The sequence below is a fragment of the Cupriavidus gilardii genome (genome assembly GCF_013347325.1).
Classification (GTDB): domain Bacteria; phylum Pseudomonadota; class Gammaproteobacteria; order Burkholderiales; family Burkholderiaceae; genus Cupriavidus; species Cupriavidus gilardii.
Map to the genome: position 1 here is coordinate 1,509,512 of NZ_CP054624.1, position 55,876 is coordinate 1,565,387.

A 55,876-nucleotide genomic window follows, 5' to 3' on the forward strand; every position below is an offset into this window, starting at 1 on the left:
TCAGGCGCAGCGAAGCGAGCGGTCGAAGGGAACGGGTGGACGCAATACGAACAGCCATGGCGATGTCTCCGGATGTAATGCCCTGCGTACCCAGGGCTCGAAATCGCCGTAGTGTCGGCCAACCGGCCGCTTCGGCGCCATCTGCCATTGCTTAAGCCATCGTACGGGTCAGCGGAAGCCGGGTTTATGCGGATCGTTGTTGCGGCCCGCCGGTGGACGCTGACAGGGACGGTTCAGCCGCCGGCGCGCCTCACTCCCCGGCGGCCATCCGCTCGAGATGCGCCACCAGCATGCGCGCGGCCGGCGACAGGCTCTGCTCGTCGCGGAAACAGATGGCGAAGCGCCGATGCGCCCAGCCATCGGTCAGCGGCACGACCCGCACGTCGAGACTCGCGGCGACCGGTTCGACCACCTCGCGCGGCATGATCGCCAGGCCCAGGCCGGCGCGCACGCAGCGCAGCGACGCGTCGAAGGTCGACACCACCGCGCGATAGGTCACGGGCCGGCCGACGATGGCCGCATGGCGCGCCAGCATGGTGTGTACCGCGGTCTGCGCCGGCAGGCCGATATGGTCGAAGTCCAGCGTATCGGAGAACGCGCACGCGTTTGCCTCGGCGAGCGGATGCGAGGCAGGCACCACCGCGGCCAGATGGTCGGCGCGATAGGGGCGCGTGGCGAGCCCTTCCAGATCGGCGGCGTCCCAGCAGATGCCTAGCGGCGCGGAGCCCTCGCGCACCGCGCGCACCACCTCTCGGCTCACTTCCTCCTCGACCGACACGCGGATATCGCGATGCTCGGGCTGCTGCAGGAAGCCGGCAATGTCGTCGGGCAGCGATTCCGCCATCGACGACACCGTGGCGAGCAGCCTGACCTGCCCCTTGATGCCCGAGCCATAGTCGGCCATGTCGCGTGCGACCCGGTCGGCCGCGGCCAGCATCGCCCGCGCATGCTCGAGCAGAATCTCGCCGGCCGGGGTCGGAATCACGCCGCGCCGGCGCCGTTCCAGCAACTGCGCGCCGACCGTATCCTCCAGCTGCGCCAGCCGCTTGCTGATCGCCGACGCGACGATATGCTGCTGCTCCCCGGCCCGCGCCATGTTGCGCGTCTCGCAGACCGCGACAAACAGGCGCAGGCTGGTCAAATCCAGGTCCCGCATCGTGGGCTTGCTCCTTGGCACCGCGAAAGGCTCGTCAGGGGGCAAATCATAGCGCGGCGTTTCTCGGCCGGAGGCATCTCCGCCTTCGGCAGACGAGAAGGCAAGCGTGAGCGGGACAGGGAGATTGGCCGCGCTGCGAGAACCGCCTCAATCGAGGCTCAGCTTCGCCTGCGCCGCGACCTTCTTCCACTTGGCGATTTCGGCGCGACGGAAGGCATCGAGCTCGGCCGGCGTCGAGCCGACCGTCTCGGCGCCGAAGCCGGCAAGCTGCTCGGCCACGGCGGGGTCCTTCAGCACCTGCGCCAGCGCGCGCGAGACCTGCTCGACGATTGCCGGCGGCGTGCCGGCCGGCGCGAACACGGCGTTCCACTCGTAGCTTTCGTAGCCCGGCACGCCCGACTCCGCGATGGTCGGCAGTTCGGGCGCGGCCTTCGAGCGCTTGGCGCCGCCGACTGCGACCGCGCGCAGCTTGCCGCTCTTGATGTGCTGCCACGCCGAACCCATGCTGGCGAACATGACCGGCACCTGGCCGGCCATCACGTCGACCATCGCCGGACCGCCGCCCTTGTAGGCGACATGCTCGAGCCGCGTGTTCGCCATCAGGTTGAACAGCTCGCCGGCCAGATGCTGCGCCGAGCCATTGCCCGCCGAGGCGAAGTGGATCGGCTTGCCCGCATTGGGCTGGCCGAGCTTGATCAGGTCGGCCACCGACTTGACGGGATACGAGGGCGTGACCACCAGCGCATTGGGCACGCGCAGCAGCAGCGACACCGGCGCGAAATCCTTCAGCGTGTCGAACTGCATGCGGCTGTGCAGCGCCGGGTTCTGCGCGTGATTCGATGCATCGAGCATCAGCGTGTAGCCGTCAGGCTTGGCGCGCGCGACATAGGCGCCGCCGATCATGCCGCCCGCGCCGCCGCGGTTGTCGATCACGACCGGCTGGCCGAGCAGGTTCGACAGCTTCGGCGCCAGCAGGCGCGCGACCACGTCGACCGTGCCGCCCGGCGGATAGGTGACGACCAGCGTCACGGGCCGTTCGGGATAGGCCGCGGCGGCGGGCGCGGCCACACCGGCCAGCAGTACCGCCGAGGCGGCGAACAGACAGGCGCCGGCGCGGCGCGACAGCGTGTGGAACAGGGCAGGCAGCATCATGCGAAGTCTCCTTGGAATTGGAATAGGTGCAGCGCGGTATCGCCGAGCAATTGCCGGCGCTGCGCGGCATCGTCGATCCAGTCGTCGAGCCATTGCCGGGTCGCCCCGTAGGCCACGTGACGATGTTGGGTATGGGGCCAGTCGCTGCCCCACAGCAGGCGTTCGGCGGTGAAGGCCTCGAGCAGCCGCCGCGCGGCCAGCCGTCCGGCCTGCGCGCATTGAGCATCGGCCCAGTTGCGATAGGCGCCGGACAGCTTGACCCAGACCCGGCCGCTGTCGGCGTGGCGCAGCAGATCGTCGAAGCCGGGATCGGCCACGCCGAGCGCCGGGTCGGGCCGGCCGAAGTGATCGACGACGATGCGGCAGCCGGCCGCCAGCAGCGCCGGCATGACTTCCTGAAGCCGGGCCGCGGGCAGATGCAGCTCGACGTGCCAGCCGCGTGCATCGATGCGCTCGAGCAGGTCGCGCCACGGCGCGGCGCCGAGGTCCGGCGCTGGCAGGCCGATCAGGTTCAGGCGGATGCCGACCACGCCGGCGGCAGCCATCGCTTGCAGTTCGGCGTCGCCGATGGCCGGTTCCACCACCGCCACGCCGCGCAGCCTGGCCGTCTGCGCACGCAGCGCCGCCAGCAGATAGCGGTTGTCGGTGCCGAGAAAGCTTGGCTGGACCAGCACGCCATGGGTCAGGCCATGCGCGTCGAGCTGCGCCAGGTAATCGCCCAGCAGCGCGTCGTGGTCCGGCCGATAGCGCCGCTTCGCCGCCAGCGCCAGGCCGTGCTCGAACACATGCGCATGCGAGTCGACGGCCGGGATCGGCGAGGCTGGCGAGGACTGGGACACGGTGCGACTCCGAACGGAAAACAAATGAATCGAGATGCGAGGTTCGACGGATTCTAGGGAGCGAGGGTATAGTTTTCCATTATCCAGAATCTGTTTTTTCATATCGTTTCAATATGGAAACCCGCCATCTGCGCTACTTCCTCGCCGTGATCGACCATGGCAGCGTCAGCCGCGCCGCCGACTGGCTCGGCATCGCACAGCCGGCGTTGAGCACCGCGCTGGCCCGCATGGAGACGGATCTGGGCGTGCGCCTGTTCGAGCGCTCGCGCCGCGGTGCGCAGCCGACCCCGGCGGCGCTGGCAATCCTCGACGATGTGCGCACCAGCGTCGAACGCATCGACGCGGCGGCAAGGCGCGCGCAGGAGATCGGTCGTGGCAGCGCGGGGCAATTGACGATCGGGCTGGTCTCGTCGGCGCTGTTCGATACGCTGCCGCGCGCGCTGCGCGAGCTGCGCCGGCGCGCGCCGGGCGTGCGCGTGATCCTGCGGGAGATGAGCAATGCCGAGCAGGCCGAGGCGCTGCGCACCGGCGCGATCGACATCGGCCTGATGCATACGCCGGTGGCGGTCGGCGGCCGCATGCGCGAGCGTCCGCTGCTGCGCGACCGGCTCGTCGCGGCGATCCCGGACGAGCTGGAGCCCGGGCCGGACGGCAAGGTTTCGCTCGCGCAGATCGCCGACGCCGGCCTGGTGATGTATCCGCAGTCGCAGCTGCCGGCCTTCCATGCCGGCATCCTCGACGCGATGCGCAAGGCCGGCCACGAGGCCTACGTCGCGCAGGAGGCCAACCGGACGCTGACGGTGCTGGCCTGCGTCGCCGGCGGCTGCGGCGTGGCGCTGCTGCCGAGCTGGATCCGTTCGCTGAACTTCCGCGGCGTGCGCTTTTGCGAGGTGCGCGACGGCGGCGCGTTGCCGACCTTCGACCTGTCGGCAATCTGGCCGGCGCGCTCGGTACCCACGTTGGCCGATCTGTTCGCCGGTCTGGAGATGGGACCGGCGTAGCGCACGGCGGTAGACGGGCTCCGCGCGGCGCACGACGCCGTGGCATGGCGTTTGCATCGTCACCCCGCACGATTGCCGATCCGCGAAGGAGTGACCATGCGCCCGTCCCGTCCCGTCACCATCGTCATCACCGGCGCGTCCAGCGGCATCGGACGGGCCACTGCCGAGGCCTTCGCCCGCCGCGGCGTGCGCCTGGTGCTCGCGGCGCGCGGCGAAGCGGCGCTGCGCGAGGCCGCCCATGTCTGTGCTGCGCATGGCGCCGACACGCTGATCGTGCCGACCGACGTCGGCGATGCGGAAGCGGTTGCGGCGCTGGCCCGGCTCGCGGCCGACACCGGCGACGGCCGCATCGACGTCTGGGTCAACAACGCCGGCGTCGGCGCGGTCGGCCTGCTGGAGCAGACGCCGGTCCATGCACACGAGCGCGTGCTGCGGACCAACCTGATCGCCTACCTGTACGGCGCGCACGCGGTGCTGCCCTACTTCAAGCGCGAGGGGCACGGCACGCTGATCAATGTGCTGTCGATGAACGCCTGGTCGCCATCGGCCTATGGCGTGTCCTACACGGCCAGCAAATACGGGCTGCGCGGTTTCAGCGAGGCGCTGCGCGCCGAACTGCTGCCCTTCCCCGGCATCCACGTCTGCGACATCTTCCCCGCGGTGGCCGATACGCCGGCCTTTCGGCATTGCGCCAACTACACCGGCAAGGCAATCCGCCCCCCGCGGCCGCTGGTCGATCCCCGCACGATCGCCCGTGCCATCGTGCGGGCGGCGGCACAGCCGCGCCGCCAGGCGACCACCATCGGCAGCGTGACGTGGCTGTCCCGCCTCGGCAATCTGGTCGCGCCAGGCCTGACGCGCCGCTTTTCCCAGCAGCTGGCCCAGCGCTATCTGGACCGCGCCGACCGCGCGCCGCGCACCGACGGCAATCTGTTCGATCCGACCGAGGGCTATCTGGCCGTGGACGGCGGCTGGCGCGATCGCACGGAGGCGTCGCGCGCGGCACAGGCCGGCGTGATCGGCGCCGGCCTGCTGGCGCTTGGGATCTGGGCACTGTGGCGGCGACAGGCCGGCTAGGGGCCGCCAAGGTCGACCCGCGTGCCGGCAGCGTCATGCTGCGCTGCCGCACGATCGCGCGTTTTGCTTCACAATAACGCCGAAGCCGGCCGCCCGTAACTCGACGAGCGTGTCAGCGGGCCGCAGAGCCCGCGCTCCGGCCAATCACAAGATCCAAACAACACGCGTCCGCGCGATCTCTTGCAGTCATCTCCTCATGTCCGCCCCTGACGGTAGCCCATACGATCCGATCGACTCCTTTTCACACGACGCCCCCGCCTCTTCCGCAGCCTCCGCAGCCTCGACCGACGCCGCCGGCAAGGCCGCACGCCGCGCCGCGCGGCTCGCGCTGCTGGCGCTGGGGGTCGGCGGCTTCGCCATCGGCACCGGCGAATTCGTCATCATGGGCCTGTTGCCCGACGCCGCCAGCGACCTCGGCATCACGATCCCGGCCGCCGGCCATCTGATCAGCGCCTATGCACTGGGCGTGGTGATCGGCGCCCCGCTGCTGGCGGTGCTCGGCGCCCGGCTGCCGCGCCGCACGCTGCTGCTGGCGCTGATGGCGGTTTTCGCCGTCGGCAATTTCGCCAGCGCGCTGGCGCCCGGCTACGGCCCGATGATCGTCGCGCGGCTGCTGACGGGCTTTCCGCATGGCACCTACTTCGGCGTGGCGGCGCTGGTCGCCGCCAGCCTGGTCGCGCGCGAGCGGCGCGCGCAGGCGGTCGGCATGGTGATGCTGGGCCTGACCGTCGCCACGCTGATCGGTGTGCCGATCGCCGCGGCGATCGGCCAGTGGCTGGGCTGGCGCTCGGCGTTCGCGCTGGTCGGCCTGATCGGCGCACTGACGGTGCTGCTGGTCTGGCGCTGGGTGCCCTTCGTGCCGGCCGACCGGCACGCCAGCCCGCTGCGCGAGCTGTCCGCGCTGGGGCGCAAGCAGGTCTGGCTGACGCTGGGCATCGGCGCGATCGGCTTCGGCGGCATGTTTGCCGTGTTCAGCTATATCAAGCCGACGATGATCGAGCTGGCGCATATGCCCGCCAGCGGCATCCCGTTCGTGCTCGCGCTGTTCGGCGTCGGCATGGTGATCGGCAACCTGGCGGGCTCGAAGCTGGCCGACAAGGCGCTGATGCCGACCATCGGCGGCGTGCTGGTCTGGTCGGCGGCGGTGCTCGGCGCCTTCGTGTTGACCGCGCCGCATGCCTGGCTCGCGTCGGCCAATGTGCTGCTGATCGGCACCGTGGTCGCGCTCGGACCGGCGCTGCAGATCCGGCTGATGGACGTCGCCGGCGATGCGCAGACGCTGGCCGCGGCGCTCAATCACTCGGCCTTCAACATGGCGAACGCGCTGGGCGCCTGGCTTGGCGGCGTCACGATCGCCGCGGGCCTGGGCTGGCAATCGACCGGCTGGGTCGGCCTGCTGCTGGCGGCGGGCGGCCTGCTGGTCTATCTGCTGTCGCTGTCCGACGCCTCGCGGCGCGGCGCGCCGGCCGCCGCCTGACGATGCGGTAGCCGGCCCTGCCGCGCGGCGTCATCGCGCTGCGCTACCATGGCGCTCCCTGCACTCGAGCCGACGTTCGCACCAGTCAGCGCCATGGAACCAGAACCGATGCCGGCCACCGACGGCCATCCCCTCGCCCCCAACCGCCATCCGGTGTGGGAGGTGTTCGTGGCCTTCCTGCGGCTGGGCCTGACCTCCTTCGGCGGCCCGGTCGCCCACCTGGGCTACTTCCGTCAGGAGTTCGTGGTGCGCCGGCGCTGGTTCGGCGAGCGCGTCTATGCCGATCTGGTCGCGCTGTGCCAGTTCCTGCCGGGACCTGCCAGCAGCCAGGTCGGCATGGCGATCGGGCTGTCGCGCGCGGGCCTTGCCGGCATGTTGGCGGCCTGGGTCGGCTTCACGCTGCCCTCGGCCATCGCGCTGATCCTGTTCGCGCTGACCCTGTCGGCCTGGGGCAATGTGCTGCCCGCCGGCATGCTAGCCGGGCTGAAGATCGTCGCGGTCGCGGTGGTGGCGCAGGCGGTCTGGGGCATGGGCCGCTCGCTGTGTCCGGACCGCCCGCGCGCGACGATCGCCGCGGTCGCGGCCTGCGTGGTGGTGCTGGTGCCGGGGGCGCTGGCCCAGGTCATGGTGATGGCGGTGGCCGCATTGCTCGGCCGCGCGATGCTGAAGACCGCGCCGACCGTCGAGCACGACGTGTTGCCGATCGCCATCGGCCGCCGCCTCGGCGCGCTGCTGCTATTGCTGTTCGCCGCATTGCTTGTCCTGCTGCCCCTGGCGGCGCAAACCTGGGCCGGCCAGGCGCTGGCGCTGACCGATGCGTTCTACCGCGCCGGCTCGCTGGTGTTCGGCGGTGGCCACGTGGTGCTGCCGCTGCTGCAGGCGGCCGTGGTTCCCACCGGCTGGGTCGACAACGACGCCTTCCTGGCCGGCTACGGCGCGGCCCAGGCAGTGCCTGGCCCGCTGTTTACCTTCGCCGCCTTCCTTGGCGCCGCGATGCGGATCGAGCCGAGCGGCTGGGCCGGCGGCGCCCTGTGTCTGGTCGCGATCTTCCTGCCTTCATTCCTGCTGGTCGGCGGCGCGCTGCCGTTCTGGGAACGGCTGCGCCGCAGCCCCCATGCGCAGGGCGCGCTCGCCGGTGTCAATGCCGCGGTGGTTGGCGTGCTGCTGGCGGCCCTGTACGACCCGGTCTGGACCAGCGCGATCCACCGGCCGGCCGACTTCGCGCTGGCGCTCGCCGCGCTGGTGGCGCTGATGTTCTGGAAGCTGCCGCCGTGGCTGGTGGTGCTGGCCTGCGCGTTCGGGGGTTGGGGGTTGTCGCTCCTGCCACTGTGATCCCGCTGTGATCGCGCTCTGATCGCGCTGGGAGCCGATCCGGGCGGATCGAACGCGGCGCCGTTGGCATGCGGCGTGCTTGAACCGCGTATGCGGTTGCGCAGCACCGCCAGCCACGCGCCATGTCCTCGCCATCCCGCCCCACCCCACCCGACGACGCGCCCGGCCACGCGCCGGAGCCGTCCGACCAGCGGCCCGCCACGCTCGATGCCTGCCGCCGCTGCGACCTGTGGCGCAATGCCACCCACGGCGTGCCCGGCGACGGCCCGACGCCGGCGCCGGTGATGGTGGTCGGCGAACAGCCGGGCAATCAGGAGGACCTCGCCGGCAAGGCCTTCGTCGGCCCCGCGGGCCGGCTGCTCGACGAAGCGTTCGAGAAGGCCGGCTTGTCGCGCGAGTCGGTATTCCTGACCAACGCGGTCAAACATTTCAAATGGGAACTGCGCGGCAAGCGGCGCTTGCACAAGACGCCGGCACAACGCGAGATCGAGGCGTGCGGCTACTGGCTCGAGGACGAACTGGATCGGGTTGCCCCGCGCGTGGTGGTGGCACTCGGTGCGACGGCGCTGAAGGCCGTGCTGGGCGTCAAGGCGACGTCGCTGCGCAAGGTGCTGCGCCAGCCGATCGAGCATGAGGGCCGCACCGTAATACCGACCTACCACCCGTCCTATGCGTTGCGCGTGCCCGATCCCGCGGCGCGCGAAGCGGCCTTCGATGAAATCGTCGCGGCCTTGAAGCTGGCCGCGAAGTTCAGCGGCAAGCGCGCGCGCAAGAGCGCCAGCGGGACGGTGGCCAAGCGGACTGCGGCGCCCGCATCCAACGCTGCTCGCAGGCCCCGCGCGCAGCCGGCGCTCAAGCCTCGGCCAGCGGCAAAATCCTAGCGCCCGCCGGCGCCGTCCTCGCCGCCATCGTCGTCCGGCTCGGACTCGGCGCCGCGATCGGTCAGCCAGGGCCGGCCGCGCGTGGGCGGATGGACCGGTACGCGCTGCTGCATCGCCGCCTTGGCCAGCATATGCGCGCTGATCGGCGCGGTCAGGAACAGGAAGGCGGTCAGCAGGATCTCGTGCAGGCTCCAGCCCTCTCCCACGCTGCTGAAGTAGACCACCGAGGCAATTACCACGCCGCCGACGCCGAGCGTGGTCGATTTGGTCGGCCCGTGCAGCCGCATGAAGAAGTCCGGCAGGCGCAGCAGGCCGATCGCGCCGACCAGCGTGAACAGGCTGCCGATCAGCAGCAGCGCGCAGACGACGGCTTCGAGGTAGAACGGCATCGCGGCTCCCTACTTCAGCTCGATGATGTCGCCGCGCTGCAGGTACTTGGTCAGCGCGACGGTACCGATGAACCCCATCACCGCCAGCAGCAGCGCCACCTCGAAGAACTGCGCCGAGCCGAGCCAGATGCCGAACACGACGATCAGCGCGATCGCATTGATGTTCAACGTGTCGAGCGCGACGATGCGGTCCGGCAAGGTGGGGCCGATCAGCAGCCGCAGCAGCGTCAGCAGGAAGGCGATGCCGAGCATCGCCAGCGAAACCGGAATCACGATGGCAAGCATAGGAAGATCTCCCTCAACGGCGCCTCGTAGCGCGACTTGATGCGCGCGATCATCGCGTCCGCATCGTCCAGATCCAGCACGTGGATCAGCAGACAGCGGCGGTCGTCGCTCAGTTCGGCGCAGACGGTGCCGGGGCTCAGGGACACGATGCTGATCAGTGCGGTCAGCGCGATCTCGTGCTCGGATTCGAGCGGAAGCTCGATGAAGGCCGGCTGCAGGCGCGCGCCGCGCACCAGCACCAGCCACGCGACATGCACGTTGGCGACGACGATGTCGACGGCGACGTGCCAGATCAAACGCAGCGCGAGGCCCGGCCGCGCCAGCCGCAGCGGCCGCAGCCACAGCCGCCGCTCCACGCGCAGGCCGATGGCCCAGGCCAGCAGCGCGCCCACCAGCCAGTCGCCCGGCGCGGCGGCATTGCCCAGCAGCAGCCACACCGCGAGCAGCATCGCGCTGAGCCAGGGATGGGGCAACAGGCGCCGCATCATCGTGCCGGCTCCGTCGGCGCGCCCAGCACCGCGCGCGTATAGGCGGCGCGGTCGAGCAGTTGCAGCGCGGTCGCATCCAGATAGCCGGACAAGGGCCGCGCGAACACGACCAGCGCCACGCTGCAGGCCAGCAGCAACGCACAGCAGGCCAGCTTGGCCGCGTCCGGCCGGCGCACCGGCGGCGTACTGGCCTCGGGCCGCGTCACCATGCCGTGCTCATGGGCGGCAGCGGCCGCCGGCCCCTGCCACAGCAGCCGGCTGCCGGTACGGCTGATTGCGACGATCAGCGCCAGGCTCGATACCAGCACCGCCGGCCACAGCACCGCCGCGCCATTCCACTCGCCATGGAGCGGCACCGCCTGCATCAGCATCACCTTGCCGATGAAGCCGGACAGCGGCGGCAGCCCGACCACGGCAATCGCCGCGGCCAGGTACAGCGTGCCGGCCAGCCGCGAAATGCCGCCGCCGACCGGCATCCTGCCCGACCGCATTTCGAGCGAATCGGCCAGCAGGAACAACGCCGCGGTACCGACCGTGGTGCTGGCCAGGTAGTACAGCGTCGCGCTCCAGGCCTGCGGCGTCTGGATCGATACGCCGGCGCACAGCAGTCCGACCGACACCAGCACCAGATAGCCGGTCAGCCGTTTCATCGAACGCGCCGCCAGCGCGCCGCATGCTGCCAGCATCATCGTGACGATCGCCAGCCACCACAGCCAGTGGTGCATGAAGGCGCCGAACCAGCTCCGTCCGCCGTCGAACAGCAGGGCGTGGCAGCGCAGGATCGCGTAGACGCCGACCTTGGTCATGATCGCGAACAGCGCGGCCACCGGACCGGCCGCGGCGGCATAGGCGCGCGGCAACCAGAACGACAGCGGAAAGATCGCGGCCTTCAGGCCGAACACCAGCATCAGCATCGCGCCGGCCGCCAGCGCCAGCGGCACCTCGGACGGCGCCAGCCGCGCCAGCCGCTCGCCCAGATCCGCCATGTTCAGCGTGCCCGTGATGCCGTACAGCACGCCGATCGCCAGCAGGAAGAACGACGAGCCGACCAGATTGAGCACGACGTAATGCAGCCCGGCGCCGATCCGCTCGCTGCCGCCGCCGTGGACCAGCAGCGCGTACGAGGCGATCAGCAGAATCTCGAAGAACACGAACAGGTTGAACAGATCGCCGGCGAGGAAGGCACCGTTCAGGCCCATCAGCTGGAACTGGAACAAGGCATCGAAATGCCGGCCGGCGCGGGTATCGCGCTCGCCGGCGCTCAGCACTGACGCCGCGCCGAGCAGCGCCGTCAGCAGCAGCATCAGCGCCGCGAGCCGGTCCAGCTGCAGCACGATGCCGAACGGCGCGGCCCAGTTGCCCAGCGCGTAGACCGCGATGTGGCCGCTGTCCGCCTGAGCCACCAGGTCCGCCGCAATCGGCAGCAGCGCCAGCGTGGCCAGCACGCCGAGCCAGCGCGAACGTGTGCGCCAGCGCGCCGGCATCACCACCAGCAGGCCGGCGCTGAACAGCGGCACCAGGATGGGCAGCAGCATCGCGTGATTCATTGCGCCTCCTCGCTGGCCGGCGATGGCACGGACGGGGCGGCGGTCGGCGCGGCCGCCGGTGCGGCGGCGGGCGCGGACGAGCGCGCGCGCTCGGCATCCTCGGGACGTTCGGGCTCGCGCGGCTGCCCCGGCGCCGACGCCGGATCGGGCGGCTCGTCGCCGTCGACATGATCGCTGCCGCGCAAGGCGCGCGAACGCAGCGCCAGCACCATGACGAACGCGGTCATCGCAAAGCCGATCACGATCGCCGTCAGCACAAGCGCCTGTGGCAATGGGTCCGCATACTGCGCGCCGGGCGCGATGATCGGCGGCTTGCCGGTCGTCAGCCGGCCCATGCCGAGCAGGAACAGCGTGACCGCATAGGTCATCAGCGTCAGGCCAAGCACCACGGAAAAGGTGCGCGCACGCAGTACCAGATAGATCCCGCAGGCGGCAAGCACGCCGATGGCGGCAGCAAATACCGCTTCCATCAGGCGGTCTCCGCGATCTCGCGCGCGGCGGCCACCCGCTTGTCGCGCACGCCGAGGTGGGACACGATCAGCAGCACGGTGCCGACCACGGTCAGATAGACGCCGAGGTCGAACAGCAAGGCCGTCGCCAGTTCGATGTCGCCGATCCAGGGCAGATCGAAGTGGCCGAACGCGGTGGTCAGGTACGGATAGCCGAACGCCCAGCTGCCCAGGCCCACCAACCCGGCGACCAGGATGCCGGCGCCGGCGATCGCGCGATGATGCAGCGTGATGCGCGACTCGGTCCACAGCACGCCGCTGGCGATGTATTGCAGCAGCAGCGCCACCGCGGTGATCAGCGCGGCGACGAAGCCGCCGCCGGGCAGCTGATGCCCGCGCAGCAGCATGAAGACCCCCACCAGTATCGTCAGCGGCAGCATCAGCCGCGCCAGGATCGCGAGCAGCAGCGGATGGCTCTGGCGCGACCACGGCATGTCGTTGGGGCCGGCGGTCGGCGCCGGCAGGCGCAGGCCCTTGAGCAGCGCATGTACGCCAAGGCCGGCAATCAGCAGCACGCAGATCTCGCCCAGCGTATCGAAGCCGCGGAAGTCGACCAGGATCACGTTGACCACGTTATGTCCGCCGCCGCCCGGCACGCTGTGCGCGATGAAGAAGTCGGCAATGGTCCGGTGCGGGCGCGTCATCACCGCGAACGCGGCCACGCCGACGGTGCCGCCGCCCGCCAGCGCCAGCGCGGCATCGCGCAGGTGCCGCGCGGTGCCGGCCCGCTCGGGCAGATCGGCCGGCAGGAAGTACAGCGCGAGCACCAGCAGGATGATGGTCACCACTTCGACCGAGATCTGCGTCAGCGCCAGGTCGGGCGCCGAAAAGCGCGTGAAGGCGAGCGCCACCATCAGCCCGCACAGGCTCGCCATCAGCAGCGCCACCACGCGCTGCCGGCGCGCCGCCACCACGGCAATGGCGCCGATCGCCAGCAAGGCCAGGCCGGCCGCCGTGACCGGATCGACGTCCGACAGCGGGGCCGGTCCCTGGGCCCGCTCCAGGTCGAACAGGTAGCGCGCCGGCAGCAGCACCATGGCCGCGATCGCGAAGGCCAGATAGCGCTGCAGCGAACCGTTCTCGAACAGCAGCGCGATGCGTCCGGCGGCGCGCTCGATCCGTTCGATCGCATCCTCGAAGCGGTCGCGTGCGTTCAGCTGCGGCAGCTTCGCGTGATAGTGGCGGAACGAATCGCGGCGCAGGAAGAACAGCGCGCCGCCGGCGGCCATCGACAAGGCGCTCATCGCCAGCGGCAGATTGAAGCCATGCCACGGGCTCAGGCTGTAGATCGGCAGCGGCGCGCCCATGGTGCCGCGCGCGGCCGCATCGAGCAGGCCGCCGATGGTGTGGTTGGGGAACAGCCCCACCACCAGGCACGTGACCACGAGGATCTCGACCGGAATCTTCATCCAGCGCGGCGGCTCGTGCGGCGGGTGGTGCGGCAGGTCGTCGGGCTCGCCGTCGAAGAACACGCCGTGAATGAAGCGCAGCGAGTACGCCACCGTCAGCGCGCCGGCCGCGGTCGCCAGTGCAGGAATGGTCCAGTTGAACGGACCGAGCAGACCCTGCGCCAGCGTCTCGCCGAAGAACATCTCCTTGCTGAGGAAGCCGTTCAGCAGCGGCACGCCCGCCATCGCCAGCGACGCGACGATCGCCAGCAGCGCGGTGTGCGGCATGTAGCGGCGCAGCCCGCGCAGGCGGCCCAGATCGCGCGTGCCGGTTTCGTGGTCGATGATGCCGGCGGCCATGAACAGCGAGGCCTTGAACACCGCGTGGTTCATGATGTGGAACAGCGCCGCCACGGTGCTCAGGCCGGTATCGAGCCCGAACAGCAGCGTGATCAGGCCCAGGTGGCTGATCGTGGAATAGGCCAGCAGCCCCTTCAGATCCCGCTGCAGCAGCGCCATGCCGGCACCGACCACCAGCGTGGCGAGTCCGGTCAGGCTCAGCATGTAGAACCACCAGTCGGTGCCCTCGAGCACCGGATACAGCCTGGCCAGCAGGAACACGCCGGCCTTGACCATCGTCGCCGAGTGCAGATACGCCGAGACCGGGGTCGGTGCCGCCATCGCATGCGGCAGCCAGAAGTGGAACGGAAACTGCGCCGACTTGGTGAAGACCGCGAGCAGCACCAGCACGATCATCGGCGGATACAGCGGGTGTTTCTGCGCGGTGCCGGCGCTGGCGATCACGTCCGACAGCTCCATGCTGCCGCAGATATGGCCGAGCAGCAGCACCCCGGCCAGCAGCGCGAGACCGCCGCCGCCTGTGATCGTCAGCGCCATACGCGCGCCCTTGCGCGCATCGGAGCGATACGACCAGAAGCCGATCAGCAGGAACGAGACGATGCTGGTCAGTTCCCAGAACACGGCCAGCAGCAGCAGATTGCTCGACAGCACCACGCCGAGCATCGCGGCCATGAACAGCAGCAGCAGCGCGAAGAAGCGCGCGGTCGATTGGCTGCGCGACAGGTAGTAGCGCGCGTACAGCAGCACCAGCAGGCCGATGCCCAGCACCAGCAGCGAGAAGGCGAAGGACAGGCCGTCCAGGCGCAGGCTCAGCGCAAGGCCCAGGCCGTCGAGCCATGGCATGCGCCAGGCCAGCACCTCGCCGCTGAAGATCTCGTGCCGTACGCTGGCCAGCAGGGCCAGTCCGATCATCGGCGTGCCGAGCACCAGCGGCGCGGTCAGCGGGCGCAGATGGCGGCCGACCAGCGGCGTCAGCATCGCCGCGCCGAGCGGCAGCGCAATCAGCCACAGCATCACCATCTGTCGTCTCCGGCAGAAGATGCGGGAAGGCGAAGGGAAGGCGGCGGGCCCAGCCGCGCCGAGCATCGTGTGCGCAACATGAGCCTATTGTGCCCCATGACATCGCCATCGCGGGGATCGTTATGTCTGCTCTAAAAATAATTCACATCGAATTGGCACCATTGCACGCGAACCTGCATGCCGCTCCGGTTGTATCACCGCATTCCAAAGAGCGCGGCCATTCGGGATAGCACGAGGTTGGATCGCCCCCCGGCGCCTACATATACTGGCATGCGGCCTGCATCGACGGCCGCACGACGCATCGTCCACGAGCATGCACACGCACCGCGCGGCTACCCCTGCCGCGCGGGACGACCGCACAACACCGAACCGGGAGCGGAGAATGGGGATGCTGACTGAAGAACAATACCAAGCCACGCAGGAATCGCGCCGCGCAGGATTGCGCGCACTGCGCGCCGCGCTGCTGAAATCCCACAAGGAGATCATCCAGCACGACCGTAACGAATATGAACGCCTCTATGGCCCGATCCCCGCGGGCCAGTTCGTGCAGATCGTCACCGAGGACAACTATTTCCGCTGGCTCGACCCGCTGTCGCGCCTGATCGTCGAAATCGACGAGGAGCTCGATGGGCCAAAGCACCACGACGGCACCTGCCGCGCGGTGGCCGAGGCCGCGGCGCGGCTGTTCAGCACGCAGGGCGACCCCGCGTTTCGCGAGCGCTACCATGAAGCGCTGCAGGACGAGCCTGCGGTCACCGTCGCGCACGGGCAACTGATGTCGGTAATCGCACAACTGCGCAAGCTGCCGTAACGCGCGCGCAAGACAAGAAGCGGGAGCCGTGCGGCTCCCGGGTTCATTTGCACGGACCCGCGATCAGCCGGTGCGTGCGCCCTTGCCGCCCTCGTTGCCAGGCCGGCCTGCGCTGTCGTCCTTGTCGGGTTCGACCGCGATCGGATCGCTGGCCGGGAACGTTTCCTCGAGCGCCTCGTCGAGATTGCGCTCGGTTTGATCCTCGGCCGCCCCACCCTTGCCTGGCTGGCCGGAGCGGGGACCCGCCGTGTCGGGCTTCCCGGATTTGTCAGGCGTGTCCGGCTTGTCGGGCTGGCTCATCGTCTGTCTCCTTCTCGTGGCAATGGCCGGGGCCGGTCAGGTCGCGCGATAGCGGTTGCGCAGGTCGCGCACCAGGTCATGGTTGCGCAGCACGCCGTGATACTGGCGTTCGATCAGCGCGCGCACTTCGAAGCTCAGATCGTCGTGCTGCAGGGCGTCCGCGTATTTCTTCTTGGCCACGTCCTCGCCGCGCTCGCACTCTTCCAGGATCGACAGATCGGTGCGGTTGGCGACCGCGCTGCGCAGGCTGACCCAGCCGCGGTGCAACGCGCCGGCCACGCTGCCGCCCTCTTCCGGCCGGCCGCCCAGTGCGATCACCTGCGACTGCAGCTCGCGGATGGCGGCGCCGATCTCGGTCGCGCGGCTGGTGAACAGTTCCTTCAGCTCAGGATTGGTGGCATCCTCGGCGGCCTTCAGAAAGCCTTGCTCGCCGTCGCGCGACACCTCGATCAGATCGTTGAGCACATCGACGTTCTTGTCTGCCATGGCGACTCCTCGTTATCGTGATGCCGCCGCATGCCGCGGCGGCGGTTGCAGGACGTATGCAGCGAGGCTGCAATACGGCGCGCACCGCAAGCGGTGCGTCCATGCCTTCACGATAAGAGAAGCGGCGGGCGGGGACTGTAAGCAGGCGACCCGAGAAGCTGTCGGCCGATGCCTACAGGGTTGGTGCAGCGTTGCTGCAGCGGTCTTGCGGGGCCTGTCGACCGGATCGACGGCGTGCCGTCAGTCGAGCAGATGCCCGAGCCGGACGCGCTTGGTCGCCAGGTATTTTTCGTTCTCGGCGTTGGCCGGCACGCTGTGGCGTACCTGTTCGAGCACCGTGATGCCGGCCTCTTCGAGCTGCTGCCGCTTGCGCGGATTGTTGCTCATCAGCCGGATCGATTTGACGCCCCATTGGCGCAGCAGATCGGCGGCGAAAGCATAGGTGCGCGAGTCGACCGCCTGTCCCAGCGCCAGATTGGCGTCGACGGTGTCCAGGCCGCCATCCTGCAGGCTGTACGCGCGAATCTTGTGGCCCAGGCCGATGCCGCGGCCTTCGTGGCCGCGCAGGTACAGCAGGATGCCGCGGCCCTCGGCGGCGATGCGCTCCATCGCCAGGGCCAGCTGCTCGCCGCAATCGCAGCGGCACGAACCGAATACGTCGCCGGTCAGGCATTCCGAATGCAGCCGCGTCAACACGCCCTCGCCGGCGATGTCGCCGACGCTGAGCGCCAGGTGTTCCGTCCCGCTGGTCGCGCCCTTGAAGGCGTGAGCGGTGAACTCGCCGAAGCGGGTCGGCAGCCGTGCCGAACCGATCAGCGTGATTTCCGTGTCGTTCATATCATCTTGCCAATGCGTGTGCGCCGGATGCCGTGGCGGCTGGCGGGAGTGGGTCCCGGGAGTCCGCTGCCGGCCTGGTGATGCCAGCCGATGGCCCCTTCCGGGGCGGCGCCTGACGGCAAGGATACCGCGAATCGGAAACGGGCCGCCGAAGGCCCCATGCCGGAGCCCTTCCCCGTGCGCGTTCTCCGGCGCGCGCTACAGGATCGGCGCGAACAGCTTGGCCACATGCATCGCCACGCGGCGCGGCCCCGGCGCGCCCAGGTACTCGTCGCGGCCGATCTCGCGTGCCTGGGCAAAATCGGCCAGCAGCATTCCCTCCACCTGGCCCGCGAAGGCGCGATCGGCCGTCATCACCGTCAGCTCGAAATTGAGCCGGAACGAGCGATTGTCGAGGTTGGCCGTGCCGACCGCGGCCAGCTCGTCGTCGATCAGCATCACCTTCTGATGCAGGAAGCCCGGGAGATAGCGGTAGATGCGGATGCCCGCGCAGATCGCCTGGTAGGCGTACAGCGTCGAGGCGGCGAACACCACCTTGTGGTCCGCGCGTCCCGGCATCAGGATGCGCACGTCGACGCCGCGCAGCACCGCGAGCCGCAGCACCGCGAACACCGCCTCGTCCGGCACGAAGTACGGCGTCGTAATCCACAGCCGCCTGCGCGCGGCCTGGATCGCCTCGACGAAGAACAGCGAGCAGGTCTCCTGCGAATCGGCCGGACCGCTCGGCACCACCTGGCACACCATCGCGCCGGCCGGCTCGGGCGGCGGCAGCAGCAGCGTCGGCACCTCGCGCGAGGCCCAGTACCAGTCCTCCGCGAAGGTCATCTGCAGGTCCAGCACCGCGGGGCCGCGCACTTCGATATGGGTATCGCGCCAGGGCGCCAGCGGCGGCGTCCGCCCCATGTATTCGTTGCCGACATTGTGGCCGCCGAGGAAAGCGCGCTCGCCATCGACGACCACCAGCTTGCGGTGATTGCGAAAGTTCAGCTGAAAACGATTGACGAAGCCGCGGTGCGGCGCGAACGCGCTGACCTTGACCCCGCACTCGGCCATGCGGCGAACGTAGTGGCCGGGCAAGGCGTGGCAGCCGATGCTGTCGTACAGAAAATAGACCTCGACGCCGGCGGCTGCGCGTTCGCACAGCAGCGCCTGCAGTTCGCGCCCCAGCTCGTCGTCATGGACGATGAAGAACTGCACCAGCGCGACGCGGCGCGCGGACTTCAACGCGGCGAAGATCGCCGCAAAGGTGGCCTGTCCATCGACCAGCAGTTGCACATGATTGCCGGACAGGCAATGCAGCCCGGTCAGCCTGGGCAGCGCGCGCAGGCCCGGATGGTCCGGTTGCCGAACAATGCAGGCCTCGCGCTCTTGCGGCTCCATGCCGTGGCGCAGCTCGCGCATCTGCTGGCGGTAGAAGCGGCGCGCATTGACATAGCCGACGAAATTGCTGCTGCCGAATACCAGGTACGGCACCAGCGCCAGATACGGTATCAACAGCAGCGAGCCGGCCCAGGCAATCGCGCCGGGCGCGGTCCGGACCGTCATCACGGCATGCATCGCGGCGAACACGCCGACTATGTGGAAACACAGGACAATCGTCGCGACAACGCTGGTGCTCGGTAACATCGGCTGCCATCCGCTGCGGAATCCGGTTGAACAATGAACAGTGAACGCTGAACTGCCGCGCATTGTGGCATAGGCCATCCACATCGCGGCCGTCCATGTATGCGACATGGCCGCGCCGAGGGGCCGGCGCGGCCTTTGCAATTTTGCGTTTGCATTTTTTTTAGGCAGTCCGATGGCGCGACGCGCCGGCGCGCGCCTGGCGCCCTGCCCGGTCGGGTTATCCACACAATCTGTGGATAACCCGAACACCCGTTCGCGAGCCGGCTTGCATGACGGCGCCGCACCGGACGGTCAATGTGGACGCCCTTCGGGCGGCTCCTCCGATGGAGCGGAAGCGGCCAGCGTCGCCGCCAGATCGACGACCGCGAAACCGGTCGGATCCTTCTTGGCGTCGCGCTTGGCGGCGGCCGCGGCGGCCGCGATATGGCTGCTGCCCAGGCGCCAGCCGTCGGTCTCGGCGCGCGCGGCACCGTGCGCCACGCGGACCGCGCCGATGGCCATGCTGACCATCGGAAAGAACGCGGTGCGGCCATGGCGGTCCTCGCCATGGATGCCCCCTGCTGCGCGGTCGTCCGCGTCGTACAGCTCGCGCGCGGCGCGATTGAAGCGCGCGATCGCGCCGCGCGCGCGCTGGCTCCAGTCCGCGCTCTGGTACAGCACCAGGAAGTCGTCGCCGCCGACATGGCCGAGGAAGTCGCGCACTGGATCGCAGGCATCGGCCAGGATCGCGGCCGCGCCCTTGATCATCTCGTCGCCCTTCCAGTAGCCGTACTGATCGTTGAAGGGCTTGAAATGGTTCAGGTCGACATAACAGGCGCAGAACGCCGCGCCCGCATCGAGCAGCCGGTCGACATGCTGGTTCAGCGGGATGTTGCCCGGCAGGAAGGTCAGCGGATTGGCATAGCGCGCCGCCTCCATGCGGATCTCGGTGACGGCGCGGATCAGGTCCGCGCCGGTGCCCAGCCCGGCATAGCGGCCGCCGTCGGTAATGATGAAGCCGTCGGCCAGATAGCGCTGGTTGCCGCTGGCCAGGCTCTTGGCCATGGTCTCGATGGTGGCGCCGCGATCGAAGCAGACCGGCTCGCGATGCGCCATCAGGATGCAGGGCTTCTTGCCGTACAGCTCGCGATGAAACGGCGCGGCATAGCGGTCGATGAAGCTCTGCCGGTTGATGATGCCGATCGGCTTGCCGTCAGCATCGAGCACCGCCAGCGCATGCAACCCCGGATGAGCGTGGAACAGCGCCAGCACCTCGTTGTTGGTCTGCTCCGGTCGCACCGTCGGCGCGCGCCGCAACAGCTTGCCCGCATTCGGGCCGCTCCAGCCCGAACGCACCACCTGCGGAAACACCGCGATCTGGCGCGACTCCAGCGCCTGCACGACGTCCTGCGGCGGCGCCTGCGACGGCTCCGGCGATGGCCGGCCGAGCAGATAGCCCTGGCCGAACGGCACGCCAAGATCGCGCAGCACCGCGAGCTCCTCGTTGTCCTCGATGCCTTCGGCGATCACGCTGGTGCCCAGCGCATCGGCCAGGCTCAACACCGTGCGCATCAGTTCCAGCCGCCGCGAACAAGAGGCCACGCCGTGCACCAGCGACTTGTCCAGCTTGATGAATTGCGGCGTCAGCTGGACCAGCAGATCCAGATTGGCATGACCGGTACCGAAGTCGTCCAGCGCATAGCGCAGCCCGAGATCGCGCAACACCGCCATCGCATCGGCGAACGCCGCCATGTCGCCGATGCGGGTCTGCTCGGTCAGTTCGATCACCACGCGCGCCGGCGTCACGGTGTTCGCCAGCAGCGCCGTCATGCCGCGGCCATGGTCGGCCAGCAGCTGGCGCAGCGTCTGCGGACTGAAATTGACGAACAGCAGCCCGGGCAGCTGCAGCTCCGCGAAGCGCGTGAGCGCGGCGCGGGCCGCCTGCATTTCCAGCGCCATCGTGTCGGCGGGGCTGACGGCCAGCCGGAACAGCGCTTCGGGCGAGGCCAGCGGCGAGCCCTCGGGCCCGCGCAGCAGCGCCTCGTACCCGAGCAGATCGGCCGATTCGAAGCGCACGATCGGCTGGAAGACGGCGCGCAGCGGCGGCAGACGCATCGGCGCGGCCGCTGCGCCGGATTCGATCACGGCAACGGACATGGGGATCTCGACAACGGTGGCAAGGACGCCGGGATGCACGCGGCGGCGGCGTTTGGTGGCATGGCGCCCGGCAAGGCAGCCTATTTCATGACAGTCATATGACCGCCATATGACAACCCCGCCGCATGGCGGGACGTCACGGCAACGTCACATCCCGTCGCCAGCATGGGGCCCAAAACAATCAAACAACCATTGACGGGCGCCGCGTGCGGCGGGGGAAAAGCATGTTTCAAGGGTTCAGAACGGGTTGGCCGCGTTGGCGGTCGAGGTTCGGCCTGCGGTCGACGGCAGGCAACAGCATCGCAGCGGTGATGGACCCCGCTGCCATGGCAGGGGCAGCGGAAAGGACGACGGTCGCCGACGCATCGTTGCCGGACCCTGCGCCGGCGTCTTCCACCGGCCGACGGCTGCGGCGCCTGCCGCTGGCCGCGCGGCTCGGCACCGCGTTCGTGCTGGTCTACCTGTTCGGCGCGGCGGCCGCGGTCAGCGGCATCGTCAATCTGGTCGCGCTGAAGGACAAGACCGACACGCTGTACCAGCGCGACATGCGCGGCGCGGTGGCGGCCGAGCGCGCGCAATCGGCGCTCGCCGGGCTCGGACATGCACAGCTGGCGCTGACGATGGCCACCAGCACGGCCGAGCGCGATACCGCGGCCCAGCAGATCGCGCAGGCGCTGCAGACACTGGACACCACGCTGGCCGGCGTGGCCCACGCCGCGCCGGATCAGGCCGAGGCACTGTCGCGCGAGCGGGCCAGTGCCGCTCAGTTGATGCAGGGCTATGTCGAACTGCTGCGCAAGCAGCCGCTCGACGCGCTGCAGTTCGACAGCGCGGTCTCCGTCGAGGGCCACTTCGTCGCCGAACAACTGGCCAGGCTGGGCACGCAGATCGAGCAGGCGCGCGCCCGCCTCGAGAAGCAGGCTGCCGATACGGTGGCCTCGGTCTCGTCGAGCCAGGCCCGCGCGCAATGGATCACGATGGCGATGCTGGCGGCGAGCCTGGCCGCCGCCGCGGTGCTGGCATGGCTGGCCGCCCGCGCGCTGCTGGCCGAGCTCGGCGGCGAACCGCGCGAAGCGGCCGACGCGGCGCGGCGCATCGCCGCCGGGGACCTGACCGGCGGCCAGCGCCTGCGCCGGCGTGGCGCGCGCGGGCTGCTGCAGGACCTGGCCGCGATGCGCGACGCGCTGGCCGCGATGCTCGCGCGCATTCAATCGTCGGCGCGCCAGATCCATGGCGCCAGCGAGCAGATCGCCGCCGCCAACCGCGATCTGTCCGAACGCACCGGGCGCCAGCTGGCGGCAGTCGACGAGGCAGCCACCAGCATCGGCGAGTTGCGCGGGCTGGTCGAGCAGATTCACGTGCGGGCGCACGAGTCCAGCGCGATGGCCAGCCAGGCGCGCGACGCCGTCGGGACGGGCAGCGCGGTGGTGCGCAGCATGCGGGCGTCGATGGATGCGGTGCAGGCGCGCTCGCGCGACATCTCCGAAGTGGTCGGCGTGCTGCAGGGCATCGCGTTCCAGACCAATCTGCTGGCGCTCAACGCGGCCGTCGAAGCGGCGCGGGCCGGCGCCGCCGGCCGCGGTTTCGCCGTGGTTGCCAACGAAGTGCGCGCGCTGGCCCAGCGCAGCGCGCAATCGGCCCGCGATATCGGCGGGCTGCTGGGCGAAGCGACGCGCGACATCGAGGCCGGCGCCAGCCTCAGCGGCGAGGTCGAACAGGCGATGGCGGCGATCGAGCAGGCGGTGGTGCGCAGCCATACGCTGGCGGAACGGCTCAATGGCCTGGCCGAGCGGCAGGCGGCGGGGATTGCGGTGGTCGACGGCGCCGTCGCGCGCCTGGACGGCACCAGCCGGCAGAACGCGGAACTGGTGACCACGGTGGCACGGCAAGCCGAAGCGCTGGACTGGCAGGCCGGCGAACTGGCGGCCGATGTGGGGCGCTTCCGCTTCTAAGCCGGTTCCGCCGGTCCCGCCGGTCCGGCCGGTCCGGTCGTTCCGGTCGTTCTTGTCGCCGCGGTCATTCTCGACGTTCTGCACTGCAGAACGTCGATTCTGCATTGCGGTTGACGACATCATCGAACGGTGCAACCATCGCGGATAGACCAAGCCGGCCACCACGCCGGCAACGCCATTCCGGAGACTTCGATGAGCAGCACCTTCCGCGCCGATTCCGGCGACGCCTCCCGCCCCGCTTCGCAGCCCGCCACCGCCACCCCGCCGTTCGTGCCGCCGTATGCACGGCTGCACCAGGTCATCGCGCCCTGGGTCGCGGACCGTCCCGATGTGGTCGCGCTGATGGACGGCGAACGTTCGATCCGCTATGGCGAGCTTGACGGCGCGGTGCGCCAGACCGCGGCCACACTCGCGAAGGCCGGCGTGCGCGGCGGCGACCGCGTGGTGCTGGTGACCGAGAACAGCGTGGGCTGCGCGGTGCTGATCCTGGCGCTCAGCTCGCTGGATGCCTGGGCGATTCCGGTCAACGCCCGCCTGTCGGCGCGCGAGATCGACAACATCATCGAGCACGCGGGCGCCCGCCTGGCGCTGTACCTGGACAACGCCTATCCCGAAGCACGCGAGCACGGCCTTGCGCGCGGCGCGCAGTGGGGCGAATGGCCGCATGTGGGCCGCCTGCTGATCGGCAGGCTCGATACCGGGGCGGTGCCCGAGCCGGTGCAGGCGGACGCGCGCGAGCAGGTCGCCGCGGTGATCTACACCACCGGTACCACGGGCGCGTCGAAGGGCGTGATGCTGACGCATTCGAACCTGATGTTCATCGGCCACAGCAACCGCGTGCAGGCGCGCGTGCAGCCGGGCGATCGCGTCTATGGCGTGCTGCCGATCTCGCACGTCTACGGCCTGTCGGTGCTGCTGGTCGGTCCGCTGTCCAACGGCGCCACGGTCTACTACGAGCCGCGCTTCCGCCCGGAGCGGCTCGCACGCGCGCTGGTCGAGGAGAACCTGTCGGTGCTGCACGGCGTGCCGGCGATGTACGCGAAGCTGATCGAATGGGGCCGCAGCCAGCCCACGCCGCTGCGCGCGCCTGCGCTGCGCATGGCGCAATCGGGCGGCGCGCCGCTGACCGCGACGCTGAAGGCGGCCTTCGAACAGACCTTCGGCATCACGCTGCACAACGGCTACGGCATGACCGAAACCTCGCCAACCGTCAGCCAGACCCGCGTCGATGCGCCGCGCAGCGACTGCTCGGTGGGCCAGGCGGTGCCGGGCGTCGAAGTGCGGCTCGGCGATCCGCTGCCGGACGGCAGCGGCGAACTGCTGGTGCGCGGCCCCAACGTGATGAAGGGTTACTACAAGCGTCCGGATCTGACCGCGCAGGCGATCGACGCCGACGGCTGGCTGCATACGGGCGACCTGGCCAGGATCGACGACGACGGCGCGATTTCCATCGTCGGCCGCTCGAAGGAAATCATCATCCATTCGGGCTTCAACGTGTATCCCGAGGAAGTCGAGCAGTCGATCAACGCCTACCCGGCGATCGTGCAGTCGGCCGTGGTCGGGCGCGCGGTCGAGGGCAACGAGGAGGTGATCGCCTTCGTCGAAGTCCGCGCCGGCATGGAGCTCGATCCGGCCGCGCTGAAGGCCTTCCTGCGCGAACGGCTGTCGCCGTACAAGATCCCGGCGGAAATCAAGGTGGTCGCGCAATTGCCGGCCGCTCCCTCGGGCAAGATCCTGAAGGCCCGGCTGCGCGCGATGCTGGCCGCCGGCGAGTCTTGAGCGCGGAGCGCACGACGGCCATGGCAAGCGACGATCAGGCGCACGCAATGCCGGCCGCATCGGCGCAGCAGGCCGAAACCGGCGGCGCCGGCGACGATGCGCCCCGCCACAAGGAGGACCGCCACTTCGTCACCGCGCTGGCGCGCGGCCTTGATGTGCTGGCGTGCTTCCGCGGTTTCGACGCGCAACTCGGCAATGCGGAACTGGCGCAACGCTGCGGCCTGCCCAAGTCGACGGTGTCCCGCTTGACCCATACGCTGACCGAACTCGGCTATCTGCGCCTGGAGCCGGACGCCGGCAAATACCGCCTCGGCAGCTCGGCGCTGGCCCTGGCGCCGACCGCGCGCGAAGGCGCCGATGTGCTGGCGGTCGCGCGGCCGCACATGCAGCGCCTGGCCGATCTGTCGCAGAGCGTCGCCTCGCTGATCCTGCGCGACCGCGGCCGCATGCTGATCTACGAAAATTGCCAGGCCGAGAGCTATCTGACCTTGCGCGTGGCCGTCGGCACGCGCATCTCGGGCCTGACCACTGCCGCGGGCCGCGCCTATCTGCAGGCGCTGCCGGCTGCAGATGCGCAGCAGGCGCTGGCCGCGTTCCGCGCGAACGACACGCTGTCCGATGCCGATGCGCAGGCGGTGCTCGCGCGCAGCCGCGAGGAAGTCCAGCGCATCGGCTGCACGACCTCGTTCGGCGAATGGCTGCCGGACATCAATTCGATCGCGGCCGCCTTCCATCCGGGCCCCTCGCTGCCGCCGATGACGTTGAGCTGCAGCGGCCCCAACGCGGTCGTGCCGCCGCGGCATCTGCTGGACGTGGTGCGGCCCGTGCTGATCGAATGCGTCGCACGTATCGAACGCGAACTGGGCGGCGCGGGAGTGGACAGCGCAAGAACCGGCAGCGCAAACACCGGCGGCACGCGGCGGCGCTGAGCGAAGGCCGACCAGCGGCGCGCATCGAACGGGCTACCGTTTGCCACACTGACCGCACCAAATTCGCAAGCATGCCGGCAGCACGCCGCCATGATTCCGGTGTCCCGCAAAGCGATCGGCCGGCCTGGCGGGCACGGCCGATCGGAAGCGGCAATCCCGCGGCCGCGCGCCGACGCGGCCTTCACCGGACAGACCCTCGCATGCCCACTCCGCTCTGCTGTGCGCGCCGCTTCCATGCGGCGCACTATCCGACTCCACGCGATTTCTTCGACGCCGTCGCCAAAGGCAGCGGCGAAACCACTCTGCGGCGGATCGTCGTGGATCGCGCTCCGTTCTTCGTCGGCGGCCGGGGCTACAGGCTCGTCGCCGAGAATGTCGAACGTCCAGGCAGCGGCCGGCATGCCGACATCCGGCTGGAGCGCAACTGGCGCGAATTCGGCTGGTTCCGCCGCGTCGTGCTGACACTGCTGAGCTGCGTCGTGCCGCGCGACAGGCAGCGCTGCGAGCGGCCCACTCGCGGTCAACTTTGCGCGGTGTCGCACACCATCGCGCGGTTGCGACAGGGGGCCAGCGTCGCGGTGCCCGTTGTGGCGCGTCCCCGGGACACGCCGCCGCAGGCGGTCGAGCCGGAACCCTGCGCCGCGGAACCACGACCGCCGATTTCTCCGGTGCTGACGCCCGAAGCCGGCCGCGCAAGGATCAGGTTGTTGCTCGAGCGCATCGACAAGGCCAACTGTTGCAAGCTGTTCGCGAACAAGGCGAAGTGGTGCAAGGTCGTTCGCGCGATCGCCGGCAACGACCCGCCGGAGTGCCACGACGTCATCGCGGCAACGGTGCTGGCGCAGATGACGGCCGTGGTTACCTACCTGCGTCGCCACCGCATGGGGAACGCATCGGCCTATGCCGAGGTGATGGGCATTCTGCAGGCGCTGCACGACGCGGCCGAAGCCAACGACGACAAGCTCGCCGACCTTGCCGCTCGCCTGACCGCCGTATGGAAGCAGCACTGGTGGCGCGGGGAGATTCCGCCGTATTCGGCGTTCGCCGCCTTCCGGCTGCCCGGCGCCGTGGCCCGGCGCATCGGCGCCTTCTTGCGCGCCGACGCGCTGCTCTTCGCCAATGAACTATGCACGCTGGAGCTGCGCGACCGCCAGATCAAGCGTCTGATCGCCGCCGCGTCGGCAAAGCCGGCTCCCGCCGTCCCGGCCGACGGCGCCGACCGCGCCGCTCCCGCCGTCGGTCCGGCGGCCTCCTCGGCCGCTACGGCTTGAGCCGCATCGCCGGCGTGATCTGGCGCGGGTCGGTGCACAGTTCGAGCAGCGCCGGCTTGCCGGCGGCACAGGCGCGGGCGAAAGCGCCGGCAAACCCATCGGCACTGGTCAAGCGCTCCGCCCAGGCCCCGCAGGCCTGCGCCAGCGCGACGAAATCCGGATTGACGATGCCGGTGCCGCTGACGCGTCCCGGATAGCGCCGCTCCTGATGCATGCGGATCGTGCCGTACATGCCGTTATTGACGATCAGCACCACCACATTGGCGCCCACCGCGGCCGCGGTGGTCAGCTCCTGCGGATACATCTGGAAGCAGCCATCGCCGGCGAAGCAAACCACGGTGCGTTCGGGATGACGCAGCTTGGCCGAGATCGCGGCCGGCAGCCCATAGCCCATCGCGCCGCAGGTCGGCGCCAGCTGCGTGCGCGGACGGCGATAGGCGAAGTAGCGATGCAGCCAGACCGCATAGTTGCCAGCGCCATTGGTGACGATCGCATCGTCGGGCAGCGTGCGGTTCAGATGGTCGACCACCGCCGTCATGTCGACACCGGTGGCATCGGCGTGCGGCGCGGCCGGCGCGACGAAGCCCTGATGATCGGCGCGCGCCGCGGCGGTCCATTCGCGCCAGCGCACCGTGGCCGGCGCCTGCAGGCCGGCCAGCATCGCGGTGCCCGGACCGATGCCGGCGTGGATCGCCAGCTCGGGCTGGTAGACACGGCCCAGTTCCGCCGCATCGGCATGGATATGCACCAGCCGCTGGCGCGGCCGCGGCGGCTCGAGCAGCGTATAGCCGTCGGTTGCGACGTCGCCGAGCCGCGTGCCGAAGGCCACGACCAGATCGGCGCCGCGCACGCGTTCGGCCAGGCGCGGATTGACGCCCAGGCTCAGATGGCCGACGTAGTGCGGATCGCGATTGTCGAGCACGTCCTGGCGGCGAAAGGCGCAGGCCACCGGCAGATCCCAGGCATGCACGAAGCGCGCAAACGCGGCCGCGTCTTCGTCGCGCCAGTTGGCGCCGCCGGCGATCACCAGCGGACGCTGCGCCGCCGTCAGCAGTTCGCACAGCGCGGCGGCATCGGCCGCGGACGGCGAGGCGACCACCGGCCGATACGCGCCGGTGTCGCGGCAGACCGCATCGCCATCGAGCACGTCTTCTGGCAGCGCCAGCACCACCGGCCCGGGGCGGCCCGAGGTCGCGACCTGGAAGGCGCGCGCTACCAGCTCGGGGATGCGTGCCGGGTCGTCGATCTCCGCCACCCATTTCGCCATGCCGCCGAACATCGCCGCGTAATCGACTTCCTGGAAGGCTTCCCTGCCGCGGTGCTCGCGGGCAATCTGTCCGACGAACAGGATCATCGGCGTCGAATCCTGCGCGGCAATATGGATGCCCACGCTGGCATGCGTCGCGCCGGGCCCGCGCGTGACGAAGCAGATGCCGGGGCGGCCGGTCAGCTTGCCGTCGGCCTCGGCCATGTTCGCGGCCGCGCCTTCATGCTTGCAGACGATCAGATCGATCGCGGGCTGATCGTGCAGCGCGTCCAGCACGTCGAGGAAGCTCTCGCCCGGCACGCAAAACACGCGCTCGATGCCCTGGATGCGCAGCGCATCGACCAGGATGCGGCCGCCGCTGCGCGGCACGGGCGGCTGCGTGGCGGCGGAAGGATCCGGGGCATCCGGAGACAGGGACGAACGGAGATCGGCGGTAGGCTGGGTCATCGGCGGGCTCATCGAATCGCATCGGAAACGGAAACGGAAGCGGCCCCATTGTGCAGGCGATCGCCCAACGGGGTACGAGACAGGACCGATTATCGCGCCAAAATTTCGGGCCGCCGCGGCGCACCGCCGCCCGGGCAATGGCCGCGCGACGGCACGGCGCTTATCATGACTGCCCCGGGCCGCGCCGATGCCGGCAGCAAGCACGGGCGACAACAGAACGACGAGAGCGAGACGATGAACGACGCGAAGACCGAACCCCTGCTTCCGACCGCGGACCTGCACCGATGGGTCGCCGAACTCTGGCTGGCCGCCGGCTCCGACGCGCGCGAGGCAACGCTGACCGCGGACCATCTGGTCGGCGCCAACCTGAGCGGGCACGACTCGCATGGTGTCGGCATGATCCCGAAGTACGTGCTGTCCTGGCAGGCCGGAGAACTGCAGCTGAACCGCCAGGTCAGCGTGGTGCAGCAGGCCGGCAGCCTGCTGAGCCTCGATGGCAACCGCGGCATGGGTCAGGCGGTGACCGAGCAGGCCATGGCGATGGCAATCGAACGCGCACGCGAGCATGGCGTCTGCGTGATGGGGCTGCGCCATTCGCATCATCTGGGCCGCGTCGGCCATTGGGCCGAACAGGCCTGCGCGGCCGGCATGATCTCGATCCACTTCGTCAACGTGCTGTCCAAGCCGATCGTCGCGCCGCATGGCGGCTACGAGGCGCGCTATGGCACCAACCCGTTCACGATCGGCGTGCCGGTGCCCGGCGCGCCGCCGCTGGTGCTGGACTTCGCGACCAGCGCGATCGCGCTGGGCAAGGTCCGCGTCGCGCACAACAAGGGCGTGCCGGTGCCGCCCGGCTGCCTGGTCGATGCCGAGGGCCGCCCCACCACCGACGCCGGCGTGATGTACCCCGCCGATGGCGCCGCGCGCGGTGCGCTGCTCGGCTTCGGCGAGCACAAGGGCTACGTGCTGGCGATGATGTGCGAGCTGCTGGGCGCCGCGGTGACCGGCGGCCATACGATCCGTCCCGAGACGCTGACGCACCGCCACGCGGTCTGGAACAATATGCTGGCGATCGTGTTCGATCCGGCCCGGCTTGCCGACAGCACGGCGTTCGGCCACGAGGTGCAGGCCTTCGTCGACTGGGTGCGCGCGTCGCGCCGCCAGCCCGGCTGCGATGCGATCCTGCTGCCGGGCGAACCCGAACGCGAGGCGCGCCGCCGCCGCGCCGAGGCCATCCCGATCGATGCCGGCACGCTGGCCGAGCTCGACGACGCGGCGGCGCGGGTGCAAGCCGCGACCGGACGGTCGCCGGGTCCGTTGTCGCGGCTGTGCGGGCGCTGAGGTCTGCCGACGCTTCCCTTTCCAGACTGGAAAGCCATCGTCCGCTGTCTTTTTCGCTTCCCCTCTCTACCCAACGGAGCCCCCGATGCCCCATCTCGTCATCGAAATCACCGAAAACGCGCGCCTGAACTGCTCGCCCGAGGAACTGCTGGATCAGGCCAACGCCGCGCTGCTGGCCTCTGGCCAGTTCCAGGAGCCCGACATCAAATCGCGCTGCATCACGCTGCAGACCTATCGCCAGGGCACCGAACCGGTCGAGCGCGCCTTCGTCCATGGCCGGCTGTCGATTCTCGATGGCCGCGATCTCGCGACCCGGCAGGCGCTGGGCCAGGCGGTCTGCGAGGTGCTCGCCGAAGCCGTGCGCTCCGGCGCGAACAACACGCCGGTGCAGATCAGCGTCGAGGTGCGCGAGATGGAGCGGGCCAGCTATGCGAAGCAGGTGATCGGGAGCTGAGGCTCCGCCCGCCACGATGGCCGGCGGCGTCCGCTACTGCGATCTGATCGGAGCTACCGTCGGAGATGCCGTCGAGGATGCCGCAGGGGATGCGGTCGCCGCGGCAGTCGCCGGCGCGGATCCCGGCGCCGGCGCAGCGCTTCCATCCAGCCCCAGCACCGACAACATCACGCCGGTCTGCCACGCGAAATACGGGTTATAGGTGAGCCGCGCGTGCACCTTGCCGGGCTCCCGATAGCCCCAGTCCGAATACCAGACCTCGCCGCCGTCGACGCAGCGCCGGTACTCGGCCGGCTCCTGCCCGTTCAGGCACAGGCGCAACGATCCCTGCCGGCCATAGAGCGGATTGGCGTCGGAAAACAGCACGCCCATGTGCGAGAACTGGCTGATGCGCTCGGCCGGCAAGCGGTCCGGACGGACCAGCACGCGGCCGGCACTGGCATCGACCACCGCATCGGCGCCTGCGTTGCCCTCCCCCGCCCCATACCAGATCAGCCGGCTCGACGGATGCGTGAAGCGCGTGCCGAACACCTGCCTCACGTAGTGCGAGTCGACCACCGAATCGTGCTCGGCGACGATCAGCAGCGCCGGCTTGTCGTAAGGCCGTGCATTCAGCGCGGCGCGCGCCGCGACATTGCTGCGGTAGTACTGCGCGAAGCCGTTGGTCGGCGTGTTCAGATAGCGGACCGGCGTCTGCTGCGGCCGGTCGTCCCCGGTCGACAGCAGCCAGGGCACCACCGGCGCCAGCCACGGCGTCAGCCACTCCCACCGGCTGCCGGAGCGCAGCGCCGGCGATACCAGCAGCAGCCCGGCGACCTCCGCGTGTGCCTGCGCATAGTCCAGCACCAGATTGGCGCCGGTGGAAAAGCCGCCCAGATACAGCGGCCCCTTGCCGACGGTGTCCCGCAGCGCCGCGACCTGCTCGCGCAGCACGCGCTGCCAGTCTTCCAGCGTGACCCCCATCAGGTCCGACGGCGCGGTGCCATGGCCGGGCAGCAGCACCGTGCGCACCAGCAGGCCGCGTTCGGCCAACCGCGGCGCGATATCGACGAAGGACCACGGTGAATCGCCGAGCCCGTGCACGAGCAGCGCGCCACCGCGGGGCGGGCCGGCCGGGCGCCATTCGCGCGGCAGATTCCATTCGGTCTCGGCGCGCATGTCGGCCGAAACGTAGCGGCGCCGGCCTTCGAGCGCGGCCAGCGCTTGCGCGCGATGGGCGGCGAAGGTCGGTGCGATCGAAGGCCGGGGCGCCACCGCCTCGTGCCGCGCGGTGACGCTGCAGGCCGAAGCGAGCACGATCAGCCCGGCGGCGACCGGGATAATCGCGGCGGTCCCGAGGCGGCGGACACGGCTTGCCATGCGCACGCTCCGCGGCGTGCGCGTGCTGTGCCTGCCGATCATGCCGTGGCCGCCTGTGCCAGCGGAGGCAGGCTGTCGGACGTCGGCGCCTGCGGCGGCAGTGCCGGCAGCGTCAGGCCGATGCAGACCACGCCGCGCGACTGGCGCGCGAACACGGCGCCGCCGTGCATCGTGGCGATCGCCTTGACGATGGCCAGGCCAAGTCCGTGGTTCTGACGGCTGTCGGCGCGCGCGGTGTCGACGCGATAAAAGCGGTCGAACAGGCGGTCCATCTGCGCGGTCGACAGCGGATCGGCCTCGTTGCGCACCGCGATCGTCACCGTGCCGGCATCGTCGCCGATCTCGACCGCGACCGGCCGGCCGCGCAGGCCATGCTGCAGCGCATTGCCCAGCAGATTGGTGATTGCCCGCTGCAGCAGCGAGGCATTGACGCGCGCACGGGCGTCGCCGACGATCTCCAGCGTTGCGCCGGCGTCCTCGAACAGCATGTCGAGAAAGTCCGCGCTGCGCCGCACCTCGTGGGCGACCGACACCTCGACCAGATCGCGCGCCAGCGCGCCGCGGTCCGACTGCGCCAGGAACAGCATGTCGACGACGATGCGGCCGAGCCGCTCCAGGTCTTCCAGGTTCGACTGCAGGATGTCCTCCAGCTCCCGTACGCTGCGCGGGCGTGACAGCGCCACCTGGGTCTGGCCGATCACGTTGCCGAGCGGCGTGCGCAGTTCGTGCGCAACATCGGCATTGAAGGCCGACAGTTGCACGTAGGCGCGTTCGAGCTTGTCGAGCGCGCCGTTGAAGGCCAGCACCAGGCCCGACAGTTCGGCCGGCAGGTCGATATCGGGCAGCCGCTCGAGCTTGCGCGGATTGAGCTCGCCGGCATGGCGCGACAGCGCCTCGATCGGCGCCAGCCCGACCTTGGCGATGCGCCAGCCCAGCACCGCCACCGCCAGCACGCCGAGCGCCGAGCAGACGATCAGCGCGATGCCCAGCACGCGGCTGGTCTGGTAGAACGGCGCCTGGTCGACCGCGACCACCAGCGCCAGTGCGGGGCGCTCGTCCAGCGCGGGAATGATCCGCTTGAGCATCAGAAAGCTGCGGTCGTCGAACTGCACCGTCCAGACGTCCGGCGCACGCTGCTCGGTCACCGCGTCGCGCGGAAACGGCTTGCCGAAGCGGAAGCGCGGGTCCGGCGTGTCGACGAAGTAGCGCAGGCTGTCGTCCTCCGGCGTCATGCCGGTCAGCACCGCGCCGAAGCGCTCCCATTGCGGCTGCGTGCCGTAGTGCGCCGCCTTCGGGCCGATCAGCTGGAAGCGCGCCTCGAGCTCCTCGAGCTGGCGCTTCTCGAGCTCGACGCACTGGACGTAATACATCACGAAGCCGGTGACCGAGAACACCAGCGCCGCCGCGAGAGCAAACATCGCGGCCAGCCGCGTGGCGATCGAACGGCGGCGGCTCATGCGACTTCCTCGGCGCGGCACTCGAGCACATAGCCCATGCCGCGAATCGTATGCAGCAGCTTGGGCTCGCCCGGCCAGTCGAGCTTGGCGCGCAGCCGCTTGATCGCGACCTCGACCACATTGGTATTGCAATCGAAGCTGATGTCCCAGACCAGCTCCGTGATCGCCGTCTTCGACACGATCTGCGACTGGCGCCGCGCCAGCACCGACAGCAGCGTGAATTCGCGCGCGCTCAGATCGAGCCGCCGTGTGCCGCGCATCGCGCGCCGCGACAGCAGATCGATGCGCAGGTCGCCGACCGTCAGCTGCGACGGCTCGCTCTGGCGGCCGCGGCGGGTCAGCACGTTCAGGCGGGCCAGCAGTTCGAGAAAGGAAAACGGCTTGGCCAGGTAATCGTCGGCGCCGGCATCGAAGGCGTTGAGCCGGTCGTCCAGGTCGTCGCGCGCGGTCAGCATGATGACCGGCGTCTGCTGCTCGCGCCGCAGCGACTTGAGCATCGACACGCCGTCGAGGTCGGGCAGCATCACGTCGAGCACGATCGCATCGTAGGGCTCGGTACAGGCCATGTGCAGGCCGTCGACGCCGTTGGTCGCGGTGTCGACCACATAGCCGTTTTCCGACAGTCCACGGCGCAGATAGTCGACGGTCTTGATCTCGTCCTCTACCAACAACAGTTTCATGTGTCCGGCCCTCCCGTATCCGGAAAACTCGCGGAAAACCCGCGGAAAACTCGCGGAAAAAACGGCGGCAAGCGCGCGGCAAGGTCGTTGCCCGCCATGTCCGCGCCACCGGCGCGGGCCCGCCATTTCCGGACTATAGGTGAAAGCCGCCGGCCGAACCTGTCAGCGTTGTCAGCTTGCGGGCCGCACGCCGATGCTGTCCGGGGCTGGCATTGCCGCTGTCGCGTGCGATGCACCGCGCCGGCGGCATCCTGACGCAATTGTCAGGCTGGCGTCACCGCCGCGTCCGGCCCGGTTCGTAGACTGCTAACCGTGCTTGGCCAAGCCGTCTCCCCTCGTCAAGGTTCCCAGAACCACCCCGGATCCCAATCTGAAGGAGTGTTGCCATGACTCGACCGACACCAATCGCCGTTCCTCACCGACCGTCCGGCGCTCCGCCCCGTCCGCGTCCGCCGCTGGCCGCGCAGCGGCTGCGTGCGTTGCGCCAGCGCTGGCAGGCGCGCCGGCGCGCAATGCTGGCCGCGCTGCTGCCCACCGTCGCGATGATGATCGGCGCAACCGTCTCGCTGTCGGCCAAGGCCGCCCCGCGCAGCGCCGATCCGTACACGGACGGAGCGCGCAGCGCGACGCAGAAGTTCGATGTGTTCACCGAAGGTGCCAACCGGCTGGGCCCGCGCGACAGCTTCACGCAGGGCGGACATGCGCCGGACCATCGCGACCGCTTCAGCGACGGCGCGCATACGCAGGAAACGCCGGGCGACCATAGCGCCTGAGGCCGCCAGTACGCGGCCCCCGCCCTGCTTGCCGCGAACGGTGGGTGGGGCAAATGCCTGGCGGTTAATTGCAAACTGCAAAGGCGTCGTGCCGCAACGCGCCAACGAAAAAGGGAGCCGCAAGTGGCTCCCTTCTTCACTGCCTGCCGCGTCAGGCGTTTGCCCGTCGCGGCCACGTCGATGACGGATTACAGCGCAGCGTCCTTCAGCTTCTTCAGCGGACGGACCTTGACCTTGACGCTGGCCGGCTTGGCCGGGAACCAGCGCTCTTCGCCAGTGAACGGATCCTTGCCGAAGCGCTTCTTCTTGGCCGGCACCTGTTGCGCGGTGATCTTCAGCAGGCCGGGCAGCGTGAATTCGCCGGCGCCCTTCTTGTGCAGCGCGCTGACGATGGTGTTTTCCAGATGGGCGAGCACCGTCTTCACGGCCTTCGGCTCGACTTGCGTCTGCGCGACCAGGTGAGCGACCAGGCTGGATTTGTTGAAGGTGTCCTTCAGCGGACGCGGGGTTGCGGTTGCCGGCGCAGCGGCCTTCTTCGCGGCAGCCTTCACGGGCGCCTTGGTTGCCGGTGCCTTCTTGGTCGCGGCGGTCTTGGTTGCAGCTTTCGCGGTCGATTTCGCTTTGGTCGCCATATTGGTCAGATAGAGTTGAACGGTTGGCGCCGCAAACCCCGCGAAAACAGCGTACGGCTGCGGCGGCCACCGAATCATAGCGGAAAGTGACGCATTTCCAAGGGGGTTTGGCCCGTTACCCCCCTGAAACCCCGTAAAAACCCGGTAAAAAGTCCCGCCATCTGTCGCGCCGATGCATCGACGCATGGGCGTGGCATCGCGCGGCATCGCTTCGGCCAGGCCGATGCGATGGCGATTCAATGCGCGTGCGCATCCATCCGGTCGCGCGTATCGCGTGCCAGCCCCAGCGCAAACGCTGTCTCGGCGACCAGGAACAGGGGCCCGATCAGCAGCCCCACGAGGTCATCGACGAAGGCCGGCTTGCGCCCTTCGTAATAGTGGCCGATGAACTGGATGACCCAGCCGAGCACGAACAGGCCGATGCCGATCGCCAGCCAGGCGGCCGTCCACAGCTGGCCCAGCAGATGGCCGGCGTAGACGAACAGCGCGAGGATCAGCGTCATCGCGATGCCGAAGCCGGCCGACAGCCGCAGATAGAACAGGCACGACAGCAGGTACACCACGATGGCGGGCGTCAGTACCGCGGCACCGTCGCCGAGCGGCATCTGTGGCCGCGCCAGCAGCGTCGTGACGGCCAGCACGATCATCGGGATGCCGACGAAGTGCGTCGCCACGTTGCGGCGGTCGCGGTGATAGGCGGCGTATTGGGAGAGATGGTCGACCAGCGTTTTCATGGCGTCTCCTGCTGTCTGCGAACATGGCGAACGGCATGCCGCGGCGCGTTGCGAACGCGTTACGGCCAGGCACGATCGATTTATAGTAATGGCCACGCCAGACGCGGTCTGTCCGAATTTTGACAGTCCGGCTTTCGCCCCCTGGCCCCACCGACGCAGCGCGGCCTCGGCTCGCACGTTGCGCTGCGTCGCGATGACGATGGAGACCACCATGGGCGTCCCGCCCCTCGCCTGCCCCACGCGCGCTCCCGCCGACGCCGCCGAAGGCGTCGATGCGCTCTCCCCGCTGCGCAGCGGAAGCTGGTTTCGCGGCCTGCCCGCGGACATGCGCGCGGCCCTGCTCGAGGCCGGCACGATACGCCGGCTCGAACCGGGCGAGGTCCTGTTCCAGCGCGGCGATCCGTTCGACGGGCTGTACGCGGTGATCGCCGGCGCGGTGCTGGTGCATGCGCACGATGCCGGCGGCAAGGCCGCGCTGCTGGGTCTGCTCGAAGCGGGCGCATGGTTCGGCGAGATCTGCCTGTTCGACGGGCTGCTGCGCACGCATGACGCCCGCGCAGCGACGCGCGCGGCGGTCTGGCACGTGCCGCGCGCCCGGCTCGACGCCATGCTCGCCGCGCAGCCGTCGTGGTGGCGCGAGTTCGGCAAGCTGCTGGCCGGCAAGACGCGCGAGGCGTTCCGCTATGTCGAGGAGGCCCAGCTGCTGCCGCCGCTGGCGCGCACCGCGCGGCGGCTGGCGGCCATCGCGCGCTCCTACGGCGACACGCCCGCCGCCGCGCCGGATCGCACGCGGCAATCCCACCGCTCGATCCATCTGCCGCAGGAGCAGCTGGCGCAGATGCTCGGCCTGTCCCGGCAGACCGTCAATCATGCGCTGCGCGAACTGGAGGCACGCGGCCTGCTGAGGCTGCGCTATGCCGATATCGAACTGCTCGACCTGTCGACCCTGGAGACCTTGACGTGACCACACCGGTGAACCCGTCCGGCCAACCGGCCCTGGATGCCGCTCGGCTCGACGCCTATCTGCATCGCATCGGCCTGCAAGAACGCCCTGCGCCCAGCCGCGAGGCGCTCGACGCGATCGTCGCCGCGCATCTGCGGCGCATCCCCTTCGAGAATGTCGACGTGCTGCTCGGACGTCCGATCGATATCGCGCTCGACGCGGTCTTCGACAAGCTGGTGACGCGCGAACGCGGCGGCTACTGCTTCGAGCACAACACGCTGTTGGCCGCCGCGCTGACCGCCCTCGACTTCGAGGTCGTGCCGCTGGCCGCGCGCGTGCGCTACGGCGTCGAGGAAGGCGTGCCGACGCCGCAGTCGCATCTGCTGCTGCGCGTGCGTGTCGGCCATCGCGACTACATCGCCGATGTCGGTTTCGGCGGCCCCAATCCGCCGTGCGCGCTGCCGCTGTCCGAACCGGCGCCCGAGGGGCTGCCGTACCGGCTGGTCGGCGCGCCGCCCGGCGCGGCATCGAGCGGCGCCTTTCATCTGCTCGATCTCGAACTGGCCACCGCCGACGGCTGGGCCAAGCTCTATCGCTTCGACCTGTCGCCGCAGGCCTGGATCGATTACGCGGCGCGCAACTGGTATGTCTGCACCCATCCGGACAGCGTGTTCCTGCATCGCCTGATGGCGGCGCGCACCGACGGCCAGGTCCGCCTGACGATGACCAACGGCGAGCTGACCGAGCGCGATGCCGATGGCGCCAGCCGCCACGTGCCGCTGGAAACGCCAGCGGAGATCGTCGCCACGCTGCGCGAACGGATCGGCGTGCGGCTCGACGACGAGACGGCGGCCGGCTTGCGGGAATGGCTGGCGCGGCGCGCCTGAGGCACGGGGGCGCGCACCGCGCACCGTGCAGCGCTCACCATGGACCATGCACGCCGTGAATCCCCCGCAGAAAGAATGCTGATAAGGGCCGAACAACGTGCGCCGGCCTGTGGACGCGGCCCGACCCACCGACCATAATGTGCCGATCGCCGCCGCCCTGGCATCGCGGGCGCGGCGCCACACCAACATCAGAATCCAACGGAAAACGGGATCGGTAGAGGAGACACCCCATGTCATTGTTCGATCTGAGCGGCAAGGTCGCCATCGTCACCGGCTCCTCGCGCGGCATCGGCCGTGCGATCGCCGAGCAGATGGCGGTCCAGGGCGCCAAGGTGGTCATTTCGTCGCGCAAGGCCGAGGCCTGCCAGGAAGTCGTCGACGCCATCAACGCGAAGCACGGCGACGGCACCGCGATCGCCGTGCCGGCCAACATCTCGTCAAAGAGCGATCTGCAGCACCTGGTCGACGAGACCAATCGCGTGTTCGGCAAGATCGACGTGCTGGTCTGCAATGCCGCGTCCAACCCCTACTACGGCCCGATGGGCGGCGTCACCGACGAGCAGTTCCGCAAGGTGCTCGACAACAACGTGATCTCGAACCACTGGCTGATCCAGATGGTCGCGCCGCAGATGATCGACCGCAAGGATGGCTCGATCATCATCGTGTCGTCGATCGGCGGCCTGCGCGGCTCGCCGACCATCGGCGTCTACAACATCTCGAAGGCCGCGGATTTCCAGCTCGCGCGCAATCTCGCGGTCGAATTCGGCCCGCACAACGTGCGCGTCAACTGCATCGCGCCGGGCCTGATCAAGACCGACTTTGCCCGCGCGCTGTGGGAAGACCCGGTGCGCTACAAGCAGTCGACCGAGAATGCCCCGCTGCGCCGCATCGGCGAACCGATCGAGATCGCCGGCGCGGCGGTCTACCTGGCCTCGAGCGCCAGTTCCTTCATGACCGGCCAAGCGCTGGTGGTCGACGGCGGCGTGACGATCTGAGCGGCGCCCCGCTCGCCGTCCGATGGCAACGCCGACCCTTGGCTCGCAGGGCAGTGCCGACGGCAGTTCGCCGGCCTGGCCGGCCATCTCGCTGGCCGAAGCCCATGCCCGCCTGACCGCTGCGGGCGCACCGTTCGAAACCGAGGTGCGCGAGATCCGCGGCATTCCGACCACGGTGTGGAAGCACGCGCCGCCGACGCTGCGCGACCTGTTCCTGCAGGCCCGCGCGCGAGGCGAGCGCACCTTCGTCGTCTACGAGGACCAGCGCGTCTCCTATGCGGGCTTCGCGCGCGCGGCGCTGGCGATCGCGCATGCGTTGATCGAGGACGGCGTGCGCCCCGGCGATCGCGTCGCCGTGGCGATGCGCAACCTGCCCGAATGGCCGGCCGCGTTCTACGGCGCGCTGCTGACCGGCGCCATCGCGACACCGCTGAACGCCTGGTGGACCGGCCCCGAGCTGCAATACGGCTTGAGCGATTCCGGCTGCAAGGCCGCGATCGTCGACCACGAGCGGCTCGAGCGGCTGCGCCCCCATCTGGCCGACTGCCCCGCGCTGGTGCGCATCCATGTCTGCCGTGGCGGCGGCGATGCCGGCGATGGCGCCATTGCCGTGGTTGGCGACCCGCGTGTGGTGCCGCTGGAGCGGACCACCGGCGACGTGATGGCCTGGGACCGGCTGCCCGAGCTGCCGTTGCCGGACGTGGCGATCGACCCCGACGACGATGCGACGCTGTTCTATACCTCCGGCACCACCGGCAAGCCCAAGGGCGCCATCGGCACGCACCGCAATGCGACCACGGTGGCCTTCTGCGGCGGCTTCGGCCCGGCACGCAATTTCCTGCGCCGCGGACAGCCGATTCCCGAACCCGACCCGCTGGCACCGCAGAAGTCGACGCTGCTGTCGGTGCCCTTTTTCCATGTGACCGGCTGCATGTCGGTGCTGAACGGCGCGCTGCACGCCGGCAGCAAGATCGTGCTGATGCGCCGCTGGGACGCGCTGCGGGCGATGGCGCTGATCGAGCGCGAGCGCTGCACGGTGGCCGGCGGCGTGCCCACCATCGCCTGGCAACTGGTCGAGCATCCCGAGCGCGAGCGCTTCGACCTGTCCTCGCTGGAGAACGTCAACTACGGCGGCGCGCCGGCTTCGCCCGAGCTGGTCCGCCGTATCGTCGAGGTGTTCCCGAAGTCGATGCCGGGCATCGGCTGGGGCATGACCGAGACGTCGGCCACCTTCACCAGCCACAACGCCGAGGAATATCTGCATCGGCCCGACAGCAGCGGCCCCGCGCTGCCGATCGGCGAGATGAAGGTCGTCGATGGCCGCGGCCGCGCGCTGCCGCCCGGCGAGGTGGGCGAGTTGATGGTGCGCGGCGCCAATGTCGTGCGCGGCTACTGGAACAAGCCCGAGGCCACCGCCAGCACCTTCGTCGACGGCTGGCTGCGCACCGGCGACATCGCGCGGCTGGACGAGGAAGGCTTTCTCTATATCGTCGACCGTGCCAAGGACATGCTGATCCGCGGCGGCGAGAACATCTATTGCATCGAGGTCGAGAGCGCGCTGTACGCGCATCCGGCGGTGATGGACGCGGCCCTGGTCGGCATTCCGCACCGCACGCTGGGCGAGGAGCCGGGCGCGGTGGTCGGCGTCAAGCCGGGCGCCAGCGTCACCGAGGCCGAGCTGCAGGCCTTCGTCGCGCAGCGGCTGGCGGCGTTCAAGGTGCCGGTCCGCGTGATCGTGCGCAACGAGACGCTGCCGCGCAATGCCAACGGCAAGATCCTGAAGTCGGAGCTGCGCAAGCTGTTCGACAATGGCGCGGCCGTGTAGCCGCGCGCAACGCGCCCCATCACGACCACCGGGAGCCCCGATCTTGGCCACTGCCGCTTCGCCAATCCGCGCCGCCTGGCGCGGCACGCTGTCCTTGTTCGTTGTCGCCGCCGCGCTGGCGGGTGCCGCCGGTTGCGCCAGCCAGGCGCCCATCAGCCGGGCCGGCCACGTGCCGGAACTGCGGCCGGGCGTCGTGGCCGGCTATCTGCAGGCGGACCAGCGTCCCGACAGCCTGCGGCTGGTGCCGCCACCGCCTGCGTCCGGCTCCGAGGCATTCGCCGCGGACGAGGAAGCCGCACGCGCGAACCTGGCCAGGGCCGGCAGCCCACGCTGGCAAGTGGCCGTGGAAGACGCCAACCTGAAATTCCCGCAGGCGGCCGAGACCTTCTCCTGCGCATTGGGCGTGCCGATCAACGAGCGCGATACCCCGCAGCTCTACATGCTGCTGCGGCGCAGCCTGGTCGATGCCGGCCTGTCGACCTATCGCGCCAAGGACCACTACCGGCGCCAGCGCCCCTTCCTCGTCAACCATCTGCCGACCTGCACCCCGGACGAGGCCGCCAGGCTGTCCAGGGACGGCTCCTACCCGTCCGGCCACAACGCGGCGGGCTGGGCCTGGGCGCTGATCCTGACCGAGGTCGACCCCGAGCGCGCCGACGCGATCCTGGCGCGCGGACTCGCCTACGGCCAGAGCCGCCTGGCCTGCAACGTGCACTGGCAGAGCGATGCGAACCAGGGCCGCGTCATGGGCGCGGCGACGGTCGCGCGCCTGCATGCCGATCCGACTTTCCGCGCCGACCTCGCCGCGGCCCGCACCGAGGTGGCGGCCGCGCGCGCCAGGGGCCTGAAGCCGGCGCGCGACTGCGCGGCCGAACGCGCTGCGCTCGGTCAGTAATGCCGCGCGCGCGTCAGCGCAGCGGGATCGGCGTGGCGGCCTCCACCGGCACCGCCGTCACGCTGTTCTTCGGACTGCCCGACACGATGCGGTCCGAATAGGTCAGGTAGACCAGCGTGTTGCGCTTGCGGTCGACCACGCGGACCACATGCAGCGTCTTGAACAGGATCGACATGCGTTCGGAGAACACGTTGTCCTGCTGGCGCAGCGGCCCCTTGAAGCCTATCTTGCCGACCTGGCGGCAGGCGATCGACGCCTCGGCCGGATCCTCGGCCATGCCCAGCGAGCCCTTGATGCCGCCGGTGCGGGCGCGCGAGACGTAGCAGGTGATGCCATCGACTTCGGGATCGTCGTAGGCCTCGATCACGACGCGATCGGAACCTGTCACGCGGAAATGCGTGTTGACGCTGCCGATCTCTTCGGCATGCGCGGGCGCGACCGAGACAAACGCCAGCGCACCGACCAGCGCGGCAACCAGCGATGCCGCCGAGCATGCGGTCATCGGACGACGGAATGCACGCGCCATGATCAGCTCACCGCGCCCTGGATCTGGTCGTGCCGGCGCTCCATCTCCTGGCGCAGCTGGCGGCGCAGTTGCGCGGCGGCGAAGCGCTGGCGCTCGACCTCGTCGCGCGGCACCAGCGTCGGCACCTCGGCCGGCTTGCCGTCGTCGTCGACCGCGACCATCGTGAAATAGCAGCTGTTGGTATGGCGCACGAGCTTGCTGCGGATGTTCTCGGTGATGACCTTGATGCCGATCTCCATCGAGCTGCGGCCGGTGTAGTTGACCGCGGCGAGGAAGGTCACCAGTTCGCCGACGTGGATCGGCTGGCGGAACACCACCTGATCGACCGACAGCGTGACGACATAGCGGCCCGCGTAGCGGCTGGCGCAGGCATAGGCGACCATGTCCAGATATTTGAGGATGGTGCCGCCGTGGACATTGCCGGAGAAATTGGCCATGTCCGGCGTCATCAGCACGGTCATCGACAGTTGATGCGAGAGGTCGTTCATCGGGAGCGGCGCGAGGAATCGGCGCGGGTGGGTTGAGAATGCGATGGAATCCGGCGGTGGCGCAATGCGCTTGCAGGATGCGAGTGTAGCGCGGCGCGGCGACGGCGGCGCCAAATGAAAAAAGCGGCCCACATGGGCCGCTCTCCCGGTTGGCATCCGCTGGATGCCCGCTCTTACTTCTTCTTGTTCACAGCGTCCTTGAAACCCTGGCCGGCAGAGAACTTGACCGTCTTGGCGGCCGGAATCTTGATCGTTTCGCCGGTGCGCGGGTTGCGGCCGGTGCGGGCGGCGCGCTTGCCGGCGCCGAAGCTGCCGAAGCCCACCAGCGTGACCGAATCTCCCTTGGCAACCGCCTTCTTGATGTTTTCCAGCGCGGCGTTCAGGGCGCGCTCCGCTGCAGCGTTGCTCAGTTCCGCGTCTGCGGCGATGGCAGACACCAGTTCACCTTTATTCATGGCTGTATCCCTTGTTGGTCGTCGTCACCGGTGACCAGCCTGAGCCGTTTCACCGACCGGCGCAGTCTAATCCGCCGCTTGCGCATTGGGCAATCCCCAGTCGCACCGACGCAACGAAAATGCCGGAAATCCTTCCGTCAAGCGGCTTTCGGGGAGATTTACCCCCTCAATTCCGCGCTTTGGCGCGGCGCCGACAGCGGGTTATCCCCAACCCGTGGGGCGACCGGCAAACGGCCGACGGCGGGACCCCCTGCCCTCTTCTACTCGGCGGCGGCTACCGCGGCCGATCGGCGGCCGAGCATCCGCATCAGCACCGCCCCGATGCCGCCGATGGCCATCACCACGCCCAGCGGCAACGCGGTGCCGTCGTGCCACAGGCTGACCGCGGTGCCGGCCAGCGTGCCCATGCCGAATTGCAGCGTGCCCATCAGCGCCGACGCGGTGCCGGCGCGGTGGCCCTGATGCGCGAGCGACAGCGCCGATGCGTTCGGCATGATGCAGCCCAGCGCTGCCACGTAGACGAAGAATCCGATCAGCAGCACCGGCAGCGTCGCCACGCCGGCGAGATTGGCCAGAGCCAGCAGCAGGCCCGCTGCGCACGGCGCGGCCAGCGCGAGCCGCAGCACGCGATCGAGCGAGCGGCCGCGCACCAGTGCGGCATTGAGCTGCGACATCGCGATCAGGCCGAAGGCATTGGCCCCGAACACGAAGCCATAGTGGGAAGGATCGATGCCGTGCAATTCGATCAGCACGAAGGGCGAGCCGGCGATATAGGCAAACATGCCCGATTGCGCAAAGCCGGCGCACAGCGAATAGCCAAGGAATTCCCGGTCGCGCAGCAGCGCGCCGTAGTTGCGGAAGACCTCGCCCAGGCGCAGCGGGATCGCGCGTCGCGGATCGAGCGATTCTTCCAGCCGGAAATGCACCAGCAGCAGGATCATCGCGCCGACCGCGGCCATCACCCAGAAGATCGCGCGCCAGCCGAGCGCGGTCAGGATCGCGCCGCCGAGGATTGGCGCCAGGATCGGCGCGAGACCCATCACCAGCATCAGCGACGAGAACGCGCGCGCGGACTCGTGCGCCTCGAGCCGGTCGCGCACCATCGCACGCGCCATCACCATGCCGGCGCAGCCGCCGGCGGCCTGCACGAAGCGCCAGGCCATCAGCGCCTGCGCGTCGCCCGCCAGCGCGCAGGCGACCGAGGCCAACACATAGAGGCTGAGCCCCACGTACAGCGGAGCCTTGCGTCCGAAGCGGTCGCTGACCGGACCGTAGAACGACTGCCCGATCGCCAGGCCGACCAGGAAGGTGCCAAGGGTCAGTTGCACGCTGCCGATATCGACGCCGAGATCGGCGGCCAACGTCGGGAACGCCGGAAGGTACATGTCGATCGACAGCGGCGCCAGCGCGGTCAGCGATGCGCAGATCAGCAGCCAGAGCGGGAAGCGCGGCGTCGTGGCCGCGCGGGAGGATTGGGTCATTGCAAAGGGGAAGATGTCGTCCGCGCCGGCATGCGACAGAGCAGCGAACAGCCGCGCGGCAAGGCACTGACGGACGAGGGAAACGACGTCAAGCGAAAGGCGCAATTGTTGCACACCGTGATGTATCGCGCGCCGGCGGGTTCCGCCTCAGGGGGCCGGCAGGTACAATGCACCCGGTCGACACACTGCCGGTCCATCTTCATCGCCGGTCTCGATCGCGGGACTTCAGCGCAGCCCCAGCCCCGTGCCGTTCCAGGCGTTCTTTCCCTGCATGCGAACCAAATCGAACCACACGACTGCATCGATCGCCCGAGGAATGTCGGCCTCCATCGGGATCGCTACCGCCACCGGATTGCTGTGGGCCTCGCCGGCCTGCGCGGCGCCGGTCACGGCGCGTACCATCGCGGCGCATCCGGCCGCGAGCGCGGCCGTGGTCGTCGATGAAGCCGATTCGCTGACCCGCATGCTGCGCGGCGCGGCCACCGGCCAGAACACCGGCGCGGCCGGCGTCCCCGAATTCCTGCGCAGCTCGCGCCGGCCCGACACGGTGCTGGCGCGCGCCTGCCGGCAGCTCAACGATGCGCTGCCGATCGAGATCGACAAGGAAACGCGTCTGCGCCGCTGCCAGGCGGTGCCCGGCAAACACATCCTGTTCCAGCTGGAATTGACCAACTACAGCGGGCCGATGCTCGATCTGGCCAGCTTCGAGGTCAGCTATGCCGCGCCGCTACAGCGCAATATCTGCGCGAACCGCGACGTCGAGATCCTGACCAAGCTGGGCGTCAGCATGATGTTCCGCTACATGACACGCAAGGCCCGCGGCGAACGCCGCGTCGGCGACGTCTATATCAACGGGCCGATCTGCACGGCGGCGTTGCGCTGAGGCGATTCGTCCCGCGCTGGCACTTCCCGCGCTGACACTGTTTCGGCCTGGGGTGTTCTCCCTCCCCCCCTTCAGGGGGAGAGGGCTGGGGAGAGGGATGGTTTCAAGCGCGATCGCATCACCATCGCCCTCGCCTTCTCCCAACCTCTCTCCCGTAAGCGGAGAGGGGAATCATCGGCACGCGTGAATCACCGATCTTTCAAGCCGCCGCACTGCCCCGCGGGCGCAGGGGCACGACGTTGGCCGCGCGGCGCAGCAGCGCGCGCGTGGCCTTCCAGCCGTCGTCGGCCAGCGGCGACGACCAGACCGCCTCGTGCAGGCGCGACAGCGCCAGTGGATCGTTCAGCAGCAGCAGCTTCTGCCTGGCGCTCAGATTGTCCGGTCCATTGGTCAGCGCCTGCTGCACCAGCACCGCATGCTGGCGCTGCGTGGCCGCGGGCTGCACCACGCGCGCGGTCGCGGTCGCGCACATCAGCGCATTGGTGACCGGATCGACTACCGCGTCGACGAAGCCCGGCGTGTCGCCGGCCTCCGCCACATGGCGCTGCGTGTCGACGATCTCGCGCGGCGGCTCGGCCTCCTCGGGAATCACGAACAGGCCGGCACGGCGCGTGGCACGGCCGAGGCTGACGCGCGAGAGCCAGACCGACAGCGGGATCGACAGCGCCAGCGCGCCGACGATCGGCAGCAGCCACCAGACGAAGCCCGGATCGAGCCAGTACACCAGCGCGCCCCAGCCCAGGCCCAGCACCGTGTGCCAGCCGTGGCGGCGCACCGCCTCGCCCCAGGTCGTCTCGGCGTCCTCGCGCGGCGGCGACTTCCACGAAATGCCCCAGCCGATATAGGCGGCCAGCACGAACTGCGTATGGAACAGCATCCGCACCGGCGCCAGCAGCGCCGAGATCACGACCTCGATCAGCATCGACAGCATCAGCCGCAGCGCCCCGCCGTAGCGGCGCGCCTGCTTCATCAGCAGCACCACGCCGAACAGCTTGGGCAGGAACAGCAGCGTCGCGGTCGCCGAGAACAGCGCCAGCGCCTTCTCCGGATGCCACTCGGGCCAGTTCGGATAGAACTGATAGGGCTGCGAGAAGTATTCGGGCGGCACCAGCGCATGCTTGGCCAGCATCGCGGTCGACAGCAGCAGGAACAGGAACCACAGCGGCGCCGACAGATAGGCCATCACGCCGGTCAGGAACACCGCGCGGTGCACGGCGTGGAAGCCCTGCTTCATCCACAGCCGGAAGTTCATCAGATTGCCCTGGCACCAGCGGCGGTCGCGCTTGACCTCGTCGAGCAGGTTGGGCGGCAATTCCTCGAACGAGCCCGGCAGATCGTAGGCGATCCACACGCCCCAGCCGGCGCGGCGCATCAGCGCGGCCTCGACGAAATCGTGCGACAGGATCTCGCCGGCCAGCGGACCCTTGCCGGGCAGCGGCGCCAGCGCGCAATGCTCCATGAAGGGCTTGATGCGGATGATCGCGTTGTGGCCCCAGTAGTGCGATTCGCCCAACTGCCAGTAATGCAGGCCGGCGGTGAACAGCGGCCCGTAGACGCGCGTGGCGAACTGCTGCACGCGCGCGTACATCGTCTCGCGGCCGGTCGCCAGCGGCGCGGTCTGGATAATGCCGGCGCCCGGGTTGGCCTCCATCAGCCGCACCAGCGTGGCCAGGCAATCGCCGCTCATCACGCTGTCGGCGTCGAGCACGACCATGTAGCGGTACTTGCTGCCCCAGCGGCGGCAGAAGTCGGCGACGTTGCCGGTCTTGCGCTTGACGCGATGGCGGCGCCAGCGATAGAAGATGCGGCCGAAGCCGTTGACGGCGCGGCAGGTCTCCATCCATGCATCGGTTTCCGCGGTGCGCAGATCGGGATTGCCGCTGTCGGACAGCACGAAGAAATCGAAGTGGGCCAGCTCGCCGGTGCGCTCCAGCGATTCGTAGGTCGCGCGCAGTCCGGCGAAGACGCGGGTCACGTCCTCGTTGCAGATGGGCATGATCACCGCGGTGCGGGCCTCGTCCGCGATCGGCGCGTTGCCGCTCGCGGAGCGCGAGATCAGATGACGGTCCCCCCCCTTGGCCAGCACCAGGAAGCCCATCATCGCGGTCCAGAAGCCGGCCGAGACCCACGAGAACAGCACGGTGAACAGGCCCAGCGTGATCATCTCGAGGGTGTCGTTGCCCTTGTACGGCAGCACCGTCGACATGAAGTACGTCGCCATCATCGTCTGCACGATCACCAGGAACAGCAGCACCCAGCGGCGGTGCGCGCCGGCCGGATGCCACTTGCCCTCGGCATCGGGACCGTCGTGCAGCGTATCCCATGTCTCGGGAACGGGCGGCTTGCCGAGCAGCCTGCGCACGCCGTTGCGAACGAAGGCCGCGACCAGGTGCGGCGGCCACGGCCGCGGCACCATCGACGCGCGTTTGGGCTCGGGGCCGGTGGCCACATGGACGGTGCCGTCGGCACGCCGCTCGATCAGCGGTTCGCCGCCGATCTTCGGCTCGCCATAGGCCAGTTGCAGGCGCCGCTCGATCGAGCCGTAGGCCGCGCCCGCGGGCGAAGCCGCGCCGTCGCCGTTGGCCAGCGCCTTCTGCAGCGAACGCACGCCGGGATCGTCGCCGGTGGCATCGCCCTTGATGACGATGCCTTCATGCAACGCGGTATCGGCGAGCAGGTCGCGGCGCTGTTCCGGCGATACCGGCAGGCGGTCGACATAGCGCTCGCACGCCGCCGCGGCCGAGCGCTGCTTTAGCCTGGGGGTAAGATGTAGCTCCATGTCTCTGACAGGGTTGTGTTGCCGTTGCGAAGATAGCCGCGCAACTCGACCGGCTTGTTCTCGTCCTTGCGGCGCAGGAACATCGTCATGCGCCAGCCACCGGTGGCCTCGTTGCGCTGCGTCGTCGTGCGCAGCAGTTCGGCGTTGCCATCGGCCGATACCACCGCATCCAGATGCGCGGCGGGATCGAGCTTCTTGAAGGCGGGGCCTTCGAAGTCCACCAGCAGCGAGAAGCTGTTGTCTTCCTTGTTGCGGGTCAGCCCCTGCCCGCGGCGGGTCTGCGTGACCCACGACAGCGGCGGCATGCGCTCGCGATCCTTCTGCCACAGCAGCCGGTATTCGAGATCGAACGGCTGCTTCGGCTTGGGCGGATTGTCGGGGACCCAGTAGGCCACGATGTTGTCGTTGGTCTCGTCCGGCGTCGGGATCATCACCAGCTCGACGCGGCCCGAACCCCAGTTGCCCCGCGGTTCGACCCAGCCGCTCGGCCGGCGTTCATACCATTCGCCGATTTCCTGGTAGCTCGAGAACGAGCGGTCGCGCTGCATCAGGCCGAAGCCCTGCGGATTGGTCGCCGAGAACGAGGTCACCAGCAGGCGTTTCGGATTGACCAGCGGACGCCAGATCCATTCGCCGGTACCCAGCTGGATCGACAGGCCGTCGGAGTCGTGCACCTCGGGACGGAACTCCGGCGCGGCCGGCGGCTGGTTCTCGCCGAACAGATACATGCTGGTCAGCGGTGCCAGCCCCAGCTTGGTGACGTTCTCGCGCAGATAGAGGCGCGCCTTGACCTCGGTCTCGGTATCGGTGCCCGGCTTGATGACGAAGCGATAGGCGCCGCTCATGCGGCGCGAATCCATCAGCGCATAGATCACCAACTGCTTGTCCCCGGGTGCGGGACGCTCGATCCAGTACTCGACGAAGCGCGGAAACTCCTCGCCCGACGCGAGCGCGGTGTCGACGGCCAGGCCGCGCGCCGACAGGCCGTACCACTGGTCCTTGCCGACGCCGCGGAAATAGCTCGCGCCGACGAAGGACACCACCTCGTCCTTGTGCTTGCCGTTGACCGGATGCAGCACGCGAAAGCCCGCAAAGCCCAGGCCCTTGAGCATCTCGGGGTCGAACTTGTGCGAGCCGTAGTTGAAGTCCGCCGGATTGAAGCGCATCTCGCGCACGCGGTTGCCGGTGACCTCGTTGATCTTGACGGGCTGGTCGAACACCATGCCCTCGTGGAAGAACGACAGCTCGAACGGCAGCCTGGTATTGCGCCAGACGAAACGTTCGGGCTTGTACTGGATCTCGCGATAGCGCGGATACGACAGCTCGCGCAGCTCGGTCGGCAGATGGGCCTTGGGCGCCTTGTACGGGGAATTGGCCAGCTGGCGCGCGCGCGCCGCCACGGTATCGAAGCTGAACGCATGCGCCGCCATCGCGAAGCAGGCCAGCGCACCGGCACACAGCCAGCGTCCCAGTCGCAGCCCGTCGAAGCGCGTCGGCGACATCGGCCGGCGCGAACGGGCGGAAAGCGGCGGAGAAATGGCGGAGTCGATCATGAATGCCGTCATCAAAGGCGGTAGTCGGTAATGCAATTGGTTATTCGGGAAGCCGCGGACAGTGGCGCGGAAACTCGTCGATGGCCAGGCCGGATGACCGGTGCCTGAGCCGCCCCGTGACGGACTATGCCGGGGGCTGTGACTTGGGTGACGCTTGGAAGGTATTGGATTTGCTGCAATGCGGGACAAAACCTTAACAAATTTGCCTACCAAAAGTCACGTTTCGATCACGCAACGGTTGCAACAATTTGAAACGATTGTTGATTATTCGTCTCTTGACTGATCAACGTCGGGTATCCTCCTCATGACTCGAATGACGCCGGCATTGCACCGCAACAGACCGGCCGCCAGGCGGCGCACGCAAATGCCCTTCCGCCCCTGTCGTCCTGCGCACAGGAGCAGCGAATCGGTGACGGGATCGGATGCGCGCCGGACGGCACGCGGGTCGGTTGCGGATGCGGCCGTGGCTTCCGGCGGGAGGCCGGCACGCGAACGGGCCGCAGCGGGCGCGACGATTGAAACTAGGCCCGTGCCCTTGCCGCGTCAATCGGGCGCTGTCCGACAAAACGGTGCATTGGTGGGCCGGGACACGCACGCCGCCGTCCCGCCGCCGCGGCCGGTGCCCACGCGCACTACAATCGACCGATCCGCCCGATGGCGACCCGATGTGCGATGGGTCTTGCCCGCGCCGGCCCCGCCGCCTCGCCTGCTCAGATGATCTCGCCCACCAAGGGGATGCCGATGCCGCATGCAGCGCCCGCCCGTCTGCCGCTGCCGCCGGAGCTTGCGCCACTGGTATTCGCGCTGGCCCTGGGCGCGCCGTCGCCGGCACGGGCTTACGTCGACCACTATCTGACCAGCACGATCGCCGGCACGATGACGCAGAGCGAGGCGCGCGCCTTCGCTTCCGCGGTCAACCGCGCCCTGACCGCGACCGAGGACGGCACCGCGGTGTCGTGGCGCACCCAGGCGACGCCGCGGCGCCCGGCCACCTACGCCCGGATCACGCCGCTGCAGAGCAAGACCGACCGCGGCCAGCCCTGCCGCCAGATCCGCAGCGAACTGAAGCGGTCCAGCAACGAGGAAAGCTGGACGGGCTGGTTCTGCAAGCAGCCCGATGGCCGCTGGCGGGCACGTGCCGTCGAGGACGAATAACGAAGGAAACAGCGGGGATGGAAGCAGCCGGCAATGACCTTGCCGGCTCCAGGGGAAGGCCGCTCAGCGGCGAGCGCGCACCACGGCGCTCAGCGGCACAGGCGTGCCATCACCTCGCCGGCCAGCGAGCCGGACGAGACCGGCCGCGGTGTCGCGCGCTGCGGCGAGCGGATCGTGTAAAGCGGCTCGCCGCGCGCGAATCGGCGGGGAAACAGCGTCTGTTCGACCACCGCATACATCGACGTCGCGCAGTCCAGCACCATCCGCCGCAGCGACGACTGGATCGGCTCGCCGCTGGTAGTGTGGATGGCACCGCCGACCGGCGCGTTGCGCATCACGACCACACCGATGCGCGCGCCCTGGCGGCGCACCGAGCGCTGGTCCAGGTACGAGATCACGCCGTTGGCGCCCATCAGCGGCAGCCAGCGCTGCGGATCGGGCGCGGACGGGTCTGGCGCGGCCAGCGTCACGCAACCCTCGCGCGGTGTCGACCGAAACACGGTGCCGCCATTCGGTCCCTGGCATTGATAGAGTCCGCCCGCGGCGGCCGGCATCACCTTGCCGCCCGCGGTGTCGGCGTGGGCGTCGGCGCTGAATGCCGGCGCCAGCGTCAGCGAGGCGGCCAACAGCAGCGGCGCGAGCCAAGCGGAAGAACGCAAGCGAAGGGACATGGCGCCGGCGCTGAGGGCGCGGCGGCGCGGTGCGGGCGTGGCGACACGAGACGACATGATGCGGGGCGCGTTGGCAAGACAGGGACGGCCCGGGGACCGGCGGCAGGCGCGGCCGCGACGATGCACGGGCCGCGCGACAGCCGGTATTGTCGCACAGCGACGCGCCGCGGCGGCCGCAACGGTGCCGCCGGCGGCGGCATTCGCTGCGGATCGCGCCGTGTATCGCGCCGTGTATCGCGCCGTGTATCGCGCCGTGTATCGCGCCGTGTGTCGGGCCGTGTGTCGGGCCGTACTTTGCGCGGTGATTCAGGCCCCGGTCGGCGCCGGCCTCAGTGCCCCTGCTCGCGCCAGGCGACCAGCTCGGCGATGGTCAGTACCGGCAGATCGTGCTGCGCGGCGAAGGCCAGCGCCTGTTCGTAGCGTGCCATCGTGCCATCCGGATTCATCAGCTCGCACAGCACCGCGGCCGGCTTCAGGCCGGCCAGCCGCGCCAGCTCGACCGATCCCTCGGTATGGCCACGGCGGGTCAGCACGCCGCCGTCGGCGGCCACCAGCGGAAACACGTGGCCGGGACTGACGACCGCGTCGAGCCCGGCATCGTCGGCGATCGCCGCGCGGATCGTGGTGATCCGGTCGGCCGCGCTGACGCCGGTAGTGACGCCGGTGCGGGCCTCGATCGACACCGTGAACGCGGTGCCGTACTGGCTGCGATTGTTTTCGACCATCGGCCGCAGCCCCAGCTGCGCGACCTTCTCGCGCGTCAGGCACAGGCAGACGATGCCGCTGCATTCGCGGATCAGCATCGCCATGTTGGCCGGCGTCAGCCGCTCGGCCGCGACGATCAGGTCGGCCTCGTTCTCGCGGTCGTGGTCGTCCATCAGCACCACGGGACGGCCTTCGCGCATGGCCTGCAGCGCCTGCTCGATGCGGGTCGGCAGATCGTGGGGAAGCGCCGGCACGATGGCGTCGGCACGATCGGCGGCAGCCGGCGCGAACGCGGCGTGGTCGGCGGAAATATCGGCTTGGGAAGTGGACAGCGTGGACAGCATTGAAACGCTCCTTGCGTAAAGATCAACGGGCGTTTCAGGGGATTGGCGGCGCAAGCGGGAGCGCGCACGACGGCCGGCTCGAAGCGCCGACCTGCGTGATGGTCCGCGACGCTGTCCATTCGCGCATGGCAAGGCGACGAGCCGCCGGCCGCATGCAGGGGCACGCGACCGCGCAGCCCGCGCCGTTCCAGCCGAATCGCATGAGGCGGCAGTGAAGCGGCAGCGATGCTTGCTCGCCCATCTTCTTTCATCCGGACTATGACCGTCGGCCCTGGCCTCTCACCAGGTCTGCTGACCCCGCGCGCAACCATGTCGGATACAACGAAGACATAGAACGACGCGGGCGCTCGCGGGCTCGCCGGCCGCGTCGGAGAACGCGTCCGGCATACCGCCGGTGGGGACTTTCACCCCGCCCTGAAGACGTAACGAAACCGGCGAAACGCGCTTGCTCTTCGAGGAATCGTGGGCCGATTCCCAAAGGCGCACGCCCGCGCCGGCGTTGCGATGTTATCACGCGATGCGGCGTAAGCGCCCGATCTGTACTACAACTAAACGACTTGCGCGGGCGCCGCACCCGCCATGCGGACGCCGGAATCCCTCGAGCCGCCGCAGGCTCTCCGCGCTCTCCCCGCGTTTCCCGTTCCCGTTTTTCTTGCCGCGATCACGATGCCATTCGACGACGACCCGTTTGCCCGCCTGTCCCGCCGCCCTTCCCCATCCCGTCAGTCCATGCGAGCGCTGCGCTGGCTCGTCGCCCTGCCCCTGCTGATTGCCGGCACCGCGGCATGGGCCGACCCCACCGTGCAGATCGCCTACGGCACCGACAGCCGCACCGATGTGCGCAAGGTCGATATCGCCTTCGGCTGGGACTCCGGCTATGGCTGGGGCGACCCGACCGGCCTGCGGCTCGGCCTGCTGTGGGAGGTCAATGTCGCGCGCTGGGACAGCACCAGCGACGCCAACCCGCGCAACCTGTGGGAGATCGGCGCGCAGCCGGTGCTGCGGCTGGCCTGGCAGCGCCATCGCTGGGTGCCCTTCCTCGAGGCATCGATCGGCGTGCGCTTGATGAGCGGGACCCGGACTTCGGACAACCACACGATGTCGACCGCGTTCCAGTTCTCCGACATGGCAGGCGTCGGCATCGCCTTCGGCAAGGACCAGCGCTTCGCCGTCGGCTACCGCTACCAGCACATCTCGAATGCCGGCATCAAGAAGCCGAACCCCGGCTCGGACTTCCATACCGCCTATCTGCGCTACCGGTTCTGAACGGCGGCGTGCGCCGCGTCGTGCCCCAGCGCTTCGAGCGCGAGGCGCGACGGTTCGTCGGCGGGGAAGAAGCATTCGATCCGCAGTTCCTGCAGCGTGACGTCATGCGGATTGCCCAGCGTGGTCAGCGTCGAGAACAGCGAGGCCTGGAAGCCGTCGGCGCGCAGCACCACCGGCAGCACCGGCGGCAGCGGGCCTTCGCTGCCGTCGTCGTCCGCGTGCGGCACGCCGCCGGGGCCGATCATTTCCGGATGCCATTGCGCGATGCGGGCGAAGATCTCGCGCGCCACCCGGTCGTGCGCCTGCGCCTGCAGCTCCTGCCAGACGCGTCGCAGCAGATAGCGGCCGACTTGATGGGCGTTCTCGATCATTGGCCACAGCCCCTGCGGATCGAACACGGTCAGCATCAGGTTGATGCGCGGGCCGCCGCCCGCATCGTTGCCCAGGCCCTCGGGCAGCACCGCGGCGGCGCGGCCGTCGAGCAGCACGTCGACCATGCGCCGATAGGCGCGGTTGGCATCGCTGATGTTCCAGAAGCGGTCCAGCACCACCGCCGGATACGGCTCCTGCTTGGCGAGGATCAGCGCGATCGCCTGGCGCACCATCTGCAGCGGCGGCTCGGCCAGCGCGTGCTCGCTGTAAGCGGGGGCGAAGCCGGCCGCCAGCAGCAGCCGGTTGCGCTGGCGCAGCGGCACGCCGAGCCGGTCCGACAGCGCGAGGATCATCTCGCGGCTGGGCCGTGCGCGGCCCGATTCCAGAAAGCTGATATGCCGCTGCGACACCCCCGCCGCAAGCGACAGCGCGAGCTGGCTGTAGCCGCGGCGCCCGCGCCAGTAGCGCAGCAGGGCGGGAAAGTCGAGGGCGGTTTCGGAGGCGGGGGTCAGCGTGTCCATGGCCGCATTACAGCATGCGGCGCGCGCTGTGGCGATAACCTGCCAGGTAATGAACGGCAGGCGTGCCACATGCCGATGTTATGCTTGACGGCTCGACAACACCCGCGCGCGTAGGGCGCGCACCCTGATGGAAATAGCCATCCTGCTGGCGCTGATCCTGCTCAACGGCGTGTTCGCCATGTCGGAGATCGCGCTGGTTTCGGCCCGCAAGGCCCGTCTGCAGAAGCTGATCGACGAAGGCGATCGCGGCGCGATCGAGGCGGTCAAGCTGGGCGAGGACCCGACCCGCTTCCTGTCGACCGTGCAGATCGGCATCACGTCGATCGGCGTGCTCAACGGCGTGGTCGGCGAGTCGGCACTGGCGCAGCCGCTGGGCCTGTGGCTGCAGGGACTGGGCATGGCGCAGCCGACCGCGGGCTATGTGGCCACCGCCATCGTGGTCGCGGGGCTGACCTACTTTTCCATCGTACTCGGCGAACTGGTGCCCAAGCGGCTGGGCCAGCTGGCGCCGGAAACCCTGGCGCGCGCGGTCGCGCAGCCGCTGTCCTGGCTGGCGGTCGCCTCGACGCCGTTCGTCAAGCTGCTGTCGGGTTCGACCCGGCTGGTGCTGCGGCTGATCGGCGTCAAGAGCGGCACCGGCCCCGCGGTGACCGAGGAAGAAATCCACGCGCTGCTGGTCGAGGGCTCGGAGGCCGGTGTGATCGAACGCCACGAGCACACCATGGTGCGCAACGTGTTCCGGCTCGACGACCGCCAGCTGACCTCGCTGATGGTGCCGCGCGGCGACGTCGTCAGCCTCGACGTCGAACTGCCGCTGGAGGAAAACCTGCGCCGCATCGAGGAGTCGGACCACTCGCGTTTTCCGGTGGTGCGCGGCGGCATGCATGACGTGATCGGCGTGGTCAGCGCGCGCCAGCTGCTGGCGCGCAAGCTGCGCGGCGAGGCCACCGACCTGGCCGC

Annotated in this window: 51 protein-coding genes, 1 pseudogene and 1 riboswitch (2 of these 53 cut by a window edge); of the genes and pseudogenes, 22 read left to right on the forward strand and 30 right to left on the reverse strand. The window is 69.4% G+C overall.

Annotation, left to right across the window (positions count from 1 at the left end):
- The 4 genes from FOB47_RS06880 to FOB47_RS06895 form a co-directional block, all read right to left on the reverse strand.
- Positions 1-58 carry the start of a tripartite tricarboxylate transporter substrate-binding protein gene (locus FOB47_RS06880; protein ID WP_053823736.1) on the reverse strand. Its footprint begins 956 nt before the window's first position, so only the first 58 of its 1,014 coding nucleotides appear in the window; the start codon lies at positions 56-58; its stop codon lies off the left edge, out of view.
- Between the two features lie 192 nt (positions 59-250).
- Positions 251-1,156: a LysR family transcriptional regulator gene (locus FOB47_RS06885; RefSeq protein WP_174780394.1), complete on the reverse strand. Its 906-nt coding sequence runs from the start codon at positions 1,154-1,156 to the stop codon at positions 251-253.
- Positions 1,157-1,303: 147 nt separating this feature from the next.
- A complete protein-coding gene (locus FOB47_RS06890; protein WP_390884829.1) occupies positions 1,304-2,308 on the reverse strand; it encodes a tripartite tricarboxylate transporter substrate binding protein in 1,005 nt (334 codons plus the stop codon).
- On the reverse strand, positions 2,305-3,147 hold the full coding sequence (locus FOB47_RS06895) for an amidohydrolase family protein (protein ID WP_174780395.1): 843 nt from the start codon (positions 3,145-3,147) through the stop codon (positions 2,305-2,307). Before FOB47_RS06895 ends, FOB47_RS06890 begins: the two co-directional genes overlap by 4 nt.
- Positions 3,148-3,260: 113 nt before the next feature.
- Here FOB47_RS06895 and FOB47_RS06900 point away from each other — a divergent pair, with 113 nt between their 5' ends.
- From FOB47_RS06900 to FOB47_RS06920, 5 genes are all read left to right on the forward strand, one after another.
- Positions 3,261-4,148: a LysR family transcriptional regulator gene (locus tag FOB47_RS06900; RefSeq protein WP_174780396.1), complete on the forward strand. Its 888-nt coding sequence runs from the start codon at positions 3,261-3,263 to the stop codon at positions 4,146-4,148.
- Between the two features lie 96 nt (positions 4,149-4,244).
- Positions 4,245-5,225 carry an SDR family oxidoreductase gene (locus FOB47_RS06905; RefSeq protein WP_174780397.1) on the forward strand — a complete coding sequence of 327 codons (981 nt, stop codon included), beginning with the start codon at positions 4,245-4,247 and terminating at the stop codon, positions 5,223-5,225.
- Positions 5,226-5,421: 196 nt separating this feature from the next.
- A complete protein-coding gene (locus FOB47_RS06910; protein WP_244959183.1) occupies positions 5,422-6,702 on the forward strand; it encodes an MFS transporter in 1,281 nt (426 codons plus the stop codon).
- Positions 6,703-6,810: 108 nt separating this feature from the next.
- Complete coding sequence (gene chrA / locus FOB47_RS06915; protein WP_174780931.1) at positions 6,811-8,034, forward strand: chromate efflux transporter; 1,224 nt, start codon at positions 6,811-6,813, stop codon at positions 8,032-8,034.
- A 122-nt stretch (positions 8,035-8,156) separates the two neighbouring features.
- Positions 8,157-8,915 carry a UdgX family uracil-DNA binding protein gene (locus FOB47_RS06920; RefSeq protein ID WP_174780398.1) on the forward strand — a complete coding sequence of 253 codons (759 nt, stop codon included), beginning with the start codon at positions 8,157-8,159 and terminating at the stop codon, positions 8,913-8,915.
- Here the strand turns inward: FOB47_RS06920 and FOB47_RS06925 are convergent.
- From FOB47_RS06925 to FOB47_RS06950, 6 genes and pseudogenes are all read right to left on the reverse strand, one after another.
- Complete coding sequence (locus tag FOB47_RS06925) at positions 8,912-9,304, reverse strand: Na+/H+ antiporter subunit G (protein WP_174780399.1); 393 nt, start codon at positions 9,302-9,304, stop codon at positions 8,912-8,914. The two genes, FOB47_RS06920 and FOB47_RS06925, sit on opposite strands and share 4 nt — an antisense overlap.
- Before the next feature lie 9 nt (positions 9,305-9,313).
- Positions 9,314-9,589 carry a K+/H+ antiporter subunit F gene (locus tag FOB47_RS06930; protein WP_174780400.1) on the reverse strand — a complete coding sequence of 92 codons (276 nt, stop codon included), beginning with the start codon at positions 9,587-9,589 and terminating at the stop codon, positions 9,314-9,316.
- Complete coding sequence (locus FOB47_RS06935; RefSeq protein WP_053823730.1) at positions 9,574-10,077, reverse strand: Na+/H+ antiporter subunit E; 504 nt, start codon at positions 10,075-10,077, stop codon at positions 9,574-9,576. The genes FOB47_RS06930 and FOB47_RS06935 overlap by 16 nt, the downstream gene beginning before the upstream one ends.
- Positions 10,074-11,624 (reverse strand): monovalent cation/H+ antiporter subunit D, encoded by a 1,551-nt coding sequence (locus tag FOB47_RS06940; RefSeq protein WP_174780401.1) that lies wholly within the window; start codon positions 11,622-11,624, stop codon positions 10,074-10,076. Before FOB47_RS06940 ends, FOB47_RS06935 begins: the two co-directional genes overlap by 4 nt.
- 149 nt (positions 11,625-11,773) lie before the next feature.
- Positions 11,774-12,094: pseudogene (locus tag FOB47_RS06945) on the reverse strand (Na+/H+ antiporter subunit C); the annotation flags it as partial.
- Positions 12,094-14,901, reverse strand: coding sequence for a monovalent cation/H+ antiporter subunit A (locus tag FOB47_RS06950; RefSeq protein WP_174780403.1), 2,808 nt, complete (start codon positions 14,899-14,901; stop codon positions 12,094-12,096). The gene FOB47_RS06950 and the pseudogene FOB47_RS06945, both read right to left, overlap by 1 nt.
- A 382-nt stretch (positions 14,902-15,283) precedes the next feature.
- Here FOB47_RS06950 and FOB47_RS06955 point away from each other — a divergent pair, with 382 nt between their 5' ends.
- Positions 15,284-15,712, forward strand: coding sequence for a hypothetical protein (locus FOB47_RS06955; protein ID WP_043437284.1), 429 nt, complete (start codon positions 15,284-15,286; stop codon positions 15,710-15,712).
- Between the two features lie 63 nt (positions 15,713-15,775).
- Here FOB47_RS06955 and FOB47_RS06960 read toward each other — a convergent pair whose 3' ends face one another.
- From FOB47_RS06960 to FOB47_RS06980, 5 genes are all read right to left on the reverse strand, one after another.
- Positions 15,776-16,012 carry a hypothetical protein gene (locus tag FOB47_RS06960; protein WP_174780404.1) on the reverse strand — a complete coding sequence of 79 codons (237 nt, stop codon included), beginning with the start codon at positions 16,010-16,012 and terminating at the stop codon, positions 15,776-15,778.
- A 36-nt stretch (positions 16,013-16,048) separates the two neighbouring features.
- Complete coding sequence (locus FOB47_RS06965; RefSeq protein WP_053823726.1) at positions 16,049-16,498, reverse strand: PA2169 family four-helix-bundle protein; 450 nt, start codon at positions 16,496-16,498, stop codon at positions 16,049-16,051.
- A 240-nt stretch (positions 16,499-16,738) separates the two neighbouring features.
- Positions 16,739-17,335: a GTP cyclohydrolase II gene (gene ribA / locus FOB47_RS06970; protein WP_053823725.1), complete on the reverse strand. Its 597-nt coding sequence runs from the start codon at positions 17,333-17,335 to the stop codon at positions 16,739-16,741.
- A 198-nt stretch (positions 17,336-17,533) separates the two neighbouring features.
- Entirely contained in the window at positions 17,534-18,961 is a 1,428-nt protein-coding gene (cls, locus tag FOB47_RS06975; protein WP_174780405.1) for a cardiolipin synthase, read from the reverse strand.
- A 291-nt stretch (positions 18,962-19,252) separates the two neighbouring features.
- On the reverse strand, positions 19,253-21,097 hold the full coding sequence (locus tag FOB47_RS06980; protein ID WP_174780406.1) for an EAL domain-containing protein: 1,845 nt from the start codon (positions 21,095-21,097) through the stop codon (positions 19,253-19,255).
- A 326-nt stretch (positions 21,098-21,423) separates the two neighbouring features.
- Here FOB47_RS06980 and FOB47_RS06985 point away from each other — a divergent pair, with 326 nt between their 5' ends.
- The 4 genes from FOB47_RS06985 (at position 21,424) to FOB47_RS07000 (ending at position 27,028) form a co-directional block, all read left to right on the forward strand.
- Positions 21,424-23,049, forward strand: a complete 1,626-nt coding sequence (locus FOB47_RS06985; protein ID WP_174780407.1) for a methyl-accepting chemotaxis protein — start codon at positions 21,424-21,426, stop codon at positions 23,047-23,049.
- A 192-nt stretch (positions 23,050-23,241) separates the two neighbouring features.
- Positions 23,242-24,828, forward strand: a complete 1,587-nt coding sequence (locus FOB47_RS06990; RefSeq protein ID WP_174780408.1) for a class I adenylate-forming enzyme family protein — start codon at positions 23,242-23,244, stop codon at positions 24,826-24,828.
- A gap of 20 nt (positions 24,829-24,848) precedes the next feature.
- A complete protein-coding gene (locus tag FOB47_RS06995) occupies positions 24,849-25,757 on the forward strand; it encodes an IclR family transcriptional regulator (RefSeq protein WP_244959184.1) in 909 nt (302 codons plus the stop codon).
- Positions 25,758-25,957: 200 nt separating this feature from the next.
- Positions 25,958-27,028 (forward strand): hypothetical protein, encoded by a 1,071-nt coding sequence (locus FOB47_RS07000; RefSeq protein ID WP_174780409.1) that lies wholly within the window; start codon positions 25,958-25,960, stop codon positions 27,026-27,028.
- On the opposite strand, the gene FOB47_RS07005 is transcribed toward FOB47_RS07000, so the two are convergent.
- The gene (locus tag FOB47_RS07005) at positions 27,018-28,742 is read right to left on the reverse strand and encodes a thiamine pyrophosphate-binding protein (protein ID WP_174780410.1); all 1,725 of its coding nucleotides are present in this window, start codon (positions 28,740-28,742) and stop codon (positions 27,018-27,020) included. The two genes, FOB47_RS07000 and FOB47_RS07005, sit on opposite strands and share 11 nt — an antisense overlap.
- Before the next feature lie 234 nt (positions 28,743-28,976).
- Here FOB47_RS07005 and FOB47_RS07010 point away from each other — a divergent pair, with 234 nt between their 5' ends.
- Both FOB47_RS07010 and FOB47_RS07015 read left to right on the forward strand, forming a co-directional pair.
- A complete protein-coding gene (locus FOB47_RS07010) occupies positions 28,977-30,083 on the forward strand; it encodes a malate/lactate/ureidoglycolate dehydrogenase (RefSeq protein ID WP_174780932.1) in 1,107 nt (368 codons plus the stop codon).
- Positions 30,084-30,168: 85 nt separating this feature from the next.
- On the forward strand, positions 30,169-30,537 hold the full coding sequence (locus FOB47_RS07015; RefSeq protein WP_053823721.1) for a 5-carboxymethyl-2-hydroxymuconate Delta-isomerase: 369 nt from the start codon (positions 30,169-30,171) through the stop codon (positions 30,535-30,537).
- Between the two features lie 33 nt (positions 30,538-30,570).
- Here FOB47_RS07015 and FOB47_RS07020 read toward each other — a convergent pair whose 3' ends face one another.
- Genes FOB47_RS07020 through FOB47_RS07030 form a run of 3 tightly spaced genes read right to left on the reverse strand, consistent with a single transcriptional unit; the run spans position 30,571 to position 34,033 of the window.
- Positions 30,571-31,896: an alpha/beta hydrolase gene (locus FOB47_RS07020; protein WP_244959185.1), complete on the reverse strand. Its 1,326-nt coding sequence runs from the start codon at positions 31,894-31,896 to the stop codon at positions 30,571-30,573.
- 38 nt (positions 31,897-31,934) lie between these two features.
- Complete coding sequence (locus tag FOB47_RS07025; protein ID WP_174780411.1) at positions 31,935-33,353, reverse strand: heavy metal sensor histidine kinase; 1,419 nt, start codon at positions 33,351-33,353, stop codon at positions 31,935-31,937.
- On the reverse strand, positions 33,350-34,033 hold the full coding sequence (locus FOB47_RS07030) for a heavy metal response regulator transcription factor (protein WP_006580091.1): 684 nt from the start codon (positions 34,031-34,033) through the stop codon (positions 33,350-33,352). The genes FOB47_RS07025 and FOB47_RS07030 overlap by 4 nt, the downstream gene beginning before the upstream one ends.
- A 386-nt stretch (positions 34,034-34,419) precedes the next feature.
- Here FOB47_RS07030 and FOB47_RS26115 point away from each other — a divergent pair, with 386 nt between their 5' ends.
- Positions 34,420-34,806, forward strand: a complete 387-nt coding sequence (locus tag FOB47_RS26115; protein WP_244959186.1) for a hypothetical protein — start codon at positions 34,420-34,422, stop codon at positions 34,804-34,806.
- Positions 34,807-34,994: 188 nt separating this feature from the next.
- On the opposite strand, the gene FOB47_RS07040 is transcribed toward FOB47_RS26115, so the two are convergent.
- The gene (locus tag FOB47_RS07040) at positions 34,995-35,438 is read right to left on the reverse strand and encodes an HU family DNA-binding protein (protein WP_023264950.1); all 444 of its coding nucleotides are present in this window, start codon (positions 35,436-35,438) and stop codon (positions 34,995-34,997) included.
- 236 nt (positions 35,439-35,674) lie between these two features.
- A complete protein-coding gene (locus FOB47_RS07045) occupies positions 35,675-36,172 on the reverse strand; it encodes an Mpo1 family 2-hydroxy fatty acid dioxygenase (RefSeq protein WP_174780412.1) in 498 nt (165 codons plus the stop codon).
- 211 nt (positions 36,173-36,383) lie between these two features.
- Here FOB47_RS07045 and FOB47_RS07050 point away from each other — a divergent pair, with 211 nt between their 5' ends.
- From FOB47_RS07050 to FOB47_RS07070, 5 genes are all read left to right on the forward strand, one after another.
- Positions 36,384-37,136 (forward strand): Crp/Fnr family transcriptional regulator, encoded by a 753-nt coding sequence (locus tag FOB47_RS07050; protein ID WP_174780413.1) that lies wholly within the window; start codon positions 36,384-36,386, stop codon positions 37,134-37,136.
- Entirely contained in the window at positions 37,133-38,002 is an 870-nt protein-coding gene (locus FOB47_RS07055) for an arylamine N-acetyltransferase family protein (protein ID WP_244959187.1), read from the forward strand. The genes FOB47_RS07050 and FOB47_RS07055 overlap by 4 nt, the downstream gene beginning before the upstream one ends.
- Positions 38,003-38,232: 230 nt before the next feature.
- Positions 38,233-38,997 (forward strand): SDR family oxidoreductase, encoded by a 765-nt coding sequence (locus FOB47_RS07060; protein WP_053823718.1) that lies wholly within the window; start codon positions 38,233-38,235, stop codon positions 38,995-38,997.
- Positions 38,998-39,019: 22 nt separating this feature from the next.
- Positions 39,020-40,822, forward strand: a complete 1,803-nt coding sequence (locus FOB47_RS07065; RefSeq protein WP_053823717.1) for a class I adenylate-forming enzyme family protein — start codon at positions 39,020-39,022, stop codon at positions 40,820-40,822.
- Between the two features lie 43 nt (positions 40,823-40,865).
- A complete protein-coding gene (locus tag FOB47_RS07070; protein WP_338031293.1) occupies positions 40,866-41,717 on the forward strand; it encodes an acid phosphatase in 852 nt (283 codons plus the stop codon).
- 13 nt (positions 41,718-41,730) lie between these two features.
- Here the strand turns inward: FOB47_RS07070 and FOB47_RS07075 are convergent, their stop codons facing one another.
- The 4 genes from FOB47_RS07075 to FOB47_RS07090 all read right to left on the reverse strand — a co-directional run bounded on the left by FOB47_RS07075 (position 41,731) and on the right by FOB47_RS07090 (position 44,667).
- On the reverse strand, positions 41,731-42,243 hold the full coding sequence (locus FOB47_RS07075; protein ID WP_174780415.1) for a CreA family protein: 513 nt from the start codon (positions 42,241-42,243) through the stop codon (positions 41,731-41,733).
- Positions 42,244-42,245: 2 nt separating this feature from the next.
- Positions 42,246-42,731 carry an acyl-CoA thioesterase gene (locus FOB47_RS07080; protein ID WP_006577832.1) on the reverse strand — a complete coding sequence of 162 codons (486 nt, stop codon included), beginning with the start codon at positions 42,729-42,731 and terminating at the stop codon, positions 42,246-42,248.
- A gap of 173 nt (positions 42,732-42,904) precedes the next feature.
- Positions 42,905-43,186: an HU family DNA-binding protein gene (locus tag FOB47_RS07085; RefSeq protein ID WP_006577833.1), complete on the reverse strand. Its 282-nt coding sequence runs from the start codon at positions 43,184-43,186 to the stop codon at positions 42,905-42,907.
- Positions 43,187-43,446: 260 nt separating this feature from the next.
- Positions 43,447-44,667, reverse strand: coding sequence for a Bcr/CflA family multidrug efflux MFS transporter (locus FOB47_RS07090; RefSeq protein WP_053823715.1), 1,221 nt, complete (start codon positions 44,665-44,667; stop codon positions 43,447-43,449).
- 316 nt (positions 44,668-44,983) lie between these two features.
- Between FOB47_RS07090 and FOB47_RS07095 the strand changes: the two genes are divergently transcribed.
- Positions 44,984-45,550 carry a hypothetical protein gene (locus FOB47_RS07095; RefSeq protein WP_053823714.1) on the forward strand — a complete coding sequence of 189 codons (567 nt, stop codon included), beginning with the start codon at positions 44,984-44,986 and terminating at the stop codon, positions 45,548-45,550.
- A gap of 199 nt (positions 45,551-45,749) precedes the next feature.
- Here the strand turns inward: FOB47_RS07095 and mdoH are convergent, their stop codons facing one another.
- Both mdoH and FOB47_RS07105 read right to left on the reverse strand, forming a co-directional pair.
- Positions 45,750-48,329: a glucans biosynthesis glucosyltransferase MdoH gene (gene mdoH / locus FOB47_RS07100; RefSeq protein WP_151023263.1), complete on the reverse strand. Its 2,580-nt coding sequence runs from the start codon at positions 48,327-48,329 to the stop codon at positions 45,750-45,752.
- Positions 48,302-49,831, reverse strand: a complete 1,530-nt coding sequence (locus tag FOB47_RS07105) for a glucan biosynthesis protein G (protein WP_276512681.1) — start codon at positions 49,829-49,831, stop codon at positions 48,302-48,304. The genes mdoH and FOB47_RS07105 overlap by 28 nt, the downstream gene beginning before the upstream one ends.
- A gap of 765 nt (positions 49,832-50,596) precedes the next feature.
- Between FOB47_RS07105 and FOB47_RS07110 the strand changes: the two genes are divergently transcribed.
- Complete coding sequence (locus tag FOB47_RS07110; RefSeq protein WP_226995050.1) at positions 50,597-51,037, forward strand: hypothetical protein; 441 nt, start codon at positions 50,597-50,599, stop codon at positions 51,035-51,037.
- Between the two features lie 89 nt (positions 51,038-51,126).
- Here the strand turns inward: FOB47_RS07110 and FOB47_RS07115 are convergent, their stop codons facing one another.
- Both FOB47_RS07115 and ribB read right to left on the reverse strand, forming a co-directional pair.
- Positions 51,127-51,708: a surface-adhesin E family protein gene (locus tag FOB47_RS07115; RefSeq protein WP_390884830.1), complete on the reverse strand. Its 582-nt coding sequence runs from the start codon at positions 51,706-51,708 to the stop codon at positions 51,127-51,129.
- A gap of 329 nt (positions 51,709-52,037) precedes the next feature.
- Positions 52,038-52,757: a 3,4-dihydroxy-2-butanone-4-phosphate synthase gene (ribB, locus tag FOB47_RS07120; protein WP_174780418.1), complete on the reverse strand. Its 720-nt coding sequence runs from the start codon at positions 52,755-52,757 to the stop codon at positions 52,038-52,040.
- Between the two features lie 235 nt (positions 52,758-52,992).
- A riboswitch (FMN riboswitch) is annotated at positions 52,993-53,183 on the reverse strand.
- A gap of 240 nt (positions 53,184-53,423) precedes the next feature.
- Here ribB and FOB47_RS07125 point away from each other — a divergent pair.
- Positions 53,424-54,023, forward strand: coding sequence for an acyloxyacyl hydrolase (locus FOB47_RS07125; RefSeq protein ID WP_226995049.1), 600 nt, complete (start codon positions 53,424-53,426; stop codon positions 54,021-54,023).
- Here FOB47_RS07125 and FOB47_RS07130 read toward each other — a convergent pair.
- Entirely contained in the window at positions 54,011-54,916 is a 906-nt protein-coding gene (locus tag FOB47_RS07130; RefSeq protein WP_174780419.1) for a helix-turn-helix domain-containing protein, read from the reverse strand. The genes FOB47_RS07125 and FOB47_RS07130 overlap by 13 nt on opposite strands.
- 127 nt (positions 54,917-55,043) lie before the next feature.
- Between FOB47_RS07130 and FOB47_RS07135 the strand changes: the two genes are divergently transcribed.
- On the forward strand, positions 55,044-55,876 hold the 5' portion of the coding sequence (locus FOB47_RS07135) for a hemolysin family protein (protein ID WP_174780420.1). Its footprint extends 481 nt past the window's final position; 833 of the gene's 1,314 nt are visible here — the first part of the coding sequence; the start codon lies at positions 55,044-55,046; the stop codon falls past the right edge of the window.

Bases quoted from the DNA above. Each gene is read 5' to 3' on its own strand.
- FOB47_RS06890 (WP_390884829.1), bottom strand. From the start codon at position 2,308: ATGATGCTGCCTGCCCTGTTCCACACGCTGTCGCGCCGCGCCGGCGCC.
- FOB47_RS06980 (WP_174780406.1), bottom strand. From the start codon at position 21,097: ATGTCCGTTGCCGTGATCGAATCCGGCGCAGCGGCCGCGCCGATGCGT.
- FOB47_RS07030 (WP_006580091.1), bottom strand. From the start codon at position 34,033: ATGAAACTGTTGTTGGTAGAGGACGAGATCAAGACCGTCGACTATCTG.
- FOB47_RS06885 (WP_174780394.1), bottom strand. From the start codon at position 1,156: ATGCGGGACCTGGATTTGACCAGCCTGCGCCTGTTTGTCGCGGTCTGC.
- FOB47_RS07010 (WP_174780932.1), top strand. From the start codon at position 28,977: ATGAACGACGCGAAGACCGAACCCCTGCTTCCGACCGCGGACCTGCAC.
- FOB47_RS06960 (WP_174780404.1), bottom strand. From the start codon at position 16,012: ATGAGCCAGCCCGACAAGCCGGACACGCCTGACAAATCCGGGAAGCCC.
- FOB47_RS07040 (WP_023264950.1), bottom strand. From the start codon at position 35,438: ATGGCGACCAAAGCGAAATCGACCGCGAAAGCTGCAACCAAGACCGCC.
- FOB47_RS07080 (WP_006577832.1), bottom strand. From the start codon at position 42,731: ATGAACGACCTCTCGCATCAACTGTCGATGACCGTGCTGATGACGCCG.
- FOB47_RS07095 (WP_053823714.1), top strand. From the start codon at position 44,984: ATGTCGGCCTCCATCGGGATCGCTACCGCCACCGGATTGCTGTGGGCC.
- FOB47_RS07090 (WP_053823715.1), bottom strand. From the start codon at position 44,667: ATGACCCAATCCTCCCGCGCGGCCACGACGCCGCGCTTCCCGCTCTGG.
- FOB47_RS06995 (WP_244959184.1), top strand. From the start codon at position 24,849: ATGGCAAGCGACGATCAGGCGCACGCAATGCCGGCCGCATCGGCGCAG.
- FOB47_RS06955 (WP_043437284.1), top strand. From the start codon at position 15,284: ATGGGGATGCTGACTGAAGAACAATACCAAGCCACGCAGGAATCGCGC.
- FOB47_RS07115 (WP_390884830.1), bottom strand. From the start codon at position 51,708: ATGTCCCTTCGCTTGCGTTCTTCCGCTTGGCTCGCGCCGCTGCTGTTG.
- FOB47_RS07050 (WP_174780413.1), top strand. From the start codon at position 36,384: ATGGGCGTCCCGCCCCTCGCCTGCCCCACGCGCGCTCCCGCCGACGCC.
- FOB47_RS06950 (WP_174780403.1), bottom strand. From the start codon at position 14,901: ATGGTGATGCTGTGGCTGATTGCGCTGCCGCTCGGCGCGGCGATGCTG.
- FOB47_RS07065 (WP_053823717.1), top strand. From the start codon at position 39,020: ATGGCAACGCCGACCCTTGGCTCGCAGGGCAGTGCCGACGGCAGTTCG.
- FOB47_RS07005 (WP_174780410.1), bottom strand. From the start codon at position 28,742: ATGACCCAGCCTACCGCCGATCTCCGTTCGTCCCTGTCTCCGGATGCC.
- FOB47_RS07110 (WP_226995050.1), top strand. From the start codon at position 50,597: ATGATCTCGCCCACCAAGGGGATGCCGATGCCGCATGCAGCGCCCGCC.
- FOB47_RS07015 (WP_053823721.1), top strand. From the start codon at position 30,169: ATGCCCCATCTCGTCATCGAAATCACCGAAAACGCGCGCCTGAACTGC.
- FOB47_RS06940 (WP_174780401.1), bottom strand. From the start codon at position 11,624: ATGAATCACGCGATGCTGCTGCCCATCCTGGTGCCGCTGTTCAGCGCC.
- ribA (WP_053823725.1), bottom strand. From the start codon at position 17,335: ATGAACGACACGGAAATCACGCTGATCGGTTCGGCACGGCTGCCGACC.
- FOB47_RS06910 (WP_244959183.1), top strand. From the start codon at position 5,422: ATGTCCGCCCCTGACGGTAGCCCATACGATCCGATCGACTCCTTTTCA.
- FOB47_RS07085 (WP_006577833.1), bottom strand. From the start codon at position 43,186: ATGAATAAAGGTGAACTGGTGTCTGCCATCGCCGCAGACGCGGAACTG.
- FOB47_RS07125 (WP_226995049.1), top strand. From the start codon at position 53,424: ATGCCATTCGACGACGACCCGTTTGCCCGCCTGTCCCGCCGCCCTTCC.
- FOB47_RS07130 (WP_174780419.1), bottom strand. From the start codon at position 54,916: ATGGACACGCTGACCCCCGCCTCCGAAACCGCCCTCGACTTTCCCGCC.
- ribB (WP_174780418.1), bottom strand. From the start codon at position 52,757: ATGCTGTCCACGCTGTCCACTTCCCAAGCCGATATTTCCGCCGACCAC.
- chrA (WP_174780931.1), top strand. From the start codon at position 6,811: ATGCCGGCCACCGACGGCCATCCCCTCGCCCCCAACCGCCATCCGGTG.
- FOB47_RS06965 (WP_053823726.1), bottom strand. From the start codon at position 16,498: ATGGCAGACAAGAACGTCGATGTGCTCAACGATCTGATCGAGGTGTCG.
- FOB47_RS26115 (WP_244959186.1), top strand. From the start codon at position 34,420: ATGACTCGACCGACACCAATCGCCGTTCCTCACCGACCGTCCGGCGCT.
- FOB47_RS07025 (WP_174780411.1), bottom strand. From the start codon at position 33,353: ATGAGCCGCCGCCGTTCGATCGCCACGCGGCTGGCCGCGATGTTTGCT.
- FOB47_RS07020 (WP_244959185.1), bottom strand. From the start codon at position 31,896: ATGGCAAGCCGTGTCCGCCGCCTCGGGACCGCCGCGATTATCCCGGTC.
- mdoH (WP_151023263.1), bottom strand. From the start codon at position 48,329: ATGGAGCTACATCTTACCCCCAGGCTAAAGCAGCGCTCGGCCGCGGCG.
- FOB47_RS06930 (WP_174780400.1), bottom strand. From the start codon at position 9,589: ATGCTTGCCATCGTGATTCCGGTTTCGCTGGCGATGCTCGGCATCGCC.
- FOB47_RS07075 (WP_174780415.1), bottom strand. From the start codon at position 42,243: ATGGCGCGTGCATTCCGTCGTCCGATGACCGCATGCTCGGCGGCATCG.
- FOB47_RS06925 (WP_174780399.1), bottom strand. From the start codon at position 9,304: ATGCCGTTCTACCTCGAAGCCGTCGTCTGCGCGCTGCTGCTGATCGGC.
- FOB47_RS07060 (WP_053823718.1), top strand. From the start codon at position 38,233: ATGTCATTGTTCGATCTGAGCGGCAAGGTCGCCATCGTCACCGGCTCC.
- FOB47_RS06990 (WP_174780408.1), top strand. From the start codon at position 23,242: ATGAGCAGCACCTTCCGCGCCGATTCCGGCGACGCCTCCCGCCCCGCT.
- FOB47_RS06920 (WP_174780398.1), top strand. From the start codon at position 8,157: ATGTCCTCGCCATCCCGCCCCACCCCACCCGACGACGCGCCCGGCCAC.
- FOB47_RS07045 (WP_174780412.1), bottom strand. From the start codon at position 36,172: ATGAAAACGCTGGTCGACCATCTCTCCCAATACGCCGCCTATCACCGC.
- FOB47_RS07000 (WP_174780409.1), top strand. From the start codon at position 25,958: ATGCCCACTCCGCTCTGCTGTGCGCGCCGCTTCCATGCGGCGCACTAT.
- cls (WP_174780405.1), bottom strand. From the start codon at position 18,961: ATGTTACCGAGCACCAGCGTTGTCGCGACGATTGTCCTGTGTTTCCAC.
- FOB47_RS06905 (WP_174780397.1), top strand. From the start codon at position 4,245: ATGCGCCCGTCCCGTCCCGTCACCATCGTCATCACCGGCGCGTCCAGC.
- FOB47_RS07105 (WP_276512681.1), bottom strand. From the start codon at position 49,831: ATGTCGCCGACGCGCTTCGACGGGCTGCGACTGGGACGCTGGCTGTGT.
- FOB47_RS06985 (WP_174780407.1), top strand. From the start codon at position 21,424: ATGGCAGGGGCAGCGGAAAGGACGACGGTCGCCGACGCATCGTTGCCG.
- FOB47_RS06900 (WP_174780396.1), top strand. From the start codon at position 3,261: ATGGAAACCCGCCATCTGCGCTACTTCCTCGCCGTGATCGACCATGGC.
- FOB47_RS06935 (WP_053823730.1), bottom strand. From the start codon at position 10,077: ATGATGCGGCGCCTGTTGCCCCATCCCTGGCTCAGCGCGATGCTGCTC.